Genomic DNA, 54,588 nt, shown 5'->3' on the forward strand with positions numbered 1-54,588 from the left:
TGGCTTTTGTCGCCGATGCTGGCCGCCGGCGCGATGGCGCTGAGCTCGGTCTTTGTGGTGAGCAATGCGCTGAGGCTGAGGCGGGCCTAGAGCGGCGCTTGTGGCGCTTGTGTGGCGCGATGGCAGGCGGCGGCGCGATGAACCTTTCCAGCCGCGTCAAAATAGAGCACTTCAGAGGCAAGAACGCCACGATGGTTCAGATAGGAAATGATCATCATGTTGTGGCCTTCAAACACGTCCTGAACCGAGAATTCCAGCTCTGGCTGGCGCGCAAGGGCTGCGCTCCAATAGGCTCGGAGGGCTTCTTTTCCATGGAGTTCTCCTGCGCCGGTGAGGGATTTGGCTTTGAGGGAATGAAAGACGATATCATCACGGTAGTGGGACATGATCGCGTCAAGATCATGCGTGTTCCATCCATCCGCCCATGACTGTGCAAATGCTCTATGGTCCATTCTTATTCCTTGTTGGCAATCGGCTTAACTGCGCGTGGCCTCATTCTGAGGTAGTTAAACTCTCGGATCAAGAAAACGTCGTCGACGCTCTGAGAGTGGCAGGCCTTTCAGTTTCAGACTGAGGTGTTCAACTTCGTGATACGTCCATTTGGAATGCTTGCGCGTGGTGCTGGCAGAGTGATGCTCCAGGCCGAGAGCAAGACCTTCCCGATAAGCTTTTTGCGGGCGGATCGGGCGGGTTTAGAAGCCGCCTCCGCAGGTCGGACAGACATTGTGCAGCACCTTTTCCACACCGTCGGCGCAATAGGTGCCCTCGTAGCTGCAGATACGCGCGTCGGTGGCTTCGGGAGGCAGGCCTGTGTCACACCGTTTGCAGTTTGGCCGCAATTTCAGCGTTCTTTACGTGCCTCGTCTACTGGTCAGCGGTTTGCGCAGGCACTTGTGGCTCTGGAGCAGCAGAGGCAGGGCTTGCGGTGTTTGCCAATACGCCGTTGGTCCACTCGCCTGTCTCGGAGCCGCCGGAGGCATAGGTTATGGTGCCAAGGCCCTGGCGTTTGCCGCGCCGGAAGCCGCCTTCATAGACATCGCCATTGGCATAGGTGGCGCGGCCCTGTCCTGAAATTTCGCCTTGTTCCCAGTCGCCTTCATAGATGAAGCCGTCGGCCATGGTGATCTTGCCTGTGCCGTGGCGCTGGCCGGCCAAGAAATTGCCCTCATAGACCGTGCCATCAGGATAGCTGGCCTTGCCTTGCCCTTCGCGACGGCCCTCGGACCAATTGCCCTCGTAGCGGTAGCCATCGGCATAGGTCATGATGCCGAACCCATGGTTCTTGGCGCTTTTGAAGCTGCCCTCATAGACCACCCCATTGGCGTAGGTGGCTGTGCCTGTGCCTTCGATCACACCGCCCGTCCAGCTGCCTTCATAGGTCGCACCGTCGGCGTAGGTTATCTTGCCCTGGCCATCTGGCTGATCGGCCCGGAAGAGCCCGGTATAAACCGCCCCGTCCGGATAGGTGACGCTGCCTTGCCCCTCTATGCGCCCGTCCATCCAGGCACCGGTGTAAACATAGCCGTCTGCCCCCGTGAAGCGCCCTTGGCCGTGGCGTTTGTCACCGGCGAACTGCCCTTCATAGACATCGCCATTGGCATAGATGACTCGCCCCTCACCCTCGCGGCGCCCCTGCACGAGGCTGCCTTCAAAGACATCGCCATTGGCTTGGGTGAGCTTGCCGGTGCCACCGATTTGGCCGGCGCTCCAGGTGCCTTCATAGATCAGCCCGTCAGGCATTGTCAGGCGGCCCTGTCCTTGGCGCGCGCCCGCGGCGACATCGCCGATATAGATGGCACCATCCGGGTAGGTGATGTGGGCACTGCCCTCCTTGAGTCCACCCACCCATGTGCCATCATAAATATAGCCATTGGGCGCAGTGAGCAGCCCTTTACCGTGGTGCTGGGCGTTGAGAAACGCCCCTTCATAGCGCAGCCCATTGGCATATTGCGCCACGCCCTGACCGGCGATCTTGCCGTCAGACCAGCCGCCTTCATAGCTGCCCCCATCGGCAAAAATAATCCGCCCCACGCCCTGCGGCTTGCCCTTTTCAAATTCGCCCTCATAGACCGATCCATCCGGAAAACGCGCCACGCCGCGCCCCTTGATCTCTCCGTTGACCCATTCGCCCGAGTATTCATAGCCGTTGGGCAGCCGATAGGTGCCCGTGCCATGCTGCAACCCGTCTTTGAAGCTGCCCTCATAGAGGCCGCCATCATCATATTGCTTGGTGCTGGTGGGTGTTGTCTGGGCCAGAGCAGGGTGGCTCACCGCGAGCGCGGCCACGGTAGAAAGAGCCAGTCTGGTGGTGCGAAGTCTCATGGGGTGTCCCTTCTCTTCTCCGGCTGTTTGGCCAAAGGTAAGCGAGCCTGCGTCTTTGGGCAACGGGTTCTTCTTTCCCTTGGCGGAGTTTATGCTAAATCAGCTGAGAACGGCGGGCAAGGAGCGCAAGATGGCCAGAAGTTTTCGCATAATGTTGGGGCAGTTAAACCCTGTTGTGGGCGATATTGCGGGCAATATCGCCAAAGCGCGCAAGGCCTTCGAGGCCGCGCGCGCAGCCGAGGTCGATATGCTGGCGCTGCCGGAGATGTTTGTCACCGGATACAACGCGCAAGACCTTGTGAGGAAACCCGTTTTTCACCAAGCGGCGATTGCGGCGATCGAGGCGCTGGCGCTTGAGTGTGCCGATGGGCCGGCGCTGGGCATCGGCGCGCCGGCGCTGGAGGGCGCGGCCTTTCACAACGCCTATTATGTGTTGCAAGGCGGCCATGTGAGCGCGCGGGTCTTCAAGCATCACCTGCCAAATGAAACCGTCTTTGACGAGCGGCGCATCTTTGATCACGGCCCGATGAGCGGGCCTTATACAGTCAATGGCGTGCGCATCGGCAGCCCGATTTGTGAAGATGCCTGGCATGAGGATGTCTGCGAAATGCTTCAGGAAAGCGGGGCCGAAATCCTGCTGGTGCCCAATGGCAGCCCCTATTACCGCGGCAAACATGAGACACGGCTCAACCATATGGTTGCGCGTGTTGTCGAGACAGGGCTGCCGCTTGTCTATCTCAACATGGTGGGGGGACAGGATGACCAGGTGTTTGATGGTGGCTCTTTTGCGCTCAATCCACATGGCGCGCTGGCGCATCAGCTGCCGGTTTTTGAAGAGGAGCTGCGGGTGGTGAGCCTGCAAGACAGCGGCGAGGGCTGGAAGATCGTCCAAGGCGAGATGGCCAAGCTGCCCGACACTTGGGAGCAAGATTACCGCTGCATGGTGGAAGCGCTGCGTGATTATCTGGGCAAGACAGGTTTCAAGAAGGTGCTGCTGGGGCTTTCCGGCGGGGTCGACTCCGCGATTGTCGCCACCATTGCTGTCGATGCACTGGGAGCGGACAACGTGCGCTGTGTGATGCTGCCGTCCGAATATACCTCGCAGGCCTCGCTTGATGATGCCAAAGATATCGCCATACGGCTTGGATGCCGCTATGAGGCAGTCCCGATCACGGCAGGGCGCGAGGCGGTCACGGCAACGCTGGCGCCGCTGTTTGAGGGCCGCGCCCCTGATGTCACCGAAGAGAACATCCAGTCACGCCTGCGCGGGCTGCTGTTGATGGCCATGTCCAACAAGTTTGGCGAAATGCTGCTGACCACCGGCAACAAAAGCGAGGTTGCCGTGGGCTATGCCACGATCTACGGCGATATGGCGGGCGGCTACAATCCGATCAAGGATCTTTACAAAACCCGCGTTTTTGAGCAGTGCCGCTGGCGCAACGCCAATCACCGCGCTTGGATGCAGGGTCCGCAAGGCGCGGTGATCCCGACGGCCATCATTGACAAACCCCCCTCCGCCGAGCTGCGCCCTGACCAGAAAGATGAAGACAGCCTGCCCCCCTATGAGGTGCTGGACGACATTCTGGAGCGGTTGGTGGACAAGGATCAGTCGGTGGCAGAGTGCGTTGAGGCGGGCCATGACCGCGCCACTGTGAAGCGGATTGAACATCTGATTTATATCAGCGAATACAAGCGCTTTCAGGCGGCTCCGGGCACAAGACTGACGCAACACGCCTTTTGGCTGGACAGGCGCTACCCGATTGTCAACCGCTGGCGCGATCCGGGCTGAGGCTCACTGGCGGCGCAGCCTTGTCACCAAGCGCGCAAGGGTTGGGCGCAAGGGCAGAAAGCCGCGATAAGCCCGTTCAAGAAACGGGGTCACGCCCGGCATAGCGGCGAGCCGGGCGGCCCAGCGCCAGCGCGGCAGCTGCGCCCAAATGGCCGCAAACCCGCGTGCCCCCGAAACCAAGGCCCCATCCGCCGCGCGCACATGAAACCGGCCCAGAGCCGCTTCGCGCGTGAGGCCCTCGCCCAAATCACTCTCCACCGAGGCATCGAGAAAGCGCAACCTGTCAGCGCCCTCTTGGCGTTTGTAGTGCGCAATTTCCAGCGCACAAAGGGCGCAGGACCCGTCATAATACACGGTGAGCTTTGCAGCTGAGGTATCTGTCTTTTCCATAGTTTGGTTACGGCCCGCAAAGCACAGCAGCTCAAAAAAGCCTCAAGCCGCTTCTTCTGGTCAAAAATACCTTGGGGGAGGTTTCAAAAGCCCGAGGCTTTTGAAACCAGGGGGCAAAGCCCCCACTTGAAAGGGGGGTCTGGGGGCTTTGCCCCCAGCGGGTCGGATTTTCGCGCAGCGAAAATTCGAAACCAGATCACCCCATCAAAAGCTGATAGCTCGCGGCCACATAGTGAAAGCCTTCGCCGCGGGCCTCGACATAGCCGAGGGCCGGGAAGGGCATGTGATAGCCGATGAAAGGGATTTTATCAGCTGCCATCATGCCCAGCATCTTGCGGCGGGTTCGGGCGGCCATGTCCTTGTCGCGGTCAAACTTCACTTCCCAGTCGGGATAGGCGAGCGACCAGACATAGTGGTTGGCAAAATCCGCCCCGAGCACAAGCTGTGCGCCCTCGCTTTCCAGCCGATAGGCCATGTGGCCCGGCGTGTGGCCAAAGGCGGCCATGGCGGTGATGCCTGAGGTGACTGTGCCGCCGTCGTTGAGCATGGTCATCTTGTCGGCCAGCGGGCGCACGTTGTTCTTGAAGCCTTCGTTTTCGGTCGTGTCCCAGGCGTTGAATTCGGCGGCACCCGTGACGTAATCGGCATTGGCAAAGGTTGGCCTGCCGCCGTTCATCAGCCCGCCGATGTGATCGCCGTGCATGTGGGTGAGCACCACCGTGTCGATGTCTTCCGCTGCATAGCCCGCAGCGGCCAGTGCGCCGGTGATGCCGCTTGCGTTCAGGCCCGTGTCAAACAGCACGAGCTTTCTGCCGGTGTTCACCACCGTGGGCGTGAAGAAAAACTGCGCCTTGTCGGTGGGAATGTTGGCGGCTTCAGACGCTTTGGCAAACTCGTCCGGCGTGGCGTTCAAGCCGAAGATGCTTTTGGGGTCGGGCACGGTGCGCGTGCCGGCGAGCAGCGAGGTGACCTCAAAGCGGCCAAGCTTCACACGGTTGAACGTGGCGGTGGCTGCGCCCATCATTTCGGCGGCGCCAAAGGCGGGGTTGGCGCTGGCCGCGGCGAGGGGCAGAGCGGCGGCGCCGAGCAGGGCGGCGCGGCGGGTGATATGGGGCGAAAGGGTCATGGCAGGATCCTCCTTAAAGCTTAAGTCTGATACGATGTGCTGCGAGGTCTGGATCCAACACCAGCTGCTTTCATTTAAGGGCAGAGTTGGTGCAGGCCATAAGCTTGTGTAAATTGCTGCGCAGCGGTTGGCTGGTGTGGGTCACGGTGCGAATGAACGGCCCGAAGTGGACATAGGCACGGGCCACATGCAGGCTGGCGCAGCGGTCCGAGGGGGGCTTCAGGGTGCCATTGGTGTCGCGGTTTTTCGGGTGGGTGTTGCTTGCGCGCTCCGTTAACATTTGCACATGAAAGCTCTGCGTGAGTTTGTTCACACCGCAAAAGGCATTGAAGCTTTGGCTCGGGCTGCCCACAAAAAGCCCCATCTCCTGTGTGCTCATCTCCGCCAGAGTGTCAGAGGCTGGCAGCCCGGCGGCTTTCCAAGCGCCTGTGCAGGGCAGGATATTGCCGCCTTTGTGCAGCACGAATTGAAACAGGCCGATGTTCCAGCGTGACGCCTCATTGCTGTGTCGTTTGTCATAGTAGAACTTTACACCGGGGGGCTTGCTGTAGGACGCGCCGAGCAGTTTGCGTGCGCGGCTTTGGCTGAGGGAGGTATCCGGATCGCCGAGAGACTCGGTGTAGGCCAGACACCCCATCAAGGCCTGCCAGTGCCGCTCTTTGCCTTTTGCGCTGGCGGCATTGTAGCTGTTTTCAAATGCTTGCATGAGGCGCAATTCCTCGCTTCCGAGGGCCTGACTGTTGCGCAAAATGCGCTTTGCATCACGTTCGCTGGTTTGGCAAAGAGGCTGGCTGGTGAGGCTGATCGGCGTGTTGCGACGGGCCGAGGGGATGTGAAACAGCGCATCATAGCCGTCAAAAACGACCCGTCCGGTTTGCAGGTGGGCGCGGATAGCCCAGGCGATTTCCTGTGCAAAACTTGTTTTTGGTGCGCCCTGCACTCCGGCGCGGTCAAAGCGCGCGTCGCGGATGCGGGGCCGGGTGAGCTGTGGAGTCTGGCTCATCTGAGTGTCGATGCGTTTGAAAAGCCTTTCGCTGGCAAAGCTTGTCTCTGCCGCAGCACCGAGAAACAGGATGGCCAGGCCAAAGAGCCCACCAACACGCAAGCGCGCCTTTTGCTTATGTTTCAAAACCATTTTCCTTTTTAACACACGCGCTTTTGTAGCTGTTTTGAGCCTAAGCTCTGGGCAGATTCTGTCAAGTTTTGTGCCTGATGCCAGCGCGTTGGCTCATCGGGCTTGGACTGGACATTGCCTCACGGGTATGGGACACCGCGCCTGCCCATTTCGGAGAGCTTAAATGACTGTCACACGCTTTGCCCCTTCGCCCACTGGATACATCCATGTTGGCAACCTGCGCACCGCGCTGATGAATTTTCTCATCGCGCGCAAGGCCGGTGGCGCGTTTATCCTGCGGATTGACGACACGGACCCTGAGCGCTCCAAGGAAGAATATGTGGATGCGATCAAGGAAGATCTCGAATGGCTTGGCCTCACGTGGGACCGTGTCGAACGGCAGTCCTTGCGGCTTGAGCGCTATGAGGCGGCGGCAGAAGAGCTGCGCCAGATGGGCCGTTTTTACGAGGTGTTTGAAACACCCACCGAGCTTGACCTCAAGCGCAAGAAGCAACTCAACATGGGCAACCCTCCGGTCTATGACCGTGCGGGCCTACACCTGAGCGCGGCCGAGAAAGACGCGCTGCGCGCCGAGCGCGGCGGCTACTGGCGCTTTTTGCTCGATCAGGAGCGGATTGAATGGGCCGACGGGATCATTGGCGAGATGTCGATTGATGCGGCCTCTGTTTCGGACCCTGTGCTGATCCGTGCGGACGGGCAGGTGCTTTACACGCTCGCCAGTGTGGTGGACGACACCGAGATGGGCGTCACCCATGTGGTGCGCGGGGCTGACCATGTGACCAATACGGCCACGCAGATCCAGATCATCGAGGCCTTGGGCGGCAAAGTGCCGAGTTTTGCGCACCATTCGCTCCTCACAGGGCCGCAGGGCGAGGCGCTCTCAAAGCGGCTGGGCACGCTGGCGTTGCGCGATTTGCGCGCGCAGGGTGTCGAGCCGATGGCGCTGTTGAGCCTGATGGCGCGCTTGGGCTCGTCAGAGCCGATGGAGCTGCGCACGGATATGGCCGAGCTGATCGAGGGGTTTGATGTTGGCCAGTTCGGCACAGCGCCGACAAAGTTTGACGTGGCCGACCTGTTCCCGCTGACGGCGAAATATCTGCACGCGCAGCCCTATGTCGCCGTGGCCGATGATATTGCCGCCTTGGGCGTGCCGGCGCAGCAGGCGGAAGCCTTCTGGAATGCGGTGCATGAAAACATCGAAACACGCAAAGATCTTGCGGGCTGGTGGACGCTGATCACCCAAGGCGCTGTGCCTGTGATTGACCCGGAAGACGCGGAGTTTGTGGCCGAGGCCATGGCGCTTTTGCCCGAGGGTGAGCTGACAGGCGAGAGCTGGGGCGCGTGGACGGCGGCTGTAAAAGACGCCACGGGCCGCAAGGGGCGTGGGCTGTTCATGCCGCTCAGAAAGGCACTTACCGGGATGAGCCATGGGCCGGATATGGCGGCACTTTTGCCGCTTTTGCAGGTGATCAAGGCGCGCGGCTGAGGCCGCCTGCGCTCACAATCGGGCTGACGCCGAGGCGCGCGAGGCTTTTGTCTACGAAAGCAAGCTCCTTGCCCGAGAGCTTTTGCGCACGCGGATAAAGCGGTGCGGCGCGGTCATTGAGCAGTGGGGCGTTCCAGCCGGATGTGGTGGCAAAAAAGCGGGCGGCGCCTGCTTCGCCGAACTCTCTGAGATAGCCTTGGATGACCACGTCGAGATAGCTCAGAAGGATCGGGTTTTCCAACGACGGGTCAAAATGATCGCCCTCCTTTATGGCGTAGATGGCGATAGAGGAGGCGGTGTTGCCCAGGCTGTGGCTGATCTGATGCGCCACGCCCACACGGGCGTAAGCGTGTTCGCGCGCATCCAATGCGGCCCAGTCATCATTGGGGACATGGGCGATGAGACCGTCGATTTCGCAGGCCGCATCGGGAATGGCTGTCAGAAAGGACACCGGCCTGAGCGCGGTGCTGCGCCAGGCCCGCCGCCAACCGCGCGCGCGCGCCGGAGAGGCCTCGCCAAACCCGTGCGTGGCCCGATTGACCAAAGATCCATATCCGAAAAAGAAGGCGCGTTGCATGGTGGATGGATGGGCGCGCTGTTGATTTATGTCAAATGGTTTTGGGAGTTGATGGTATATGTCACATGCAGATTTTGCCTCTGGAGGGCCATTCATGCGCGTTACCAAACGGACAAACATTGCGATCAGAATCCTTATGTTTTGTGCCGTCAACCCGGGTCGGCTGGTGACAAAATCTGAGATTGCCGGCCCCTGCAACGCCTCGGAGAACCATCTTGCACAGGTGATCAACCGCCTGGGCCAGCACGGTTTTTTACACACCCAGCGCGGGCGCAACGGCGGCTTGAAGCTTGCGCGGCCAGCGCGCGAGATCAACATTGGTGATGTGTTTCGCGAGTTTGAGAGCGAAGTGCCGCTGGCAGAGTGCTTTGCTGATGCGGACAACTCCTGCCCCCTCAAAGATGCCTGCCGGCTGCGCATTGCCATTCAGGATGCCGCAGAAGCCTTTTATGCGCATCTGGACGGTGTGACGCTGGATGCGCTTGTCTGTGACAACGCGCCGCTTGAGGCCATTCTGGGCACCTTTCACTGTGCCCACGCGGGCTGACGACAATTTCGCACTTGCGAGACAGAGGGCGGTGTCCTAACCTATGCGCACAAATTCTCGGGAGAATTGGCCCAGGCCAATGCCGAAGGAGCAACCGCCCCGGAAACTCTCAGGCGACAGGACCGAGGATTTGTCTAAAAATCTGGAGAGAGGCGCAGGTGCGCCCGCCGAAGGGATAGCGATCTCAGGCAAAAGGACAGAGGGGCATCAAATGGGCGCCAGAAAGGCGCGCGGATATGATGCCTGCAAGATGCACAGTTTTGGCAGGTTTAAGGGGAAAGCCGATGGCCGATTTGCTGCGCACGCCGCTATATGACATGCACCTTGAGCTGGGGGCCAAGATGGTCCCTTTTGCGGGCTATGAGATGCCCGTGCAATATCCGCTCGGTGTGATGAAAGAGCATTTGCACTGCCGCGCGCAAGCCGGGCTGTTTGACGTGAGCCATATGGGGCAGGTTATCTTGCGCGGCGCCACTGCGGCGGAGGGGCTGGAGCGGCTCATTCCACAAGACGTGATCGGGCTCGGGGAGGGCCGCCAGCGTTACGGGTTTTTCACCAACGCACACGGCGGGATCGAGGACGATCTGATGTTTGCCAACCGTGGCGACCACCTCTTTTTGGTGGTCAACGCGGGTTGCAAGGCGACCGATGTGGCGCGGCTGCGCGCGGCTTTGGAACCTGAGGTGCAGGTGGATTACATCGTGGATCGGGCGCTCTTGGCGCTGCAAGGCCCTGCGGCGGAGGCGGCTTTGGCTGCGCTTGCGCCGGAGGTGGCCGAGATGAGATTTATGGATGTGGCCACGGTCTCGCTCAACGGGGCGGAGTGCTGGGTTTCGCGCTCGGGCTACACGGGCGAGGACGGATACGAGATTTCAGTTCCTGCCGAGGCGGCTGTGGCGCTGGCGCAGATATTGTTGGCGGATGCGCGGGTGACCCCCATCGGCCTTGGCGCGCGCGACAGCTTGCGCCTTGAGGCGGGGCTGTGCCTTTACGGACATGATATTGACGCCACCACCAGCCCTGTCGAGGCGGCGCTGAGCTGGGGTGTCCAGAAGCTGCGCCGCGCGGGTGGCGCGCGCGCGGGCGGCTTTCCGGGGGCGGATGTGATCCTTGCCCAGATTGCTGACGGTGCGCCGCGCAAGCGTGTGGGGCTTTTGCCCGAGGGCCGAGCACCCATGCGCGAGGGAACCGAAATATTTGCGCAAGCTGACGGCGGCGCGCCTCTCGGCCGTGTGACGTCTGGCGCCTTTGGCCCGACGCTGCAAGCGCCGATGGCGATGGGCTATGTGCCCAGCGAGATGAGCCAGACCGGCACCCAGCTTTTTGGCGAGGTGCGTGGCAAGCGCCTGCCCGTGCGCGTGGCGGCGCTGCCCTTTACCCCTGCAAATTTCAAACGCTGAGACACCCAAGGAGATTAAGCATGAAATACACGGAAGAACACGAATGGCTGCGTGAGGAAGACGGGCTGATTGTTGTCGGGATCACCGAGCACGCCAGCGAACAACTGGGCGATGTGGTGTTTGTCGACCTGCCCGAAGAGGGCACGGAAGTGACCAAGGACGAGGAGATCTGCGTGATCGAGAGCGTCAAGGCTGCCTCGGACATTCTTGCACCGCTGGATGGCGAGATTGTCGAAGTGAACCAGCTGATCGTGGACGAGCCCAGCAAGGTCAATGATGACCCGCTCGGGGATGCCTGGTTCTTCAAGATGAAGCCGTCGGATTTGAGCCCGATGGAAGATTACATGGATGAAGCCGCTTACAAGAAGTTTGTCGGCTGAGCCTGGCTGCGCCGTGGGGAGCCTGCGGCGCGGATATTTGTAGCAATAAGAAAGCGCAACCTGTGCGCCTTGGAGGATGTCATGCCATTCACACCGACCGATTATCTGCCCTATGATTTTGCCAATCGTCGCCATATCGGGCCGAGCCCGGCGGAGATGGACGAGATGTTCAAGGTGCTCGGTGTCGACAGCCTTGAGGCGCTGATTGATGAAACCGTGCCCAAAAGCATCCGCCAAGACGCGCCGCTGGATTTTGGCAAGCCGCTTTCTGAACGCGAGTTGATGCACCGGATGCGGCTGACGGCGAGCAAGAACAAGGTGCTGCGCTCGCTGATCGGGATGGGCTACCATGGCACGGTGACGCCGCCGGCGATCCAGCGCAATATCCTTGAAAACCCAGCTTGGTATACGGCCTATACGCCCTATCAGCCCGAGATTTCCCAGGGCCGGCTTGAAGCGCTTTTGAATTTCCAGACCATGATCACAGACCTTACCGGGCTGGATGTGGCCAATGCCTCGCTTCTGGATGAGGCCACGGCTTGCGCCGAAGCCATGACGATGGCGCAGCGCGTGAGCAAATCAAAGGCGCGGGCGTTTTTTGTGGATCGTGATTGTCATCCGCAGAACATCGCTGTGGTGAAGACCCGTGCAGCGCCGCTGGGCATCGAGGTGATTGTTGGCAACCCTGACAAGATGGACGCCAGCGCGGTCTTTGGGGCGCTGTTCCAATATCCCGGCACCTATGGCCATGTGCGCGACTTTACGAGCCACATCGCTGCGCTGCACGAGCACAAGGCGATTGGCATTGTCGCGGCGGATCCGCTTTCGCTCACGCTTTTGAAAGAGCCGGGCGCGATGGGCGCGGATATTGCGGTGGGCAACACGCAGCGCTTTGGTGTGCCGATGGGCTATGGTGGGCCGCACGCGGCCTATATGGCCTGTAAAGACGCCTACAAGCGCAGCCTGCCGGGCCGTATTGTGGGCGTTTCGGTCGACAGCCACGGCAACCGCGCCTACCGCCTCAGCCTGCAAACCCGCGAGCAGCATATCCGCCGCGAGAAGGCGACAAGCAATGTCTGCACGGCGCAGGCTTTGTTGGCGGTGATGGCCTCGATGTATGCGGTGTTCCACGGCCCCGAGGGGCTGAAGGCGATTGCGCAGCGCATTCACCGCAAGACCGTGCGCCTGGCCAAGGGGCTTGAGACGGCGGGCTTCAAGGTGGACCCGCAGAGCTTTTTTGACACGATCACGGTGGATGTGGGCCCGCTTCAGGCGGCGGTGATGAAATCGGCGGTTGATGAAGGCGTGAACCTGCGCGCCGTGGGCGAGAGCCGTGTGGGGATAGCGCTGGATGAGGCGACGCGGCCTGAAACAGTTGAAGCTGTCTGGCGCGCCTTTGGCATCGCGCGCAAGGACAACGACTTTGCGCCAGAATATCGGGTGCCGGACGCGTTGCACCGCGAGAGCAGCTATTTGCAGCATCCGATCTTTCATATGAACCGTGCGGAGACTGAGATGATGCGCTACATGCGCCGTCTCTCGGACCGCGACCTCGCGCTTGATCGGGCCATGATCCCGCTTGGCTCTTGCACGATGAAGCTCAATTCGGCGGCGGAGATGATGCCGGTGAGCTGGCGCGAGTTTTCCATGATCCACCCGTTTGTGCCGCAAGATCAGGCGCTTGGGTATAGGGAAATGCTTGATGACCTCACCGCCAAGCTCTGCACGATCACTGGCTATGACGGCATGTCGATGCAGCCCAATTCGGGCGCTCAGGGCGAATATGCTGGCTTGCTCACGATCAAGCAGTATCACGAGGCCCAAGGGCAGGGGCACCGCGATGTCTGCCTCATTCCGATGTCGGCCCATGGCACCAACCCGGCCAGCGCACAGATGGTGGGGTGGAAGGTTGTTGTCATCAGATCGGCGGAAAACGGCGATATCGACCTTGAGGATTTCCGCGCCAAGGCCGAAGAGCACAAGGACAATCTCGCCGGCTGCATGATCACCTACCCCTCAACGCATGGGGTGTTTGAGGAAACGGTGCGCGACGTCTGCGACATCACCCATGCCCATGGCGGGCAGGTTTATATCGACGGGGCCAACCTCAACGCGATGGTGGGGCTTTCCAAACCCGGCGATCTGGGGGGCGATGTGAGCCACCTCAACCTGCACAAGACCTTCTGCATCCCGCATGGGGGCGGCGGGCCCGGCATGGGGCCGATCGGGGTGAAGGCGCATCTGGTGAAACATCTGCCCGGCCATCTGCAAACGGGTGGCACGGCGGGGCCGGTGAGCGGCGCGCCCTATGGCTCGCCTTCGATCCTGCCGATCTCCTGGGCCTATGTATTGCTCATGGGGGGGGAGGGGCTGACGCAGGCGACGCGCGTGGCGATCTTGAACGCAAATTACATTGCCAAGCGGCTGGAGGGGGCCTTTGAGGTGCTTTACAAGGGCCGTAACGGGCGGGTGGCGCATGAGTGTATTCTGGACACGCGCCCCTATGCGGAGAGTGCGGGTGTGACGGTGGATGATATTGCCAAACGCTTGATGGATAACGGGTTTCATGCACCGACCATGTCCTGGCCTGTGGCGGGGACGCTGATGATTGAGCCGACGGAGTCAGAAACCAAGGCTGAGCTGGACCGCTTTTGTGAGGCGATGCTGTCGATCCGTGAGGAGATCCGCGAGATCGAGGAAGGGCGGATGGACGCTCAAAACAACCCGCTGAAGAACGCGCCGCACACGATGGAAGACCTCGTGCGCGATTGGGACAGACCCTATAGCCGCGAGCAGGCCTGTTTCCCGAGAGGGGCCTTTCGCGTGGACAAATACTGGCCGCCTGTGAACCGTGTGGACAACGCCTACGGCGACCGCCACCTTGTTTGCACCTGCCCACCGCTGGAGGACTATGCCGAAGCGGCGGAGTAGCGCAGAGGTGTTGCGCTTTGGCTGCGCCAAAGCGCGGCGGGCGAGGGGGCTTTGCCCCCTCGCGCTCCCCCAGGATATTTGAGGCAATAAGAAAGAGCAGGCTCTTTTAGTCTAGCCCTCGCTGCGCAGGGTTTGGGCGGGTTTGGCTTGCAAGGCGCGAAGCGAAAAGCCGATGTTGGCCAGAAGGTTGGCCAGAACGCCGCAGGCGAGGATGGTCAGGGCCGAGGACCAGATGACTGTGAAGTCAGAGTCAAACACAAAGCGGCTCACGGCCCAGGAGGCTATCAGCCCCGCGACAAGTGCGACAAGCGCTGCAGCCGCACCCAGAAGGCCCGCGCGCAACAAAAACGAGCGCAGGATCTGTGCGCGGCTTGCGCCGAGTGTCTTGAGGATAGCGGCCTCGCGCTGGCGGGCGGGGGCGCCTGTGCCTGCGGCGCCGATGAGCACCACAAAGCCCGAGAGTATTGCCGCCGCCGCGCCCCAGCGTGTGGCGCTTGCCAGCGTGCCCAGCACCTCGGAAACCCGCGCGATGGCCTCGCCCACGGGCACGGCTGTGATGTTTGGATAGGCCGTTGACATATCGCGCAGAATGGCGGCTTCGGCCTCTTTGTCGGCGTAGACTGTGGCGATGAAGCTGTGCGGTGCCCCCGCCACGGCCCCTGGATTGAGGGCCATCACAAAGCCGATGCCGGCAGTGGAGAAATCCACATCTCGGAGGGCGGTGATCTCGGCGTCTATCGGGCGGCCCAGGATATTGAGGGTGAGAATGTCGCCCAGTTTGAGGCCGATTTCCTCGGCCTCTTCGGCGGCGACACTCACTTGGGGGGGGCCATTCGCCCCTTTGGGCCAGTGGGTGCCCGCGACGATACGCCAGTTTTCGGGGAGCGCATCATAGTAGGTGATGCCGCGATCGCCCTCGATCACCCAATGACCGGGGGCGACCTCCTTGGCCGGCATGCCGTTGATTTTGGAGAGCAGTCCACGCAGCATAGGGGCGGTTTCGATGCGGCTCACCGAGGGGCTGCGCTCGAGCTGGGCCTGGAAGGGGCCGATTTGGTCTTTTTGAATGTCGATGAAAAAATAGGAGGGCGCAATTTCGGGCAGCTCGCCGGTGATGGCGTTTCGCAGGTTGCCATCGACCTGGCCCACGGTGGACAGCACCGTCAGCCCCAGCCCCAGCGACAGAACCGTGGTGAGCGCATCCGAGCGGGCGGCACTGAGGGAGGCCAGAGCGAGCCGTGTCATGGGCGCGCGTGCGCGGCGCTGAGCGCGGCGCGCGAGCAAGCGCAGGCCAAGTGCTGCGAGGGCAAGCAGCCCCAGCGCTGCACCCAGCGCAAAGCTCGTGTAAAGCGTGAGTTCAACGCTGCCTGAGAACCAGATTGCCAAGACAATCAGCACTCCGCTCAGCAGCCCGATGAGCGCCAGAAATGGCCAGCGCGGCAAGCCCGCTGTTTGGGCGTCACTGTCGCGAAAGAGGGTGGCCGCGCGGAGGTTTTCGCTGCGGGCCAGTGGCCATATGGTAAAGATCGCGGCGGTCAGAACACCGTAAACGGCGGCTTCCACAAGCGGCTCAGGCGAGAGCGTAAAACTGGCGGGAACCGGCAGCAGCGTGCCCAGCCAGGGCCCGAGCAGCACCGGCAGTCCGCCGCCCAGCACAAGCCCAAGGCCGATGCCAAGCAAGGCCATGGCGCTGATTTGAAGGGCGTAGCTTGTGAGGATGGTGCTGCGGGATGCGCCGATACTGCGCAGGGTTGCAATCACCCGGGTTTTGCGCGCCAGATACGCGCCGACAGCAATGGAGACCCCAATCCCGCCCATGGCGAGGCCGGAAAAGCCCACCAGCACCAGAAATGCCCCCAGACGGGCGATAAAGGCGGAGGCTTGGGGCGCAGCATTGCGGGCATCCGTCCAACGCAAACCGCTGTTTGGCAGGGCCGCGCTCAGCTCTTCTTGTAGGGCGTCAAGCTGGGTGCCGACGGGCAGCGCCAGCCGGTAAGCGCTGTTAAACAGCGTGCCGGCCGAGAGCAGGCCCGAGCCGTCCAGCGCCTGGCGATAAAGGAGGGTGCGCGGGCCCAGCGAAAAGCCGCTGGCGACGCTGTCAGGCTCGTGCACAAGGGCGGCGCGCAGGGTGAGGCGGGCTTCGCCCAGCTGGAAACTCTCGCCGACGGTCAGCCCGAGGCGGGCGATGAGATCAGGGGCCATCACCGCCCCAAACTGCCCATCCGTGTGCGCGAGCGCCTGCGCGAGGGGGATGTCTGGCTCAAGGCGCACAGCACCGGTGAGCGGATAGGCGGTGTCAACGGCTTTCACCTGTGTGAGCACACGCCTGTCGCCCACCGCGGCCAACGACCGAAAATCAGCCACCTCTGACAGGGCCTCGGCGCGGGCCTCAAGCAGGGCGCGTTCCTCGGCGCTGGCAAAGCGGTAGGTGAAAGAGACCTGCGCATCCCCGCCCAACAACACGGCGCCGTTTTCGGACAGGCCGCGCTCCAGCGCGCTGCGGATTGTGCCGATGGCCGCAATGGCGGCCACGCCAAGGGCGAGGCAGATCAGGAAAACATAAAACCCCCGCGCCCCGCCACGCAGCTCGGCGCGGGCGAGCCGGGCTGATGTGCGCAGGCTCACGTTTGACCCTCTTCTGGCTGAAGGCTGCCGCCTTGAAGGCGGATGACGCGGCCGCAGCGCGCGGCCAGGGCAGTGTCATGGGTGACCAGCACAAGGGTTGTGCCCGCCGCAGCGCAGAGATCAAAGATCAGCCCGGAAACGGTGGCCCCTGTTGCGCTGTCAAGGTTGCCCGTGGGCTCATCGGCGAGCAGGATCTTGGGCTTTGGGGCAAGGGCGCGGGCGAGGGCCACGCGCTGTTGCTCGCCGCCCGACATCTGCGCTGGAAAATGCCCTGCGCGCTCTGAAAGCCCCACATTTTCAAGCCCTTGCAACGCTTTCGCCCGGGCCTCCGGCAGGCCCGCAAGCTCCAATGGCAGGGCCACATTTTCCAGCGCGGTCAAGGTGGGAATAAGGTGGAAAGACTGAAAGACAATCCCCATATGTTTGAGGCGAAACCTGGCCAAAGCATCTTCGCTCAGGGTGCCGAGATCTTCACCGAGCGCAGAGACCTGCCCCTCGGTGGCGCGCTCCAGCCCGCCCATGAGCATGAGCAGCGAGGACTTGCCCGAACCGGACGGCCCGGTAAGAGCAAGGGTTTCTGCGGGGTTTACGACAAGAGAGATGCCGGACAGAATGTTAACAAACCCGGCATTGCCCGCCAGAGACAGGCCGGCATTTGTCAAATTAAGTATAGGAGAAGTCATGGAAAATATATTCTCAAAGGGCGCCTTGACTGTTTCATATGGGGCCTTTGGGGCCATGCGCAAGGCGGCTTTGGCACTTGTGCTGATTTGTCTTGGCGCGGCGCAGGCTCAGGCGCAGGCGCTGCGCGTTCTGGCGTTCGGGGATAGCCTCACCCAAGGCTACGGGCTGATGGAGCAAGACGGGCTTGTGCCGCAGCTGCAAGCCTGGCTCACAGAGCAGGGCGCGCAGGTGGTTGTGGTGAATGGCGGGGTCTCCGGGGACACCACGGCGGGCGGCGCGGCGCGGATCGACTGGAGCTTGAGCCCTGATATTGGCGCTGTGATGGTTGCGCTTGGGGGCAATGACATGCTGCGCGGGCTCGCGCCGTCAGCGGCCAAGGCCAATCTGGCCAAGGTGATAGAAGCAGTGCAAGCTCTTGAATTGCCTGTTCTTTTGGTGGGTTTGCAGGCCCCTGAAAACTATGGGTCTGCCTATAAGGCAGAGTTTGAGGGCCTCTATGAAGAGCTGTCACAGCAGTATGACACGCTCTATGAACCCAATTTTTTGGCCGCTTTGGGCGCCACGCCGGCGCAGGCGCTGACATGGATGCAAAGCGATGGCATTCATCCGAACGCAGCCGGGGTACGCAAGATTGTGGCACAGTTGGGGCCACGGCTTCTGGAGCTTGCAGAGCAAGCGCAGAAGTGAGCCAGCGGGCGGGCCTAGCGCACGGTCAGCCCCTTGCGCGCCGCTTCAGAAAGGCTCTGAGCCGTGATTTGCACAAAGGAAACGGCCAGAACAAGGGCTGCGGGCGCCAAAGCGCCGGTGAAATAAACGGCGAGCGCGGCAAACAGGCCCAACCCGAGGAAAAAATACCCGATCAGCGCGGCGCACAACCCGAGGCTGCTTCCAACAATGAGTGTCACGATCAACATGGTTTGATCCCTATTTGAACTTTGCCAGTTTTGGTGGCGCAAAACGGCAGCAATGAGGCACCGGTTTGAAAAAATGCGGGCAGACCGCGACAAGTGTTACGATTTTGCCGAGGATAATTTATAACACTTACGAAAGCGTTAAGCGCGCGGGCAGAATTGTGGAAAGGGTCAAACATGGACGAGGACGCACCGAGAGGCGAGCTGACATTGCGCACGCTGGCCCTGCCGGCGGATGTGAATGTGAACGGCGATATTTTTGGTGGCTGGGTGCTGGCGCAAATGGACATTGCCAGCGGAATTGTGGCCGCCGAGCGCGCCAGCGGGCGGGTTACCACGGTGGCTGTGGATGCGATGAAATTCATCCGCCCCGTGCAGGTGGGGGATGTGCTGTGCGTCTATGCCTGGGTGGAGCGGATCGGGCGCACCTCGATGGCGATCGGGCTTGAAGCCTGGGCGCGGCGGCGCAACTCAGGGCTGCGCGAAAAAGTCACGGAAGGCCTGTTCACCTATGTGGCCATTGACGAGGCGGGCCGCCCGCGGCCTGTGCCTGAAAAAGGCAGATCTGCGCCCTAACCCCTTATTTTGCGGCGGTTATCAGCAGTTCAACTTTGAGCTCGGGCCGTGCCAATTTGGCCTCGCCACAGGCGCGTGCCGGGGCATGGCCTTGGGGCACCCAAGCGTCCCAGACTGCATTCATGGCGGCGAAATCGGCCATATCGGCCAGCCAGATGGTGCAGTGAAGGAGTTTTGTTTTGTCAGAGCCGGCCTGCGCCAGAAGGGCCTCTATTTTCTCAAGGCAATCACGGGTTTGCTGGGCGACATCGCCCTCGGGGTTGCCGACCTGACCAGCGAGATAGATGGTCTCTGCGTGGATCACGATCTGGCTCATGCGCTCGGTGGTGTGGTGACGGGTGATCTGGGCCATGGGGCGCTCCTTGTTGGGGGTGCGCCAGAGCCTATGGGAGGGCGGCGGCGAAGAAAAGAGCCCATCGAAAAGGGCGCAGAAAAGAAAAAGGCGCACCCCGAGGGATGCGCCTTTTCCTGTTCAAAAAAGAACAGCTTACATCAGTTCGATGTTGGAAGCTGCTTCACGGCCGTCGCGGCCGGCTTCGATGTCGAAGCTCACTTTTTGGTTGTCGGCGAGGCCTGTGAGGCCTGCGCGCTCAACGGCTGAGATGTGCACAAACACGTCTTTTGAGCCGCCATCAGGAGCGATAAAGCCGAAGCCTTTTGTGGAGTTGAACCATTTTACTGTGCCAGTAGCCATCAGTGTTTTCCTTAAGTTTTGTTGCCCGCGTAAGTGCAGCAACCCGGCTTATCACGTCGTCGTCGTCTAGAACTGTGAGCCGGTGGTCGGAAAACAGGGGTCGAGTAGAAGATCGTAGCCCAACCCATATGGCAGTGAACGCGAGTCGTTACAAGGGGAAGCAGCGCGCGCTGGGGTTAACGGGTGAAACGGGCACCAAAATGGGGGGGGTGACATGCGTGCACAGAGCGTGCACCAGGCGTGCACCGGTGAGAGGTTAATTTTTGTTAAGGAAATTTGGTTAAGGCGGCGTGCGGTGGGCTTGATAGTTTGGAGTGCAAACGTATATTGAAACTGGAATGTGATGGAGGCCGAAATGGCGGCAAAGAAACTGACCTGCCTTGCCTGTGCGCAGGTGAACCGTGTGCCCGAAGAGCGGCTCGCGGCGGCGAAATGTGGAACCTGTGGTGCGAAGCTGATCACGACCAAAGCCGTGGAGATTGATTTTGCCACGCTGCAAAAAGCGGCGCGCAACGACGAGCTGCCGCTTGTGGTGGATTTCTGGGCACCGTGGTGCGGACCCTGCAAGATGATGGGGCCGGAATTTGCCAAAGCGGCTGGTGCGCTGGCGGGCAAGGCGCGGCTGGTGAAGGTGAACACCGAGGCCGCGCCGAAGGCGGGGCAGGCCTACGCGATACGCGGCATCCCGACGATGGTGCGCTTTGAGGCCGGGAAGGAAAAGAAGCGCCAGAGCGGGGCCATGCGCGCGGGGGATATCGTGCGTTGGGTTGGGTGAGCTTTGGTGGGGTGGTGCGCAGTGAATGCGCACCCTACGGCGTTGAGGGAGTATTAACCTTGATTGGATAGCTTGGCGGCATGTCAAACTATATGCGGCCCCATGTTGCGGGGGCGACAATCTTTTTCACGGTGAATTTGGCGGATCGGGGGGCAGCTCTGTTGACCGAGAGGGTCGATCTCTTGCGAGAGGCGGTTTTGCAGACCAGAGAGGAGCGCCCCTTTCACATAGATGCTTGGGTGGTGTTGCCGGATCACATCCATGCCGTTTGGACATTGCCCTCGGGAGACGATGACTTTTCAACGCGTTGGGGCGTGATCAAGGCGCGGTTTTCGCGGCAGGTGCCGAAGGGGGCTCAGAGGGCCAGCCACATCCTGCGCCGCGAGAGAGCGGTTTGGCAGCGCCGGTTTTGGGAGCATCACATTTGCGGACCGCAGGAGTATGCGAAGGCTTTGAGCTATTGCTATATGAACCCCGTGAAGCACGGGTATGTAGATGCGCCGCAGGATTGGGCGTTTTCCTCGGTGCATCGAGATATCAGAGCCGGCCGCTGGGCAGCGTAGGGTGCGCATTTATTGCGCACCGCTGTTTTGTTGGGCGCTGGAGGTGCGCAGTGAATGCGCACCCTTGTTGGGGACTGAGGTGCGCAGTGAATGCGCACCCTACGGTTATCTGGAGAATTTTTTATGCTTGAGCCGTTTCGGCTCCAGAGCATCCGCGCCAAGGCGGCGTTTTTTGTCTTCTTCGTAGTCCTCGAAGTTGCCTTCGAACCATTCGACATGCGCATCGCCTTCGAAGGCGAGCATGTGGGTGCAGATGCGGTCGAGGAAGAAGCGGTCGTGGGAGATGACCACGGCGCAGCCGGCGAAGTCGGTGAGGGCGTCTTCCAGAGCGCGCAGGGTTTCCACGTCCAGATCGTTGGTCGGCTCGTCGAGCAGGAGCACGTTGCCGCCTTCTTTCAGCAGCCGCGCCATGTGGACACGGTTGCGCTCGCCGCCTGAGAGCAGGTTCAGCTTTTTTTGCTGATCGCCGCCTTTGAAGTTGAAGGCGGAGCAATAAGCGCGGGAGTTGACCTCCGCGTCGCCCAGCTGGATGATGTCGTTGCCACCCGAGATCGCCTGCCAGACGGTGTCATCGGGGTTGAGATCATCGCGGGACTGGTCGACGTAGCTGAGCTGGACCGTGTCGCCATAGGTGACGGCGCCTTCATCGGGCTGTTCTTGCCCTGTGAGCATTTTGAAGAGGGTCGACTTCCCTGCGCCGTTGGGGCCGATGACCCCGACAATACCGCCCGGCGGCAGGGCAAAGGAGAGGTTTTCGACCAGAAGCTTGTCGCCCATCGCCTTTTTGAGGCCCTCGACCTCGATCACCTTGCCGCCGAGGCGCGGGCCATTGGGGATGATGATCTGCGCGCGGCCGAGCTTCTCGCGCTCGGACTGGCTGGCCAGCTCGTTATAGGCGTTGATCCGCGCCTTTTGCTTGGCCTGGCGAGCTTTCTGGCCCTGACGCATCCACTCAAGTTCGCGCTCGAGCGTCTTTTGCTTGGATTTGTCTTCCTTGGATTCCTGCTCAAGGCGTTTGGCCTTTTGCTCCAGCCACGAGGAATAGTTGCCCTCGTAAGGAATGCCGCGGCCCCGGTCGAGCTCGAGAATCCAGCTGGTGATGTCATCTAGAAAGTAACGGTCGTGGGTGACGCAGAGGATGGTGCCCTTGTAGTCGATGAGGTGCTGTTGCAGCCAGGCAATGGTTTCGGCGTCAAGGTGGTTGGTCGGCTCATCCAGCAGCAGCATGTCGGGCGCTTCAAGCAGCAGCTTGCAGAGCGCCACGCGGCGCGCCTCGCCGCCGGAGAGGCTGGCGACATTGGCGTCATCGGGCGGGCAGCGCAGGGCTTCCATCGCCACGTCGATCTGGCTGTCCAGATCCCAGAGGTTCTCGGCGTCGATCTCGTCTTGCAGCGCGGCCATTTCATCGGCGGTTTCGTCGGAATAGTTCATGGCCAGCTCGTTGTAGCGCTCAAGCTTGGCTTGCTTTGCGGCCACGCCGAGCATGACATTGCCGCGCACATCGAGGGTTTCGTCAAGCTTGGGTTCCTGCGGCAGGTAGCCCACGCGCGCGCCCTCGGCGGCCCAGGCCTCGCCGGAGAAGTCTGTATCAAGGCCCGCCATGATCTTCATCAGGGTGGATTTACCGGAGCCGTTGACGCCGACCACACCGATTTTCACACCCGGCAAAAAGCTCAGGTGGATGTTTTCAAAGCATTTCTTGCCACCGGGATAGGCTTTGGAGACGCCTTGCATGTGGTAGACATATTGATACGCGGCCATGGGAACCCTCATGTGATCTGTGTGAATGTGTTGGCGGTGGTGATAGCCTTTGGCGGGCGCGGGGGCAATCAGCTAGTTTGGGTGCTTTGGGCCAATGGAGGATGGATATTTGAGGCAATAAGAAAGGGGGCATCGTGCGAGTTGACTTATGCGCGGGCGCTGGCGAGAACGGGGGTATGAGACAGGGTTTGCCATATGTGCCTGCGGGGCGGGTGATCGGGCTTTTGGGCGGCTCGTTTGATCCGGCGCATGGCGGGCATGTGCATATCACCCGTGAGGCGCTCAAGCGCTTCGGGCTTGATGAGGTCTGGTGGCTTGTCAGCCCCGGCAACCCGCTGAAGGCGGCAGGACCTGCGCCGATGGCGGCGCGTTTGGAGCGGGCGCGCAGGGTGATGGTGCATCCGCGGGTGCGGATCAGCGATTTTGAGCAGCGTGCGGGCACGCGCTATACGGCCGAGACCCTGCGGGCCTTGATGCGGACTTATCCGGGGGCGCGGTTTGTCTGGCTGATGGGGGCGGACAACCTCACGCAATTTGACAGCTGGCGCGCCTGGCGCTGGATTGCGCGCTCTGTGCCCATTGGCGTTTTGGCACGGCCGCAGGAGCGGTTGCGGGCGCGGGCCTCGCGCGCGGCGGTGATGTTTCGCGGTGCACAGCTGGCGCAGGCGCAGAGCCATCTTCTGGGCCGCAGCAAAGCGCCGGCCTGGTGTTTTGTGAATGTGCCCTTGCGGGCACAGTCTTCCACGGGGCTGCGAGAGGCGGGCGCCTGGTGACGGTGTTGGGAGTGAAAGCGTGAGTGCTCGGTATACAAAGCGGTTTTTTCTGGCGGCGGCGCTTTCGGCACTGGCCACCCGTGTGGCGGCGGGTGCGCCGGCGCGTTCGCTGCGCCCGGTTGCGCGACCATCGGGGGGCGCGGCGGCCGCAAGGCGGCAGGTTGCCAGTGTTCAGGCGCTGGCGGCGGCGGCAAAGCTGGAGGGGGCTTTCGGATATGCCGTGGCGGATGTGGGCACGGGGGAGATTTTGGAGTCAGGCGGCGCCGGACGCGGGCTGCCCCCGGCCAGCGTGACCAAGGCGGTGACGGCGCTCTATGCGCTGGATGTGCTGGGCGCGGGGCATAGATTTTTTACCGAGCTTCACGCCACCGGCGCGCTGCGTGCCGGGGTGCTGGAGGGCGATCTGATCCTGAAGGGGGGCGGCGATCCGACTTTGGACACCGACCGTCTGGCCGGGCTGGTGCAGGCTTTGGCCGCGGCCGGGGTTCAGCGCATATCAGGCGCGTTTTATGTCGACGGCACCGCGCTGCCGAGCCTGGAGGAGATTGACCGCGACCAGCCTGACCATGTTGGGTATAATCCGGCGATATCGGGGATCGCGCTGAACTATAACCGCGTGCATTTTGAGTGGCGGCGGGTGGATGGCGGATGGGCCACGACACTGGAGGGGCGCAGCGCACGCCACCGGCCGGCGGTGCGTTTTGCCAAGATGGCGATTGTGACCCGAGAAGGGCCTGTCTTTGGCTACCAGAAAAAGGGCCAGCAAGATCACTGGAGCGTGGCACGGGCGGCGCTTGGCAAGGGCGGCGCGCGGTGGTTGCCGGTCCGGGCACCGCAGATCTATGCTGGCGAGGTTTTTGCGGCCCTCGCACGCGGGCAGGGCATTGTGCTGCCCGCGCCCCGTGTGGCGGCGCAGGCGCAGGGCGGGACGCGGCTCATTGCGCGCCAGCAAAGCGCCCCGTTGAGCGAGATCTGCCGCAGCTGCTTGCGGTATTCCAACAATCTGGTGGCCGAGATGATCGGATTGGCCGCCACCAAGGCGCGCAGCGGCCGCGCCAGCACCCTGCGCGCCAGCGCGGGCGAGATGAGCCGCTGGGCCAAGGACCGCTTGGGCCTTTCGCAGAGCCGGTTTGTGGATCACTCCGGGCTCGGGGCGGCCTCGCGGGCCACGGCGGCGGATCTGGCACGGGCCATGGTGGGCGCGCAGGCGACACTTGCGCCCCTCTTGAAGCGGATTGAGCTGCGCGACGCCCGTGGGCGGCCTATCAAGGAGCATCCGCTGAAGATTCATGCCAAGACCGGCACGTTGAATTTTGTCAGCACCCTGGCGGGTTATGCGCAGGATGCGCAGGGCAGGGTGTTGGGCTTTGCTGTGATGAACGCGGATCTGGCGCGGCGCGGACGCTTGACGGTGGCCGAGCGCGAGGCCCCGCGCGGGGCACGCTCCTGGAACCGGCGGGCAAAGCGCCTACAGCAAGGCTTGATCGAACGCTGGGCGGCGCTTTACAGCCTGTGATGCAGGCTTACCCCTGGCTTACCCCTGGCTTGCCGCCCGCTTTGGGCCCTGCTTCGCTCCGGGAGATCTGGCAAGAGAAGACGGCACAGGCGCTTTGAGAGCGCTCAGAGGGTGATGTGGCGCGCGCGCGCGCCGCGCTCGATGGCGGCGGCGTGAAGCCGGTCAAGCGAGAGCTCGTAGCGGATCTCCTCCAGCAGGCGCAGCTCTGTTTCAGCCAGGGTGCCATCGGCGGCGGCGACATCGCAGGCGAGCGCATAGGCGGTTTCATAGAGCGGCTCTGGCAGGTTGTCGCGCAGCAGGCCGAAGAGCGCATCGAGCCCGTCTTCCTGGGCGAAAAGATCAAACACCACCTGGGCGGTGCGGTGCATTCTGTCGATGTCGTAATGGGCGAACACCGGCAACATGTTGACGGCGTTCTCGATCTTGATCAGCTCGGCGGTGCGGATGTCTTCGTCGGAGGCGGAAATGGCGATCATAATGGCCACCAGGCAGTCTTGGGGCGACATCGGGTGGGGCATGATTTCTGACATGAAAGGCGCTCCTTGCGGCATTGTTGCGGTGCAGAATATTGACCAATGCCGCGCTTGCCAATAGGAAGCATGAAGTTTGGCCTCTGCACCCTGTAGATGGGCCTCCTTGGAGAGAAATACCATGTCGGCACTGCGTGACGCTGCGATGAAATCAAAAGCCTGGCCCTTTGTAGAGGCGCGCCGGGTGTTGAAACGCTACGAAAAGCAGCCGCCAAAGAAGGGCTTTGTGCTGTTTGAGACCGGCTACGGGCCCTCGGGGCTGCCGCATATCGGCACGTTTGGCGAAGTGGCGCGCACGACGATGATCCGCCATGCTTTTAGTGTGATCAGCGATCTACCGACCAAGCTTATCTGCTTTTCCGACGATCTGGACGGGATGCGCAAGGTGCCCGGCAATGTGCCGAACCCCGAAGCGCTGGCGGCACATTTGCAAAAGCCGCTCACGAGCGTGCCGGACCCGTTTGAGAAATTTGACAGCTTTGGCGCGCATAACAACGCCATGCTGCGCCGGTTTTTGGACACTTTCGGCTTTGAGTATGAGTTTATCTCGGCGACAGAATTCTACGCCTCGGGGCAGTTTGACGCGGTGCTTTTGCGCGCTGCGGAAAAATATGACGAGATCATGGAGGTGATGCTCAAATCCTTGCGCGAGGAGCGGCGCAAGACCTATTCGATTTTCCTGCCGATCCACCCGGAAACAGGCCGCGTGCTTTATGTGCCGATGAAAGAGGTGAATGCCAAAGAAGGCACGATCACCTTTGACACTGAGGAGGGCGAGGAGATGACCCTGCCGGTGACCGGCGGCAACGTAAAGTTGCAGTGGAAGCCCGATTTTGGCGCGCGCTGGGCGGCGCTGGGGGTGGATTTTGAGATGTATGGCAAGGACCACAGCACCAACACGCCGATTTATGACAGCATCTGCCGCATTTTGGGCGAGCGGGCGCCGGAGCATTTCACCTATGAGCTGTTTCTGGACGAGAACGGCCAGAAGATCTCCAAATCCAGCGGCAACGGTGTGTCTATTGACGAGTGGCTGACCTATGCCAGCACCGAGAGTCTTGGCTATTTCATGTATCTGAAGCCGCAAACCGCCAAGCGGATGCATTTTGATGTGATCCCCAAGGCGGTGGACGAATACCACCAGCAGCTGCGCGCCTATGAGACGCAAGACGCGGCGGCGCGGCTGAACAACCCTGTTTACCATATTCACGGTGGCGATGTGCCCAAATCCGATATGGTTGTGCCTTTCTCCATGCTGCTCAACCTGGCCAGCGTGGCGGCTTCGGAAGACAAGGACGGGCTGTGGGGCTTCATCAAGCGCTATGCGCCGGAGGCGAGTGCGGCAAACAACCCGCAGCTTGACGCTGCGGCGGGCTATGCTGTGCGCTATTTCAACGACTTTGTGAAGCCGACGCGGGTGTTCCGTGCACCGAGCGCGCAGGAGCGCGCGGCGCTTGAAGACCTTGTGCGGGCGCTGAAAGACCCGGAGCTGGCGCGGGAGATGATTGCGCAGAAAAACGCCGCGATGGGCAAGGATGCGCCAGTGGATGCGCTGAACATGGCCGATGGCGAAGATTTGCAGAGCATTGTCTTTGCGGTGGGCAAGAACCACGGGTTTGAGAACCTGCGCGACTGGTTTGGCGCGATTTACGAGGTGCTGATGGGCGCAAGCCAGGGCCCGCGCTTTGGCAGCTTTATTGCGCTTTACGGTGTGGATGAAACCATCGCGCTGATTGAAGACGGGCTTGCCGGCAAGCTGGGCTGAGTGATCCGGGCGGCAGGCTCTGGCGTATCCTCTGCAAAGAGGGGATGCGCTATGAAACAGATATTGCTTGTTGTGACGATGGTTTTGGCGCTTTGGGTGCGCCCGGCGGCGGCAGATGATGTGGCTGTGCAGGGGGTGATCAGCGCGCAGATCGAGGCGTTCAAGGCGGATGATTTTGCCCGCGCCTTTACCTTTGCCAGCCCGACCATTCAGGACGTCTTTCGCACGCCGGAAAACTTTGGCGCGATGGTGAAAAACGGCTACCCGATGGTCTGGCGGCCCGTGGAGCTGCGCTATTTGGAGGCGCGGGTGATTGCGGGCCAGCTTTGGCAGAAGGTGTTGGTGAAGGATGCGGCGGGAGAGCGCTTTCTCTTGGATTACCGCATGATCAATACCGCCGAGGGCTGGCGGATTGATGCGGTGCAGTTGCTGGAGTTGCCCGAGGTGAGCGCTTGAGGTTTCGGATTGCGCTGACGCGCACTCCGACCCGCTGGGGGCGCTGCCCCCAGACCCCCGAGGTATTTTTGACCAGAAGAAGTTAGGGCCTGAAGAGTGGGCCTGAACACTGGGCCTGTGGATTGCGCCTGTGCGCTTTGAGCCGGGTGTCAGCGCTGGGCGTTTTTGAGGGCGGCGGTGAGCTCGCCAAAGAGGGCCTTGCGCTCGTCTTCAGAGAGAAAGCGGCCCAGCTCGGCCTCGCGGCCATTGCCTGTGAGGGTGAGGTAATGCGGCACGGGGCCTTCGCGCGGGTAGAGCTGGGCGCGCACCCAATAGGTGTTGCAGGACCAGGTGAGCGGCGCGCCTTTGGCGGGGCTGTGTGTGAGGCGGGTTTCTTCATCGCCGATGAGCAGGGCTTCTTTGACATCGCCGGTGTGGTAGCTGTGCATGAAGGCGAGGTAGAGCCCTGTGAGGGTGAGCAGCACGAAGGGCAGCATCCCCCAGAGCAGCGCTGTGCCGATCAGCCCAAAGAGGGGCAGCATGGCGAGGATGAAAATGCTGCCGAAAACGCCGACGAAGCCGCGGATTGGCAGGCTGCGGTGGGGCCAGAGGGTGAGCTCTGTTGCGCTGTTGGTTTTTGTCCAGTGGTAGGGCATGGGGGCGCGGGCCTTTTGCAATAGGGATAGAGCAGGTGGGGCAAGGGGGCGGGATTTGGAAAAAAAAGGGGCCCCAGATTGCTCTGGAGCCCCGTTTTTGGGTGAGGTCGCGGTTTAATGCGCGGGGCTCTTGTCCCAGTCCTCTTGCTTGGGAAGCTGCTCGAAGGTGTGCTCGGGGGGTGGGCTTGGCAGCGTCCACTCGAGCGTATCGGCATATTCGTTCCAGTAGTTGTTTTCGGTCACCTTGGCGCCGCGGAAGAGTGTGTAAAACACAATGCCGAAGAACAGGATGAACGAGGCGAACGACAGGAAGGCACCCCATGAGGAGACATAGTTCCAGTAGGCGAAGGCTTCAGGATAGTCGATGTAGCGGCGTGGCATCCCTTGGCGACCCAGGAAGTGCTGTGGGAAGAACGTAATGTTGACACCGACAAAGAACATCCAGAAGTGGACCTTGCCCCAGAACTCGGGATACTGGCGGCCGGTCATTTTGCCCATGTAGTAGTAGATGCCTGCGAAGATGGTGAAGGCAGCGCCCATGGACATTGTGTAGTGGAAATGCGCCACAACATAGTAGGTGTCGTGATAGGCGCGGTCGATCCCGGCTTGGGAGAGAACGATGCCTGTAACACCGCCGATTGTGAACAAAACGAGGAAGCCGATGGAGAAGAGCATCGGTGTTTTGAACTCAAGGCTGCCACCCCACATGGTCGCGATCCAGGAGAAGACCTTGATCCCCGTGGGGACAGCGATCGTCATGGTGGCGAGCATGAAGTAGCTTTGCTGTGTCAGCGACATGCCGACGGTATACATGTGGTGGGCCCAGACAACGAAGCCGAGTGCGCCGATGGCGATCAGCGCCCAGACCATGGGCAGATAGCCGAACACAGGCTTGCGCGAGAAGGTCGCGAAGATGTGTGACACAAGGCCAAAGCCGGGCAGAACCACGATATAGACCTCGGGGTGACCGAAGAACCAGAGAATGTGCTGGTAAAGGATCGGATCACCGCCGCCGGCAGGATCAAAGAAGGTTGTGCCGAAGTTACGGTCGGTGAGCAGCATGGTGATCGCGCCGGCCAGAACGGGCAGGGCGAGAAGGATGAGCCAGGCTGTCACGAAGATTGACCAGGCAAAGAGCGGCACCTTGAACAGCGTCATGCCGGGGGCACGCATGTTGAGGAAGGTTGTGATCATGTTGATCGCGCCCAGGATCGAGCTTGCGCCGGAGACGTGCACCGCGAAGATCGCAAGGTCCATCGACATGCCGCCTTCAAGAACGGAGAGCGGCGGGTAGAGCACCCAGCCCACGCCCGAGCCAAGCTGGTCATTGCCGCCGGGCGAGAAGAGCGAGGCCAAGCCAAGCGCCACACCGGCCACATACATCCAGAAGCTGAGGTTGTTCATCCGCGGGAAGGCCATGTCTGGCGCACCGATTTGCAGCGGCATGAAATAGTTGCCGAAACCGCCAAAAAGCGCCGGAATAACAACAAAGAACATCATCAGGACGCCGTGATAGGTGATCATCACGTTCCAGAGGTGTCCATTGGGGGTGCAGACCTCTCCGGAGGAGAAGAAGCGGAACCCTTCAAGGCACATGTGCTGGACACCGGGGTGCATGAGCTCAAGGCGCATGAACACGGTGAATGTAACGGCGATCAGGCCTGCAAGTGCAGAAACGATCAGATAAAGCAGACCAATGTCTTTGTGATTGGTCGAGAGGAACCAGCGCGTAAAGAAGCTGCGGTTGTCCTCATGGTCGTGGCTGTGAATGGCTGCGTCTGCCATGCGTGCCTCCCTTTGGTGCAAAAATTCGGCATACGACAGGGGGAATCCCTGCGCGCATACGGGTGTATCATTTCTATGTTTTAGAATGTGTGCCTGTCTGGGGCAACGGGTGAAGTTGACCTAGATCAAATTATATTGTCGCACCCCCTTTGTGCCAGATCAAAGGGGAACGCGCGCACCAAGGGCAGGTGCGATGCTTAATTTTCTGTATGCAAAAGCCCTGCTCGGGGTATTCTGGGGGCATGTAAGAGGGAGAAACCGGTCATGAGTTATATCAGCGGGATGCTGGCGGCTGTGCCACTGGCGAAAAAGGCGGCTTATCTGGAGTATGCTCAGCGGGCCTGGCCCTTGTTTGAGCGCCATGGCGCGCTTGATATGGTGGAAAACTGGGGCGATGAGGTGCCCGAGGGCGCGCTGACGTCCTTTCCCATGGCGGTGAAGCTTGAGCCGGGGGAGAGTGTGGTGATGAGCTGGATCACATGGCCGGACAAGGCCACCAGCGATGCTTGCATGGCCTCGATGCAGAGCGACCCGGCTTGGGAGGCGATGGGGGAGATGCCGTTTGATGGCAAGCGGATGATTTTTGGCGGGTTTGAGACGGTGCTGCGCTGCGTAGGCGGCCAGAAAGAGTGGTGAGCACAGTTGAACAAGATGAGATCATGGCGCGCCTCGATGCGCTGATCCGCGAGACCGTTCCGGATGTTCAGACCGTAACAAAATACGGTGGCACGCTTTACACGCTCCGGCCGCAACAAAAAGAAGGGCAGTTCTGCGGGGTCTTTGCCGATAAGGCGCATGTGCAGCTCTCGTTCAGCGCGGGTGCTGGCCTGCCCGACCCTGACAAGTGCTTGCAGGGGCAGGGAAAACACCGCCGCCATATGCGCATTGCGAGCGCTTCAGAGGTTTCCTCAGAGATCCGCCGGGAGGGCCTTGTCAAATTGTTGCGCGCGGCGGTGGCTGCGCAGGGCTAGGCACAAAAAACGCCCCCGCCACACACAGGGCAGGGGCGCTTTGAAAACCCTGTGGGCCGGCTTATTCGGCTGCGGGGCCAACAGAGGCCAGCCAAGCGGCCACATCTTCACCGCCGCCCTTGAGCTTGAAGGACATTTTGGACTTGGTGGTGAAACCATTGTCGCCCAGCCAGGCTTTGGTATCGGCCACATAAGCGGCGATGGCCTCTTGGGTCCAGACGAATTCTGCTGCGGCGGCATCCTTCAGGCCGGCGCCGTATTTGAAGCCATCCTGAGAGCCGGCCACGCGGCCAACGATACCGTAGAGGTTGGGGCCGGTTTTGCCGCCTTTGAAGATGACCTCGCCATCATCGGCCACGATCATGTGGCAGGCTTTGCATTTCTTGAAGTCTTTCTCGCCGGCCTTGATGTCGCCTTCAGCGAAGGCGGGGGCCGCGGCCATGAGGGCGCTTGCGGCGAAGAGGGAAAGCATTTTCATAGCTGAAGAATCCTTTGGTTTGTGTTCAATCTTGCGCAAGGAACTATCTGGCAACCCGCCTTGCGTTATGCAACGGACATATCGACGCGGGGCCGGGGGTCAGGCGGTTTCTGAGGGGGCTGGCTGGCAGCCCGGCGCAGACATGGCCGCCTCAAAGGTGGCTTTCAGGGCAACATCAAGGTCTGACAGGGTGACCGGCAGGCCCAGATCAACCAGCGATGTGACGCCGTGTTCTGAAATTCCGCAGGGGACGATGCCGGAAAAATGCTCCAGATTTGGCTCAACATTTATTGAAATTCCGTGAAAGCTGACCCATTTGCGCAGGCGGATGCCGATGGCGGCGATCTTGTCTTCGGGCTTGGCCCCTGTCGCGGTGAGCGGCTTGTCGTCGCGCGTGACCCAGACGCCGACGCGGCCTTCGCGGATTTCGCCAGTGATGTTAAACTCGGCCAGCGTGTTGATCACCCAGCGTTCCAGATCGCGCACGAAACAGCGCACGTCGCGGCCGCGCCTTGCGACATCGAGCATGACATAGACCACGCGCTGGCCGGGGCCGTGGTAGGTGTATTGCCCGCCGCGGCGCGCCTCGTAGACGGGGAAGCGCCCGGGGGCGACAAGGTCTTGCGGCTTGGCCGAAGTGCCCGCTGTATAAAGCGGCGGATGCTCCAAGAGCCAGATGCACTCCGGCGCTGTGCCGGCATGGATTGCGGCGACGCGGGCTTCCATGAAGGCCAGGGCCGCGTCATAGGGCACGAGGCCGTCGGAGTGTTTCCATTCGATCTGTGTCATCATCAGCCTTTCAGCACGGCAGAAGCCCTGCCTCTTTCAACGTGGATATAGCTGCGCGCGGCGGGAATGTCGCCTGCGTTTTTGCGAGCGCCACCAGCCAAGCGGCTTCAAGCCAGGGCTGCGCGAGATTCGCCTGATCGGGGTTTGGAGCCTGATCCATATTCTCTGATCACGCCGGTGAGCCTGTTTGAGGCTGCGCGGCGGGGCGGCTTTTGGCGGGGAGCTTGTTTCTGGGCTTTGAAACAGGGGGCTTTGGCGCTTGCGCGGCTGGGGGCGGCGGGCCTGAACGGACGCGCGCAGGAATATTTCTGCGCTGCGTGCCGATTTTCGCTTCACATCCTTTGAGGCTTTCGTTAAACGACGCGTCACCAAGCCTAGACGTGCGGTCGTGGCGGAATGGTAGACGCGCAGCGTTGAGGTCGCTGTGGGGTAACACCCGTGAGAGTTCGAGTCTCTCCGACCGCACCACTTGGACATCCCGAATTGGACATGCCGAATTTCTTTGCCAGGTGAGGTTTGCGGCGCAGAGCCTTTGGTGACCGGCTTCTGTTTGCGCGGCTTTTGGGCGCTGTGATCAGGGTTTGATCGGGTTGGTGAGCAGCAGAGTCGGCAATTTGCGCGGGGCGGGCAGATCGGCGCCGTTGGCCCGGCGCGACTGGCGTTCTATCAGATAGGCGAAGGACTGGGTCACCTCATGCAAGCGGGCCTCAGCCTGTTGGGCGCGGCGCTCGTGGGATTGAGACTGGCGCTTGAGATCATCCATCTGGGAGACAAGGTGTTGGCGCTCGGTTTTGACCATCTCCAGAGCGACTGCATATTGCAGCTTTTCGGCTTTTTCATCGGCCAGCTTTTGCGAGATCGCCAAGACCTCTGAGTGCTGGCTGCCAGCAAAAGACCCGACTTTTACAAGCAATTGCAAGGCTTTATCAAACTCTATGCCATCTTCGCTTGGCTCATGAGCCTCAAGCAGCGTTTTGGAAAGCAGTGCCAGGATCGGCTTTTTGCGCCCCGTCACCTCTTCGAGTTTGTCCCATGAAATAATCATTTTGGCGGTATCAATTCCGTTTCTGTCTCGGTGCCTTCAGGATACCCAACGTCACTCGTCCACCACAGATGGGCCCCTGCTTGCCCGGATTTGTCCGCTGCAAAAGGCCCGTTCTGTCAGTAATCTCCCCTTGGGGCACAAAAGTAAAGTTTTTGAACCGCAACCGAGACGCAACGTGACGGGTGTGGCCTCTTTACTCTTGCGTGGCGCGGGTTTCTTATCGGCGCAAGCTTAGGAGGAGACAGACAATGGACTTGGGATTGAGACCAGAGGCGCAGGCGTTGCTCATGCGGGTGAAAGAGATGATCACCGAGGAGATCATGCCGCTGGAAGAGGCCTATCACGCCGAAATCGGTCAGGGAGACCGCTGGGGCTATACGGCGCGGCAGGCCGAAATTCTGGAAGGGTTGAAAGCCAAGGCCAAGGCGCGTGGGCTGTGGAACTTCTGGCTTACTGACAGCGACAAGGGGCTGGGCCTGAGCACCGTGGAATATGCCTATTTTGCAGAGGAAATGGGCAAAACCCCCATGGGCGCTGAAGTGTTCAACTGCAACGCGCCGGACACCGGCAATATGGAAGTTTTCGAGCGCTACGGCAGCGCGGCGATGAAAGAGCAATGGCTCAAGCCGCTTTTGGAGGGCGAGATCCGCTCGGCCTATCTGATGACAGAGCCCGATGAGGCCAGCTCGGATGCCACCAATATTTCCATGCGCTGCGAGCGTGATGGCGACGACTATGTGCTCAACGGCGAAAAATGGTGGGCCTCGGGCGCGGGGGATCCGCGCTGCAAGGTCTATATCGTGATGGTGCGCACGGGCGGGGACGACGCGCCCAAGCACAAGCGCCATTCGATGATTGTTGTGCCCGCGGGAACCGAGGGGGTTGAGGTGCTCAGGCCCATGCAGGTTTATGGCTCTGATGATGCGCCGCACGGGCATATGCACATCCGCATGACAAATGTGCGCGTGCCGGCCGAGAATATGATTCTCGGAGAGGGGCGTGGATTTGAGGTGGCACAGGGGCGGCTTGGGCCGGGGCGCATTCACCATTGTATGCGCGCGATCGGGCAGGCAGAAGCGGCTTTGGAGATGATGTGCCGGCGCAGCTTGCAGCGCGAGGCCTTTGGCAAGGCGATTGCCCATCTCGGTGCGAATTACGATATCATCGCCAATGCGCGCATGGAGATTGAGCAGGCGCGCCTCTTGTGCCTGAAGACGGCTTGGATGATGGATCAGGGCGATATGAAAGCGGCGGCGCCCTGGATTCACCAGATCAAGGTGGTTGCGCCGCTGATGTCGCTCAAGGTGATTGACGAGGCGGTGCAGATGTTTGGCGCGCAGGGCATTTCACAGGACACCGCGCTGGCCGGGATGTGGAAAAACGTGCGCACCCTGCGCCTTGCCGACGGGCCGGACGCCGTGCACCGCCGTCAGGTGGCGCGCACCGAGCTGCGCAAATACACGCAAGAGCGTATCTAACGCACCGCGCCCCGGCCAGGCTTTGAGCGGGTCGGGGCGTGTCGCTGTCCTGTGAGGGCCGGGTTTAGCCGCCGGAAGCGCGCTTTTCGGGGCGGTAGGCGATCTGCTCGGAGGCTTCAAACTGCCCACCGCCGAGCTTTCGGATTTTGCCGGCGCGCAACAGCTGTCCGAAGGAGCGCAAACGGTCTTCGCGCGAGGTTGCGGCATGGTCGGTGCCTTGCAGTTTGGACATCAGCTGCGGGCGCGAAAAGGCGTCTTGACCCTCGATAAAGGCCATGTAGGAGGCCGCCGCTTCCAACACCTCGCCCAGATTTTGCGCACCGACTGTTTCGATATAGTCGTTGAAATCGGTGGTATCTGCGCGCTGTGCAGCCTCGGCTTGCGGCGCGGGAACGCGCACCCGGCGCGGGCGCACCGGCTCTTGGGTTTTGGGGGTGTCCACGCGCTGCTCGGCCACCAGCTTGAGCGGTGGCACGGGGCGGCCCTCGGCGCGGGCGTGCGGGCCTTGGCGCTGCGCGGGCCGGCGCGGGAGAACCGCGGTGTGCAGGTCATCGCGGTAAACTTCCGTGTCGCGCCCGTCGGCCCCCAGCTCGCCACCAAGATCGCGCTCAGCTTCTGTGGCTTTGACAGCGGCCCGCAGATGGGCAATCGCATTGCGCCGGCCACGGCCTTCATCTTCGTCCAGCTTGCTGTTGGTTTCTTGCAGGATACGGCCCATCTGATCATCACTGGCGGTTTCGGTGAGCCGCGCACTGCGAATGGCGCGCAGGCGGGTTGTGATCTGTGCTGTTTCTGCGTCATCCTCGGCATCGCTTGCGAAGAGATTGTCGTGGGCATCGTCTTCGCTATCGTCTTCGCTATCGTCCTCGTTCTCCTGCTCGGCAAGCGTGGTGGAGGTGTCTTCTGCCTCGCTGGGCTGGGGGGCGGCGCTGTCGTCTTGCGCTTTGCGCGCCAGCTCGGCCTCAACCTCGGCCAGTTCGCGCATGAGGTCGTCCTCCTCTTCCTGGGAGAGCGTCGAGGCGCGGGCCGCCGCGCTTGCTGCGGCCTGTGCGCCGCTGTCATCTTGCGGGCTGTCTGTGGCGGGGGGCTCCTCGCTCAGGCGGCCCGCGGCGAGGGCGGCCTCGTAATCGGATTTCTTGACTTTGATCACCCGTGCGCGCGCTGGCGGCGCAGCCGTTTCAGGGGCCGGCGTGGCGGGCTCTTCGGCGCTGAGCCTGTCCAGCAGGGCGCTGATGTCTTCTTCTGCGTCGGTGTCTTCGTCAAACAGGGTTTCGGAGGTGGTTTCGCTGTGCTCAGGCCCGGCCACGGGCGCAGGGGCGTTGAGAGCCTCGGTGTCGCGTGTCTCGGTGGCAGCTGTCTCGGTGGTATCATCCGCCTCAAGCGCGGCGGCGATATCGCTTTGGGCCCGGGCGAGAAAGGCTTCTGCGGGCTCGGAGTCTTGCGCCGCTGCGGGCTCTTCGGCGTGTTGGTCTTCGGAGTAGGTGTTTTCGGCTTCGTGTTTGGCAACGACATCGCGAATGCGTTGCAGCTTGGAGGCCACGCTATCTGCGGGGCTATCTGCGGGGCTGACAGTTCTGCTATCTGTGGGGGCCAGCGTATCCGCCGGGGCGGGTTGCTCTTGCGCGGCGCGGCTTTCGGCCACGAGGGCCGAGAGGCCGGCAACCGGCTCTGGCGCGCTGGGCGTTTCACGGCTCTGTGCGGCATGTTTGCGAATGGCAACCGGCGTGGGGCGCGGCGCAGGGGGGATTTCGGCCAAAGGCGCGCTTGGCGGTTCTGACGCGGGATCGGGGCTGGCCTCGGGGCTGGCATGGGGCAGGCTTTCAGCCTGTGGTGCGCTGTCAGCGTGCGGCACGTTGTCTGCTTGAGGCGTGCTGTCAGACTGAGGCGCGCTGTCAGACTGAGGCGCGCGCGCGGCGGTGTCGGGCTCAGCAGGCGCAGGCAGCGCAGGGTCGGCCAGCGCAGGGTCGGCTTCAGGCTGTGGCTCGGCGCGCAAGACGAAGGTGTTTTCGTCGCGATGGGCCGCCACGCGGCGCGAAATTTCGCGCTCGGCGATCCGTGCGAGCATCTCGGCATCCGGGCTGGGGGGCTCTGCGCCAAAATAGCGGTCATCGGCGGCAAGATCGCGGAAATACTCGGCGATGGCCTTCATTGTGCCGAACGAATCGTCAAACCCCTCCAGTGTGCAGGAGAATGTGCCATAGGAGACTGTGAGGATCTTGTTCGTGTTAACCATGTTCTTGCTCGCCACATAATTCTATAATTGCCATAGTTAATGACAGCGCACAGCGTCGAAAGCGGACCGATTCTAAGGGTTTTAGCGTATCATTTCGTGGCGAGAATGTGTTCTGTTTCCTAAGAAAGAATGAAAACGGCATGATTTCTCCGATTGTTCACGATACGAGCCCCGTTTTGTTGGTCGGAGGGGGCAAACACCGCAAATCGGCGCTCACGCAGCTGTGCGGGTTGCTGGGGGCTCCGGGGAAAGGTGCTTGCGCGCAGCTCGTGGCGGCAGACAGCGGCGCTGATTTTCTGCTGCGCCGGGGGTTGGTTCCGGACTGGGTGATTGGCGATCTGGATTCAATTTCCGCAGCGGCATTAACCAAGCTTAGCGCCGCGCGGATTCATAAAGTTAACGAACAGGAGAGCACGGATTTCGAGAAATGCCTGTCGCGTATCGCCGCGCCGCTGGTGCTTGGGGCAGGGTTTCTTGGCGGGCGGCTCGATCATACGCTGGCGGCCTTCCACACGCTGGCGGCTTTGGCCGAGCGGCGCTGCATTCTGATTGGCGCGCGCGACATTGTTTTTCTTGCGCCCCCCGAGATCACCCTTGCCCTTGCGCCGGGCACGCGGGTTTCGCTGTTTCCGCTGGGGCCGGTGCAAGCCACAGCCCGCGGGCTGCGCTGGCCGGTGGAGGCGCTTGATTTTGACCCGTTGCAGCAGATCGGCACATCAAACAGCGCCCTTGGGCCGGTGACGCTCAGCTGTGCGGCGGCGCGGCTGTTGGTTATTCTGCCGCGGTCCGCATTGGGGCCGGCTCTTGCGGGGTTTTCAGGCTGCGCCGCCGGCTGGCCTCCTCAAACAGCATTGTGAACAGCCCTGCGGCGATGGTGAGCGCCATGCCAAATGCGGCCAGCGCGTTGGGCAGTTCGGAGAACACCACCAGGCCGATGAGGGCTGCGAAGGGAATTTCGATATATTGGATCGGGCTGACGGTGGCCGAGGGCGCATAGCGCAGCGACCACGTCATCAAAAGGTGCGCGAGTGTGCCCAAGGCGCCAATCGCCAGCATCAGGCTCCATTCGCGCGGGCTTGGCAAGGTCCATGTCAGCTCCCCCAGCCCGAGGCGCGAGCCCAGCGCCAACAGGGGCAGCAGCAGCGCCGTTGCGATCAGCCCGGAGACAAATTGCAGCCCGATGGGATCTGTTTCTTGCGCGATGTGACGGGTGATCAGCATAAAGCCGCAAAACAGCAGCGCCACGCAGAGCGGCAGAACCGCAACCCAGCCAACCTCGGCGAAGCTGGGTTGGATCACCAGCAGGGTGCCTGCGAACCCGACGAGACAGGCGCTCAGGCGGGCGGGCCCGACTTTTTCATGCAGGACAAGGTGGCCCAGAAGCAGGTTGAGCAGCGGCAGCACAAACACAATGGCGATGGCATCGGCCAGCGGCATGTGGCGCAGGGCGGTGAACATCAGCCCGATTCCGGCCATATGCAAGAGGGTGCGCAACAGGCAAAGCCACAGAGCGCGGGGCGAGAGCCGCCAGGGCCTGAGAGACAACAGAATGAAGGGCGCGAGCAGCAAAACCTGCACCCCAAAGCGCACCAGAAGCATGGGGCCGAGCGCCACGCTTTGGCCTATGAGCTTTGCAACAGCATCTCCCAAGGGGGCGACGATACAAAAACCGAGCATCAACAGGATGCCAAAAAGGGGTTTGTCCACCAACATAGCGCAACGCTAGACCGGCTCAGGGGACGTGGCAACCTAAAGTTGTGCTTTGGCGACGCAGAGCGGATTATGGCGTATGGGGCACATCGGTGGTGCGCGCCAGCAGCTGTTCGGCGCGGCGCTCGCGCGCAAACACATAAAGGCCCGCGCCGACAATGATTGTGATGCCCAGAAAGGTGAGCCGGTCGGGCATATCGGCAAAGAAAAAATAGCCCAGCGCCGTGGCGGCCACGATTTCAAGGTATTGCAGCGGCGCGATGGTGGTTGCAGGGGCAAATTTGAGCGCAAGGCTGATGAAGAGGTGCGACACCGTCGAGACAATGCCCACGCCCAGCAGCATGAGGATCGCAACGCCCTGGGGCATTGCCGGATCAAGCGCGGGGTGGCCTGTGCCGTCAAAGGCAAAGAGCAGCGGCAGAATGAGCAGGCAGGCGGCGAGGGCGGTGTAGGCTTGCAGCGTGATCGGGTGCATCTTGTGGGCCATAGAGCGGGTCATCACCATGTAAAGCGCAAAGCAGAGCGCCGTGCCGAGCGGGAAGAGCGCCACCAGCCCAAGCTCAGAAAAGCTCGGCTGGATCACCAGAAGCGCGCCGCCAAAGCCCACGGCGCAGGCAAGGATACGGCGTGCGCCCACCGCCTCGCCCAGAAACACCCCGCCCAGCAGCGTGAGGATAAAGGGCTCCACAAAGAAGATCGCTATGGCATTGGCCAGAGGCATTTCGCGCACGGCGGCAAAGAAGAGGCCGGTGGCCGCCAGGATGAGAAAACCGCGCATGAGGTGCAGGCCCAGCTCGCCGCGTGTGGGCCAATGGGCGATACCCAAAAAGAGCGCCACGGGCAAAAGCAGCAGACCCTGAATGCCAAAGCGGAACCCGAGGATTTCCATCACGGGGATATAGGCGGGGGTGGCCTTGGCGAAAGCGTCCATCACCGGGGCGATGAGCGCGAAGGCGACCATGAAGGCAATGCCAAGGGTGGTGCGGTCTTGCATGGGGGGCCTTTGTGTTTTTCGCCCAAGCCTAGCCCGCTGCGCACCGGGGTCTGGCCCAAAAGCGACCTCGGCGCGCTCTGGCCAGCCGTTGCCTAGCAGTTGGGCACGTTGACGGCGAGGCCGCCCAGAGAGGTTTCTTTATACTTCTCGCTCATATCAAGCCCCGTCTGGCGCATGGTCTCGATGCAGGCATCGAGCGGCACAAGGTGTGTGCCATCGCCGCGCAGCGCCAGAGAAGCGGCAGACACTGCCTTGATCGCGCCCAGCCCGTTGCGCTCGATACAGGGGACTTGCACAAGGCCTTTGACGGGGTCGCAGGTCATGCCCAAGTGATGTTCCAGTGCAATCTCCGCTGCGTTCTCGACCTGCTCGGGCGTGCCGCCCATAACGGCGCAAAGCCCGGCGGCGGCCATGGCGGCGGCAGAGCCGACCTCGGCCTGACAGCCCGCCTCGGCGCCCGAGATGGAGGCGTTGAACTTCACCAAGCCACCGATGGCGGCGGCGGTGAGCAGGAAATCCTCAACCTTGTTTTCGGTGGCCCCCGGCACATGGTCGAGCCAGTAGCGGATGACAGCGGGCATAACCCCTGCCGCGCCATTGGTGGGCGCGGTGACGACTTGCCCGCCGGCGGCGTTCTCCTCGTTGACGGCCATGGCGTAGGTGCTCATCCAGTCATTTATGGTGTGTGGCGCGCGCTGGTTCATGCCGCGCTCGGCCACCAGAGCATCGTGAATGCCTTTGGCGCGGCGCTTCACAAAGAGGCCGCCGGGCAGCTCGCCCTCTGTTTCAAGGCCACGGTTGATACAATCGTTCATCACCTGCCAGATGCGGGCCGTACCTGTGCGCAGGGTGTCATGGCCGCCACGGGCGATTTCGTTGGCGCGCTTCATCTCGGCGATGGTTTTGCCCGATGTCTTGGCCATTGCCAGCATTTCGGCGGCGGATTTGAACGGGTAGGGGATGGGCGGACCGTCATCATCGGTGGCCTTGCCCTGGGCGTGTTCCTCGGCGGTGAGCACGAAACCGCCGCCGATGGAATAATAGGTCTCGCTCAGGATCACATCGCCCTGCGCATCGGTGGCGTGAAGCACCATGCCGTTGGCGTGGCCGGGCAGGGCGGGGCCGTAATCAAAGATCAGGTCATCCTTGGGCGAGAACTTGAGCGTGGGCAAGCCCGCAGGCGTGATGCTGTGGCTTGCGCGGATGGCCGCAAGCGTGGCCTCGGCTGACTCGTGGTCGTAGGTTTCGGGCACAAAGCCTGCGAGGCCCAGAATGGTCGCGCGGTCTGTGGCGTGGCCCACGCCTGTGAAGGCGAGCGAGCCGTGCAGGCTGCCCTTGAGCCCGGCAAACTCAAAGGGCGAGGCGCGCATGAGGTCCAAGAACCGCGCGGCGGCAACCATCGGCCCCATCGTATGGGACGAGGAGGGGCCAATGCCCACTTTGAACATTTCAAAAACAGAGAGAAACATCAGGTGGCCGATCCTTCTGGTGGGGTGGCATATGTTGGCTGTGTGAAAGGCGTAGGGCCGAGGCCCTCGGCCTTGATAGCGGCTTGCACGCTGGCGCGGCACTCGACTTGAGACGCTAATCTATACAAATGCGGCGTGTCAGAGAGCGAAAACCAGCGCGCGCCCTCTTTGGGGTAGAGCGCGAGCCAACGCAGGAGCGTGGTAAGGTAGAGATCGAGCACGCTTGGCTCCGGAGCGGCAAGCCAGGGGTGGCCCGCGCTGGCCAGCCTGTTGAGCTTTTGCAGATGGGCCGCGAGGCTCTTTTGCAGCCCCGCGCGCAGGGCAGCTTGGTGGGCCGCGTCATCGCCGATGTATTTTTGGGGGTAAAACAACATGCGCATTTCGGCGTGAACCGTGTTGGAGAGAAAGAACAGCCATTTGAGAAAATCCCCGCGCGCCGCTGTGTCTGGCCCGGGGGCCAGAGCGCCGTGGGTGTCGGCAAGCCAGAGCAGAATTGCGCCTGTCTCAAACAGGGTCGCTTGCGGAGTTTCCAGCGTGGGGATGAGGCCGTTGGGGTTGAGCCGCAGATAGGCAGCGCTTTGCTGGGCGTCTTCTACGCGGTTGACCAGCTGGGTTTCGTAAGGCGCGCCCAGTTCTTCCAGCGCGAGGCGGATGATGAGCGAGGCGTTGTCGGGGGCGTAGTGCAGGCGGTATGTCATCAGGCAAGTTTAAGGCCCCTCGAACCGCCCGCAGCAGACAAATACGACATTTGGGCAGGCGGGCGCGCAAAATTGTAATTTTGCGGTCTGTTTTCTTGCAAGAAAACAGGTGCGCCCTCTCGCGCCTTGGGTGGAAGTTTCCTATAAGTGCAAAGCGGGTAACGAATGAGGCTGCCATGGGCGGAGAACTTTCACCGATTGACAAGGCGAAATTTGTGGCCGCCAAGCGGGCGGCCGAGTTTGTGGAGCATGGAATGCGTGTCGGGCTGGGCACCGGCAGCACGGCGGCCTGGCTTGTGCGCTGTCTTGGCGAAATGGTGCGCGAGGACGGGTTGAAAATCAAAGGCGTGCCGACAAGCGCGCGCACCGCCGAACTGGCGCGCGATGTGGGGATAGAGGTGATCAGCCTTGACGAGGCCCGCTGGCTGGATCTGACGATTGACGGGGCCGACGAGTTTGACGGCGAGCTCAATCTCATCAAGGGCGGCGGTGGTGCCCTGCTGCAAGAGAAGATCGTTGCGACAGCCAGCGACCAGATGATTGTGATTGCCGATGTGGGCAAAGAGGTTGAGCGGCTGGGCGCCTTTGCCCTGCCTGTCGAGGTGATCCCTTTTGGCTGGCAAACCACCAAGGCGCTGATCGAGGAAACCTTGGTGAGCATGGATGTGCTCGGGCGCAGCACGAGCCTGCGGATGAATGGAGATGTGCCGTATATCACCGATGAGGGCAATCATATCCTGGATTTGCACCTCGGCCGGATCGGCAACAGCCGCCAGATGGCGCTGATGATGAACCAGATACCGGGGGTCGTTGAAAACGGGCTGTTTCTGGACATCTGCGACAAGGTTGTTGTCGGCTTTGGCGATGGCAAGGTTGAAATTCGCGACATCAATGCAGGCACGGTCGAGACCGACAGGCTCGATTTTCTGGAAGACGACAACCTTTTTACGGATTTGATGGATTAGGAGCCGGACATGAGCTTTGATTACGATCTTTTTGTCATTGGCGGCGGCTCGGGCGGTGTGCGCGCGGCGCGGGTTGCTGCGCAGGGCGGTGCCAAAGTGGCGCTGGCCGAGGAAGACCGCTATGGCGGCACTTGTGTGATCCGTGGCTGTGTTCCCAAAAAGCTCATGGTTTTTGCCAGCGAATTTCCCGCAGCGATCGCCGATGCGCAGGCTTATGGCTGGGATGTGCGCGCCGGCGGCTTTGACTGGGGCGCGTTCAAGACCAAGCTGCACGCCGAGCTGGACCGGCTGGAAAATGTCTATCGTGGCATTTTGAAAAACAATGGTGTGACGAGCTATGACGCGCGCGCCAAAGTGGTCGGGGCGCATGAGGTCGAGCTTGCCGATGGCACGCGCAAGAGCGCCAAGCATATCTTGCTCGCCATGGGGGGGCGGCCTGTGAAGCCCGATATGGCGGGGGCGGAGCACGCCATCACGTCAAACGAGATTTTTCACCTTGAAAAGCTGCCCAAGAACATCCTGATCCTTGGGGGCGGCTATATCGCTTGCGAATTTGCCGGTATTCTCAACGGGCTTGGCGTTGAGGTGACGCAGTATTATCGCGGCGCGCAGATCCTGCGCGGCTTTGATGATGAGGCGCGCGGGCTGGTCTCTGAGGAGATGATCCAGAACGGTGTGAAGCTGCATCTGGGCACGAATATCTTCTCGATGCAGAAGGTGGCGGGCGGCATTGCCGTGAAGTCCACCAACGGGCAGGAGCAGGTCTTTGAACAGGTTATGTTTGCCACGGGGCGCGCGCCCAACACGCAGGACATGGGCCTTGAAGAGCTGGGCGTGCCCCTTGGCCGCAAGGGCGAGGTGCTGGTGGATGATTACAGCCAGACCAAGGTTCCCAGCATCTACGCCGTGGGCGATGTGACCGACCGCGTGAACCTCACGCCGGTGGCGATCCGCGAGGGGATGGCTTTTGTGGAGACCGTCTTCAACGGCAAGCCCACAAAGCCGGATCATGCGCTGATCCCGACGGCCATTTTCACCCAGCCCGAGATGGGCACCGTGGGGCTGAGCGAAGAAGAGGCGCGCGAGATCGAGCCGATAGAGGTCTATTGCACCTCGTTCAAGCCCATGCAGCAGGCTTTCGCAGGGCGCAGTGACCGTGTCTTGATGAAACTGGTTGTGTCGCAGCAGAGCCGCCGGGTTCTGGGCTGCCATATTGTGGCGCCCGGAGCGGGGGAAATGATCCAGCTGGCCGGAATCGCTGTAAAAATGGGAGCAACCAAAGAAGACTTCGACCGCACCGTTGCGGTGCATCCGACGATGAGCGAAGAGATAGTGACCATGAAAGAGCCTGTGCGCCGCGGATGAGAGGGCAACCCTGAGAAAAAGGGTTGAAAATAGCTTGTTGGCGCACAAGTAAGGGGCAAGCGACGTAAAAGACTTCAACAGAGAGGAAATCTGTCAATGGCGGGTAATTCTGGCGGCCCTTGGGGCGGCGGCGGAAACGACAACGGGGATGACGGGCGCGATGTGCGGCCCAATGGCGGGCGCAAGCCAGCCAATGACGCACAGCCGCAAATTCCCGAGATCGACGAATTGATGAAAAAAGGCCAGGAGCAGCTTCGGGTGCTCATGGGCGGTGGCGGTGGCAACCGCGGCGCCGGTGGTGGCAGTGGCGGCGATGGCCCTTCGCTCAACCGGGGCACAGTGGGCCTGGGTGTGTTGGTTGCGGTGGCGCTTTGGCTCTTCCAAAGTTTTTACACCGTCAAGCCGGAAGAACAATCGGTAGAGCTTTTCTTGGGCGAATGTAACAGCCCTTGCATTGGCAACCCCGGATTGAACTTTGCGCCATGGCCTGTTGTGACGGCGGAAGTGATGCCGGTGACCCGTGAAAACACCGAAGACATTGGCGGCGGCACGGGCGCGGATGCGGGCCTGATGCTGACCGGGGATGAGAACATCGTCGATATTGATTTCCAGGTCGTTTGGAACATCAACAACGCCGAGGACTTCCTGTTCAACCTGCGCGAGCCGCAAACCACCATCCGTGCGGTGTCAGAATCGGCCATGCGCGAGATCATTGCCCAAAGCGAGCTGGCCCCGATCCTCAACCGCGATCGTGGCCCGATTGCCGACCGTCTGAAAGACCTGATCCAGAACACGCTCGACAGCTATGACAGCGGTGTGAACATTGTGCGGGTGAACTTTGACAAGGCGGACCCGCCCGAGGAAGTGAAACAGGCCTTCTTTGCCGTGCAATCGGCCGAGCAGGACCGCGACAGGCTTGAAAAGCAGGCGGACGCCTATGCCAACACCGTATTGGCCGCCGCGCGCGGTGAGGCGGCGCAGGTTCTGGAAGAGGCCGAAGGCTACCGCGCCCTTGTTGTCAACGAAGCACAGGGGGAAGCCAGCCGCTTTTCGGCTGTTTTGACGGAATACAACAAAGCGCCAGACGTGACCCGCAAGCGTCTTTATCTTGAGACGATGGAAGAAGTTCTGGGCAATGTGGACAAGATTATTGTCGATGACGGTGTTGGCGGCGGTGCGGGCGGAGGGGGCATTGTGCCTTACCTGCCGCTCAACGAGTTGCGCCGCAACACAGGCACTCAAACGGGAGGGAGCAACTGATGCGCGCCACAACATATATCTTGCCGGTGATTGTGCTGACGATTGCGGGCCTTCTGTCTTCGCTTTTCATTGTAGACGAGCGTGAAAAGGCGCTGGTGCTCCAGTTTGGCCGTTTGGTTGACATCAAGGAAGAGCCGGGGCTTGCCTTCAAGATCCCGCTCATCCAGGAGGTGATCCGCTATGACAACCGCATTCTGAGCCGTGATATTGCCCAGCTTCAGGTGACGCCGTCAGACGACCGCCGCCTCGAAGTCAATGCCTTCGCGCGTTACCGCATCAAAGATGTGGAACAGTTCCGCCAGGCAACCGGTGCGGGGGGAGATCAGGCGATTGAAGTGGCGGGCCGCCGGCTTGACTCGATCCTGCGCTCAGAGACCCGCGAAGTGCTCGGCACAGTGTCGTCAAATGACATTCTGAGCTCGGACCGGGCCGCGCTGATGCTGCGCATCCGCAACGGCGCCATTTCGGAGGCGCGTTCGCTGGGCATTGAGGTGATTGACGTGCGCCTCAAGCGCACGGACCTGCCCAATGCCAACCTTGCGGCGACATTCTCGCGGATGCAGGCGGAGCGCGAACGTGAGGCCGCTGACGAGATCGCCCGTGGTAACGAGGCTGCCCAGCGTGTGCGCGCACAGGCGGACAGAACCCGCGTGGAGATCACCTCGGATGCGCGCCGTCAGGCGGAAATCATCCGAGGCGAGGCCGATGCTTCGCGCAACGCGATTTTTGCCGAGGCGTATGGCGCTGATCAGGAGTTCTTCGAGTTCTACCGCTCATTGAACGCCTACCGGGGCGCGCTCACCGGCAACAACACCAGCATGGTGATGTCGCCTGAGTCAGAGTTCTTCAACTATCTGAAGAACGAAGACGGCAAGTGATGACGATCTGGGCGACAGCCCTGCTGGCCCTCGGGCTGGTGTTACTTCTGGAGGGGCTGGTCTATGTGCTGGCCCCTTCGCTCGTTGAAGAGATGCTGCGGGCGCTGCGCGCCCTGCCGCCAGAGGCGCGGCGCATGATTGGCGCGCTGATGATGGTCCTTGGGCTTTTGCTGGTCTGGGGCGCAAAGCAGCTTGGGGCCTGATCATGCGCGCTCGCCTGCTGTTTCACACAGGGGTCACGCATGTTCACGCGAGGGTGAAAGCCTGTGCGCGCAGTTTGCGTTGTCAAGAAAGAAACCTAAGTTAGATATAAGACATTGAACCCGCGCCAGAACTGGCGTGGAATGATCACACGGGACAAAGGAGCATCGCGTGAGACAATCATATCAGACAGAGACACAATCGCGCCGCAACGAAGCGGGGCTTTGGCGCGGGTTTTGGCTTATGATGCTGGCCAGCGCTTTCGTGCTGGCCCAGGCGCTGGTGGCGCAGGCGCGCCCGGAGAGCTTTGCCGACCTGGCCGACAAGGTGAGCCCGGCGGTGGTGAACATCACCACCTCGACCATGGTAGCGCGCGGCACGGGGCCCGGGGCGATTGTGCCCGATGGCAGCCCTTTTGAAGAGTTCTTCCGGGAGTTTCAGGACCGCAACGGCCAGGGCAACCGCCCGCGCCGCTCTTCGGCGCTTGGTTCTGGGTTTGTGATCTCTGAAGATGGGTATATCGTGACCAACAACCATGTGATCGACGGCGCTGACGAGGTGATCATCGAGTTTTTCTCCGGTGGCGAGCTGGAAGCCAAGGTGATTGGAACCGACCCCAAGACAGATATTGCCCTGCTCAAGGTTGAGAGTGATGCGCCGCTGGCGTTTGTGCCTTTTGGTGACAGCGACACCGCGCGCGTGGGCGATTGGGTCTTGGCGGTGGGCAACCCTCTTGGCCAAGGGTTCTCTGTGTCTGCGGGGATCATCAGCCAGCGCAACCGAGCACTTCAGGGCGCTTATGACGATTATATCCAGACAGATGCAGCCATCAACCGGGGCAACTCGGGGGGGCCGCTCTTTAACATGGAGGGCGAGGTTGTCGGGGTGAATACCGCGATCCTCAGCCCCAATGGCGGCTCTATCGGGATCGGCTTTTCCATGGCCTCCAATGTGGTGACCCGTGTGGTGGCCCAGCTGCGCGACTTCGGGGAGACCCGTCGCGGCTGGCTTGGAGTGCGCATTCAGGATGTCGGCGATGATGTGGCCGAGGCCCTTGGGCTAGAGACCGCGGCTGGCGCGCTTGTAACGGATGTGCCTGAGGGGCCTGCAAAAGAGGCAGGGATGCAATCGGGCGACGTGATCTTGAGCTTTGACGGGGTTGATGTGGAAGACACCCGTGGGCTTGTGCGCACGGTTGGCAATGCGGATGTCGGCAAGACAGTGCGTGTGGTTGTGTTGCGCGAGGGCAAGACCAAGACCCTCAAAGTCACGCTTGGGCGGCGCGAAGAGGCGGAAAACGGCACATCCTCTGGCGAGGATGACACCGCTGAAGAGAGAGACACACAGGAGCTCGAACTGCTGGGGCTGACCCTCTCGCCGCTGAGCGACGAATTGCGCACACAGCTGGAGCTGTCGGCGCAGGCCTCTGGGCTGGTTGTCACGGATGTGCGCGAAGAGGCCGAGGCCTTTGAGAAAGGCTTGCGCGCGGGAGATCTTATCACCGAGGCGGGCCAACAAAAGGTTGCCACGATCGCCGAGTTTGAGGCCCGCGTGGCCGAGGCCAAGGAGGCGGGGCGCAAATCTCTGCTGCTATTGGTGCGCCGGGCGGGTGAGCCAAGGTTTGTGGCTCTGACGCTGGAGTAGCGCTGCGCGGCAAGAAATTGGGCCGCCCCTGTTGTGTGGGGCGGCCTTTTTAGCTTTGCAGGGTGTTTTGCAAATTCCGGAGTATGCGCCTTTGCCCCAAGAAGGCTGTGGGCCTGCAAGGAGATCGCGACGGGCGCTCAGGCTCACTCCGCGCGGCGGTTGAGCGCCACAGTGCCTAGCGCAAGGTCTGTGAGCCCCTGGCCACGGCTTTGGCTGGCCATCAGGATGATGGAGACAAGCTGCACCAAAAACATCATCCAGGACAGCGAATAGCCCAACGTGTGCAACAAGGCATGAGACAGGCCAAACGGCGCGCCCTGTGCTGTGCGAAACTCGATGGCCAGAAGGCGCATTCCCAAGGTGGCCGAGCCATTGGCCAGACAGATGACCCGATAGGCGAAATTTACCACCAGCCCGAGAAAGGGTAGAAAAAACAACCCTGTAAAGGCAGTGAACGGCAAGATAACAATAACGAGCGCCACAATGATGAGCGTATCAATCCCCCAGGCGAGCAACCGCTTGAGAGGCACATCGGCGTAAAATTCCGGCTGAAGCTGCGGGTCTGGCAAGAAGGGGGTGTTTTGGTCCATGGGATCCTCACTTGAAAAAGGTCTGACCCCGATATGCTCGGGGTCAGACCGCTGGGCGGGGTTTAACCTTTTTGCGCCTCGCCAGAGGCGGCGGCATCTTCACTGTCGGCTTCAGCTTCGCTGTGCGCCAGATCGTCGGCCTCATGTGCTTGGGCGCGGTCGTTCATGAACTGGTCAAACTCTGCCTTGTCTTTGGCTTCGCGCAGACGCTCCAAAAAGGCCTCGAAGTTATGCTGCTCTTGCTCAAGGCGGCGCAGTGTTTCGTCTTTGTAGGCGTCAAACGCCGAGTTGCCTGAGGGCCGCAGGCTGCGCAGATGGCTGCGGCGCGCACAGCTTCCTTTGCGTCCGCCCATCCGCTTTGTGAAGATCATATAGGCCAGAAGCGCCAGGCCCACGGGCCAGAAGACGATAAATCCCAGCACCATGGCCGCGATCCAGGCACCTTTGCCTTTGGCATCCAACCAGGCTTCGGCACGGGCAAACCAGCCTTGAGACGCTGGGGTGAAAGAGGCGGTGGGGGTCATGGTGTGATCCTTTTCTAAAATGTTAACTCTGTTTACATCCCCAATATTGGGGTGGAGGGGCATTTGCGCAAGGGTTAATGTAAATCTTTTTTACATTTGCGTATTTTCCAAAATAAAATCAGAGAGTTGCGCGCCCGATTTTTGCAATAGCCGGGCCGGCGCCATGCTGAAAACATGGCGCGGCGTGCCGGCAGCGGCCCAGACCGTTGCAAAATCCATCAGCCGCGTGTCAAAGAAACTGCGGATCGCGCTTATATGGGCGATCGGGGCCACGCCGCCAATTGCGAAGCCGGTTTGGGCCCGCACAAGGGCAGCCTCGGCCCGCAGAAGGGGCTCGCGCGCCAGGGTGGCGGCTTTTGTCGGGCAGACCTGATTGCCCCCGGCCGTGATGAACAGGAGCGCTTCGCCCGAGTTTTGGCCCTGAAAGATGATCGACTTTGCGATCTGGTCGCGCTCAACGCCCAGTTCGGCTGCGGCTTGCTGGGCGGTTTTGGCCTCTGCGGTTTCGCGGATTTCACTCTCCTCGCCCCCCAGTGCGGCGCGCACGCGTTTGAGACTTTTTGACATGTCCACCTCGCTGTTGGTGATTGACGCCGCCAGAGCTGCGGCGCATCTTTAAGTATGGAATTTGTGCAGAAAATCACCCGCCTGCCAAGGGCTTATGACCCGGACCGCGGCGCAGAAGGCGGGCGGCTTTTTGGCCAGCTTTCCGGCGATTTGGCAGCACTTGTGCGCGGCGCGGCGGGCTGTAGCCCCTATCTGTTATCCTTGATGACGCGTGAAGCTGACTGGATGGCGCGCGCATTTGAGGCCCCTGAAACAGCCCTTTCACAAGAGTTTGCCCGGCTGCACAGGGTTGCGCCGGGCGATCTGGGCAGCGCGCTTCGCCAGGCCAAGAAGCGGGTGGCGCTGCTCACCGCATTGGCCGATCTTGCCGGGGTTTGGACGCTTGAAGAGGTCACCCGGGCGCTCACCGAGTTTGCAGATCTGGCGGTGCAGCTCAGTTTGCGCGCCACTGTCGGGGCCGAGATCCGGCGGGGCAAATTGCCCGGCATGGGGGAGGCCGATCTTGAGACGCTGGGCGGGATGTTTGTGCTCTGCATGGGCAAAATGGGCGCCCATGAGCTCAATTATTCTTCTGATATCGACCTTATCTGCCTGTTTGACGAGACCCGTTTTGAGCGCACAGAGTTTTTTGAGGCGCGCAAGAGCTTTATCAAAGCAACCCGCGCCATGAGCGCCATGCTCAACGACAGAACGGCGGAGGGCTATGTTTTTCGCACCGATTTGCGGTTGCGGCCCGATCCGGCTGTGACCCCCGTGTGCATGGCGGCGGAGGCCGCAGAGCGCTATTATGAAAGCCTCGGGCGCACATGGGAGCGCGCGGCTTATATCAAGGCGCGCTGTGGGGTGGGCGATGTGGGGGCGGGCGAGGCTTTTCTGGAAACGCTGCGCCCTTTTGTGTGGCGCAAGCATCTCGATTTTGCGGCCATCGAAGATGCGCACAATATGCGGCTGCGCATTCGCGCGCACAAAGGTCTGGGGGGCAAGATTGACCTTCTGGGTCACAACATGAAGCTCGGGCGCGGGGGTATTCGCGAGATCGAGTTTTTCACCCAGACCCGCCAGCTCATCTCCGGTGGGCGCGACCCTGAGTTGCGCTTGCGCGCCACGGTGCCGTCTCTTGGGGTGCTGGCCCAGAAGGGGTGGGTGCCAGAGGAGGTTGCCGGGGTGCTGAGCGCACATTATCGCGCGCACCGCGAGGTGGAGCATCGTGTGCAGATGATCGGCGATCAGCAAACGCATCTCTTGCCCAATTCGGCGGACGGTATGGAGCAGCTTGCGGCCTTCATGGGGCGGGAGCGCGCCGAGCTTGAGCGCGACCTGCGCGCGCGGCTGGAGGAGGTGCACGCGCTGACCGAGGGCTTCTTTGCCCCAGATGCGATTGCCCCGGAGCCGGACCTGCCGGAGCTGGATGGGCAGGTCATTTCCCGCTGGCCCAGCTATGCAGCCCTGCGCTCGGAGCGCGGCACGCAGATTTTTGGCCGCCTGAAGCCGGATATTTTGCGCGCTTTGGCGAAATCTTCCGATCCTCATGCCGCGCTTTTGGCGTTTGATGGGTTTCTGGCGGGCTTGCCTGCCGGGGTTCAGCTTTTCTCGCTGTTTGAGGCCAATCCGCAGCTTGTGGACCTGGTTGTGGACATTGTCAGCACCGCGCCGGCGCTGGCGGGGTATCTGAGCCGGAACGCCGGGGTTTTTGATGCGGTGATCGGGGGTGGTTTCTTTGCTGATTGGCCGGGTGTGGCGGCTCTGGCATCTGAGCTCTCCGCACAGCTCGCAGCGGAGGAGGACTACGAGCGCAAGCTTGATCTGGCCCGCCGCTGGCGCAAGGAGTGGCATTTTCGGGTGGGTGTGCATTTCTTGCGCGGGCTGACGGGGGCTGAGGAAGCCAGCACGCAATATGCCGCGCTCGCCGAGGCGGCTCTCAAAGCGCTCTGGCCCGCCGTTGTGGCCCAGTTTTCCAGCAAATACGGGCCGCCCCCAGGCAAGGGCGCTGCGGTGATCGGCATGGGGTCTCTTGGGGCCGGGCGGCTCACCAGCAGTTCCGATCTTGATATTATCGTGATCTACGAGGCCGATGGGGCCGAGATGTCGCAGGGGCGGCGCCCTTTGGCGACCCGGCCTTATTATGCACGCCTCACCCAGGCGCTTGTGACAGCTGTGAATGCCCCCATGGCCGAGGGGCGGCTTTATGAGCTGGACATGCGGCTGCGCCCATCTGGCAACCAGGGGCCGGTGGCGACAAGCTGGCCGGCTTTTCAGGCCTATCAGCAAGACGAGGCCTGGCTTTGGGAGCATCTTGCGCTGGTGCGGGCGCGGCCGGTTTGCGGGCTTGAGAGCCTGGGGGCAAAGTTTCGGGCATTTCGGGAGGCCCTCTTGGTTGAAAAGGGCCAAGACCTTGCCCGCACGCGGCAGGGCGTGGCCGAGATGCGCGCCAAGATTGCGGCTGCCAAGGCCCCCAACGGTGTTTGGGATGCCAAGATCGGGCCGGGGCGGTTGCAGGATATAGAGCTGTTTTCACAGATGGGCGCGCTCAGCGCGGGCTCTGCCAGCTTGCGGGTGCAAGCCGGGCTGAAAGGGCTGCTCAGCGCCGGGATTGTGGACAAGGCGGCCGTTGACAGCCTGATGCACGCCTACCGCCAGCTTTGGGCGGTGAATTTGAGCACACGGTTTTTATCGGACAAACCCTTTGAGGCCGAGAGGGCAAGCGAGGGGGCCAGCCAGCTTTTGTTGCGCGAAACGGGTGCAAAAAGCCTTGTCTCTCTGGCCACAGAGCTGCAAGGTTTGGCGCAGACAGCTGCGGCTGTGATTGACAAAGCCTTGCAAGGAGCTGGCAATGAAGGGTGATATCTATGACCCAAAGGCGCTGATTTCAGAGGCCTATAAGATTGAGGGGATCACCCCGTCAGAATGTCGTTCGATCTTTTTGGATTGGGCGCTGAGCCTGCCGGAACAGATGGACCAGCGAGACACCATTGCGCTGCTCTTGGGCCGTCATGCGCTTGAGGGCCACCCGATGACACAGGTGCTGCAAGAGGGGCTCGAAGTGATGAGTGCCCCACGCCGCCGCGGCGGCTGGCAAGGGCGCAACCGCGCAAAATTGTCATAAAATAACTGAAAATTTCGGTTTTTTGCCGGCGCACAGGGGGGGCTGACCCCACCTTTTCCCTGATCTTGCCTTAAAGAGGTCGTATTCCAAGCGCAGAGTCCGCTCTAAGGAGCAACTGGGCATTCTGGCCCAAGGAGACTGGATATGACATTTCTGAAAGCAACTCTCGCGATGGGGTTGGCTCTGGTGGTTTCGGGCTGTTCCAGCCTGGACGTGGCCAGCCGCAACTTGCCCTTTTTCCCGCAGGCGGCCCAAGAGACGGGCCAGGCAGAGACGGGCCAGACAGCGCAACTGAGCAATTTTCTGACGGTCAGCGATATTCAAGTGACAGTGCCGCGCGATCTGCGGGTTTCGGAGGCCGAAGTCTATTATCCTGTGGCTGATATCGTTTGGCGCGGTGAGCCGCGCGCAGACCGCTATGAGCAGGTGGCGGCCATTTTTGAGCAGAGTGCGACGCTGGCCACCCAGGATTTGCACGGCGGCCAGCCTGCACGGATCGAGATTGAAGTTTTGCGCTTCCATTCTCTCTCCGACAAGGCCCGCTATACTGTGGGCGGAAACCATGCGATGAACTTTGTGATGAGCGTCACAGATCCTGTCACAGGAGCGGTTCTGATGCCGCCGCAAACGGTGCGGACTGATTTGAAGGCCTTTGGCGGGCAACAGGCCATCAAGGCCGAGGAGCGCGGGGAAACCCAGAAAAAGCGGGTTCTGGCGCATCTTTCCGAGGTGATTTCTGAAACGCTCGCGCAGCAGGCTGCACCGGTTGAGAGTGTCAGCCGCCAAGCCCCGCTGGCCTTGGCACCGCTGGACACATCGGAGATGAGCTTTTCTGGCCTCTACTAAGGCTTTCACTCCGGTTAAAAACTGATGTAAGGGGGCTGTATGACACAGCTCCCTTATTCCGTTATCCGCCTCAAACCCAAAGCCGACGCGCGCAAGATCCGCCATGGTGCGCCTTGGGTGTTTGACAACGAGCTTGTGCTCGACCGCCGCACAAAGGCTATCGCCAAAGGCGAGATCGTGCTTCTGGAAGACGCCGAGCGCGCGCCCATGGGGCTTGTCGGCTTCAACGCCGAGAGCCGTATTTCGGCGCGGATGCTGGAGCGCGATGTGCGCGTTGTGATTGATGCTGGGTGGTTCAAAGCCAAGCTTCAGAAGGCGCTGGATATGCGCAAGCGGCTCTATGCACAGCCGTTTTACCGCCTTGTCCATGCCGAGGCGGATGGCTTGCCCGGCGTGGTCATCGACCGCTTCGGCGATACGGTGGTCTTGCAGCCCAATGCCGCCTGGGCCGAGGCGCGGCTGGACATGCTTTGCGAGGCTCTGGAGGGCTTGGATGGGATCACCACGATCCTCAAAAACGCCTCGGGGCGCGCGCGTGGCCTTGAGGGCCTCAATGACGAAAGCGCCGTGCTGGCGGGCGCAGCACCGAGCGGGCCTGTGCCTGTGCAGATGAACGGTGCGACCTATATGGCCGACCTGACGGGTGGG

At 61.3% G+C, this 54,588-nt stretch carries 55 protein-coding genes, 1 tRNA gene and 1 riboswitch (1 of these 57 only partly in view); of the genes, 29 read left to right on the plus strand and 27 right to left on the minus strand.

Annotated features, from left to right (window positions below; all coding sequences use genetic code 11):
* Window positions 1-86: 86 nt before the first annotated feature.
* From Q0478_RS07390 to Q0478_RS07400, 3 genes are all read right to left on the minus strand, one after another.
* Window positions 87-452 (minus strand): nuclear transport factor 2 family protein, encoded by a 366-nt coding sequence (locus tag Q0478_RS07390; protein WP_298677778.1) that lies wholly within the window; start codon window positions 450-452, stop codon window positions 87-89.
* A gap of 240 nt (window positions 453-692) precedes the next feature.
* The gene (locus Q0478_RS07395) at window positions 693-839 is read right to left on the minus strand and encodes a DUF1272 domain-containing protein (protein WP_298677781.1); all 147 of its coding nucleotides are present in this window, start codon (window positions 837-839) and stop codon (window positions 693-695) included.
* A 25-nt stretch (window positions 840-864) separates the two neighbouring features.
* Window positions 865-2,322 (minus strand): 2-isopropylmalate synthase, encoded by a 1,458-nt coding sequence (locus Q0478_RS07400; protein WP_298677785.1) that lies wholly within the window; start codon window positions 2,320-2,322, stop codon window positions 865-867.
* 130 nt (window positions 2,323-2,452) lie between these two features.
* On the opposite strand from Q0478_RS07400, the gene Q0478_RS07405 reads away from it, so the two are divergent.
* The gene (locus Q0478_RS07405) at window positions 2,453-4,111 is read left to right on the plus strand and encodes an NAD+ synthase (RefSeq protein WP_298677787.1); all 1,659 of its coding nucleotides are present in this window, start codon (window positions 2,453-2,455) and stop codon (window positions 4,109-4,111) included.
* Between the two features lie 3 nt (window positions 4,112-4,114).
* Here the strand turns inward: Q0478_RS07405 and Q0478_RS07410 are convergent, their stop codons facing one another.
* The 3 genes from Q0478_RS07410 to Q0478_RS07420 all read right to left on the minus strand — a co-directional run bounded on the left by Q0478_RS07410 (window position 4,115) and on the right by Q0478_RS07420 (window position 6,756).
* The gene (locus tag Q0478_RS07410) at window positions 4,115-4,501 is read right to left on the minus strand and encodes a thiol-disulfide oxidoreductase DCC family protein (RefSeq protein ID WP_298677790.1); all 387 of its coding nucleotides are present in this window, start codon (window positions 4,499-4,501) and stop codon (window positions 4,115-4,117) included.
* Between the two features lie 196 nt (window positions 4,502-4,697).
* On the minus strand, window positions 4,698-5,627 hold the full coding sequence (locus Q0478_RS07415; RefSeq protein ID WP_298677793.1) for an MBL fold metallo-hydrolase: 930 nt from the start codon (window positions 5,625-5,627) through the stop codon (window positions 4,698-4,700).
* 70 nt (window positions 5,628-5,697) lie between these two features.
* Window positions 5,698-6,756 (minus strand): hypothetical protein, encoded by a 1,059-nt coding sequence (locus Q0478_RS07420; protein WP_298677795.1) that lies wholly within the window; start codon window positions 6,754-6,756, stop codon window positions 5,698-5,700.
* Between the two features lie 169 nt (window positions 6,757-6,925).
* On the opposite strand from Q0478_RS07420, the gene gltX reads away from it, so the two are divergent.
* Window positions 6,926-8,248: a glutamate--tRNA ligase gene (gene gltX, locus Q0478_RS07425; protein WP_298677798.1), complete on the plus strand. Its 1,323-nt coding sequence runs from the start codon at window positions 6,926-6,928 to the stop codon at window positions 8,246-8,248.
* On the opposite strand, the gene Q0478_RS07430 is transcribed toward gltX, so the two are convergent.
* Entirely contained in the window at window positions 8,232-8,825 is a 594-nt protein-coding gene (locus Q0478_RS07430; RefSeq protein ID WP_298677801.1) for a gamma-glutamylcyclotransferase, read from the minus strand. The genes gltX and Q0478_RS07430 overlap by 17 nt on opposite strands.
* Window positions 8,826-8,919: 94 nt before the next feature.
* On the opposite strand from Q0478_RS07430, the gene Q0478_RS07435 reads away from it, so the two are divergent.
* From Q0478_RS07435 to gcvP, 4 genes are all read left to right on the plus strand, one after another.
* A complete protein-coding gene (locus tag Q0478_RS07435) occupies window positions 8,920-9,372 on the plus strand; it encodes an Rrf2 family transcriptional regulator (RefSeq protein ID WP_298677804.1) in 453 nt (150 codons plus the stop codon).
* Between the two features lie 48 nt (window positions 9,373-9,420).
* Window positions 9,421-9,507: riboswitch (glycine riboswitch) on the plus strand.
* A gap of 149 nt (window positions 9,508-9,656) precedes the next feature.
* The gene (gcvT, locus tag Q0478_RS07440; protein ID WP_298677806.1) at window positions 9,657-10,772 is read left to right on the plus strand and encodes a glycine cleavage system aminomethyltransferase GcvT; all 1,116 of its coding nucleotides are present in this window, start codon (window positions 9,657-9,659) and stop codon (window positions 10,770-10,772) included.
* Between the two features lie 20 nt (window positions 10,773-10,792).
* Window positions 10,793-11,152, plus strand: a complete 360-nt coding sequence (gene gcvH, locus Q0478_RS07445) for a glycine cleavage system protein GcvH (RefSeq protein ID WP_298677809.1) — start codon at window positions 10,793-10,795, stop codon at window positions 11,150-11,152.
* A gap of 81 nt (window positions 11,153-11,233) precedes the next feature.
* Window positions 11,234-14,083, plus strand: a complete 2,850-nt coding sequence (gcvP, locus tag Q0478_RS07450; RefSeq protein WP_298677812.1) for an aminomethyl-transferring glycine dehydrogenase — start codon at window positions 11,234-11,236, stop codon at window positions 14,081-14,083.
* Between the two features lie 111 nt (window positions 14,084-14,194).
* Here gcvP and Q0478_RS07455 read toward each other — a convergent pair whose 3' ends face one another.
* Together Q0478_RS07455 and Q0478_RS07460 are read right to left on the minus strand one after the other, a co-directional pair.
* Entirely contained in the window at window positions 14,195-16,708 is a 2,514-nt protein-coding gene (locus Q0478_RS07455; RefSeq protein WP_298677814.1) for an FtsX-like permease family protein, read from the minus strand.
* Complete coding sequence (locus Q0478_RS07460; protein ID WP_298677817.1) at window positions 16,705-17,391, minus strand: ABC transporter ATP-binding protein; 687 nt, start codon at window positions 17,389-17,391, stop codon at window positions 16,705-16,707. The genes Q0478_RS07455 and Q0478_RS07460 overlap by 4 nt, the downstream gene beginning before the upstream one ends.
* Here Q0478_RS07460 and Q0478_RS07465 point away from each other — a divergent pair.
* Entirely contained in the window at window positions 17,390-18,079 is a 690-nt protein-coding gene (locus Q0478_RS07465) for an arylesterase (protein WP_298677820.1), read from the plus strand. The two genes, Q0478_RS07460 and Q0478_RS07465, sit on opposite strands and share 2 nt — an antisense overlap.
* Window positions 18,080-18,093: 14 nt before the next feature.
* Here the strand turns inward: Q0478_RS07465 and Q0478_RS07470 are convergent, their stop codons facing one another.
* Window positions 18,094-18,306: a hypothetical protein gene (locus Q0478_RS07470; RefSeq protein WP_298677822.1), complete on the minus strand. Its 213-nt coding sequence runs from the start codon at window positions 18,304-18,306 to the stop codon at window positions 18,094-18,096.
* A gap of 174 nt (window positions 18,307-18,480) precedes the next feature.
* On the opposite strand from Q0478_RS07470, the gene Q0478_RS07475 reads away from it, so the two are divergent.
* Window positions 18,481-18,879 carry an acyl-CoA thioesterase gene (locus Q0478_RS07475; protein WP_298677825.1) on the plus strand — a complete coding sequence of 133 codons (399 nt, stop codon included), beginning with the start codon at window positions 18,481-18,483 and terminating at the stop codon, window positions 18,877-18,879.
* 4 nt (window positions 18,880-18,883) lie between these two features.
* Here Q0478_RS07475 and Q0478_RS07480 read toward each other — a convergent pair whose 3' ends face one another.
* Both Q0478_RS07480 and Q0478_RS07485 read right to left on the minus strand, forming a co-directional pair.
* Window positions 18,884-19,231 (minus strand): RidA family protein, encoded by a 348-nt coding sequence (locus Q0478_RS07480; protein ID WP_298677828.1) that lies wholly within the window; start codon window positions 19,229-19,231, stop codon window positions 18,884-18,886.
* Window positions 19,232-19,366: 135 nt separating this feature from the next.
* A complete protein-coding gene (locus Q0478_RS07485; RefSeq protein WP_089889551.1) occupies window positions 19,367-19,573 on the minus strand; it encodes a cold-shock protein in 207 nt (68 codons plus the stop codon).
* A gap of 355 nt (window positions 19,574-19,928) precedes the next feature.
* Here Q0478_RS07485 and Q0478_RS07490 point away from each other — a divergent pair, with 355 nt between their 5' ends.
* Window positions 19,929-20,348, plus strand: a complete 420-nt coding sequence (locus Q0478_RS07490; RefSeq protein WP_298677835.1) for a thioredoxin domain-containing protein — start codon at window positions 19,929-19,931, stop codon at window positions 20,346-20,348.
* Window positions 20,349-20,428: 80 nt separating this feature from the next.
* Entirely contained in the window at window positions 20,429-20,911 is a 483-nt protein-coding gene (locus Q0478_RS07495) for a transposase (RefSeq protein ID WP_298677836.1), read from the plus strand.
* 105 nt (window positions 20,912-21,016) lie between these two features.
* Here Q0478_RS07495 and ettA read toward each other — a convergent pair whose 3' ends face one another.
* Window positions 21,017-22,672: an energy-dependent translational throttle protein EttA gene (gene ettA / locus Q0478_RS07500; RefSeq protein WP_298677837.1), complete on the minus strand. Its 1,656-nt coding sequence runs from the start codon at window positions 22,670-22,672 to the stop codon at window positions 21,017-21,019.
* 176 nt (window positions 22,673-22,848) lie between these two features.
* On the opposite strand from ettA, the gene Q0478_RS07505 reads away from it, so the two are divergent.
* Both Q0478_RS07505 and dacB read left to right on the plus strand, forming a co-directional pair.
* Window positions 22,849-23,445, plus strand: coding sequence for a nicotinate-nucleotide adenylyltransferase (locus Q0478_RS07505; RefSeq protein WP_298677839.1), 597 nt, complete (start codon window positions 22,849-22,851; stop codon window positions 23,443-23,445).
* Between the two features lie 19 nt (window positions 23,446-23,464).
* On the plus strand, window positions 23,465-24,961 hold the full coding sequence (gene dacB / locus Q0478_RS07510; protein WP_298677841.1) for a D-alanyl-D-alanine carboxypeptidase/D-alanyl-D-alanine-endopeptidase: 1,497 nt from the start codon (window positions 23,465-23,467) through the stop codon (window positions 24,959-24,961).
* Window positions 24,962-25,065: 104 nt separating this feature from the next.
* Here the strand turns inward: dacB and Q0478_RS07515 are convergent, their stop codons facing one another.
* Window positions 25,066-25,491 carry a tellurite resistance TerB family protein gene (locus Q0478_RS07515; RefSeq protein WP_298677844.1) on the minus strand — a complete coding sequence of 142 codons (426 nt, stop codon included), beginning with the start codon at window positions 25,489-25,491 and terminating at the stop codon, window positions 25,066-25,068.
* A 121-nt stretch (window positions 25,492-25,612) separates the two neighbouring features.
* On the opposite strand from Q0478_RS07515, the gene Q0478_RS07520 reads away from it, so the two are divergent.
* Window positions 25,613-27,256 (plus strand): lysine--tRNA ligase, encoded by a 1,644-nt coding sequence (locus Q0478_RS07520; protein ID WP_298677847.1) that lies wholly within the window; start codon window positions 25,613-25,615, stop codon window positions 27,254-27,256.
* 51 nt (window positions 27,257-27,307) lie between these two features.
* On the plus strand, window positions 27,308-27,712 hold the full coding sequence (locus tag Q0478_RS07525) for a DUF4864 domain-containing protein (RefSeq protein WP_298677850.1): 405 nt from the start codon (window positions 27,308-27,310) through the stop codon (window positions 27,710-27,712).
* A 149-nt stretch (window positions 27,713-27,861) separates the two neighbouring features.
* Here the strand turns inward: Q0478_RS07525 and Q0478_RS07530 are convergent, their stop codons facing one another.
* Together Q0478_RS07530 and Q0478_RS07535 are read right to left on the minus strand one after the other, a co-directional pair.
* Entirely contained in the window at window positions 27,862-28,347 is a 486-nt protein-coding gene (locus Q0478_RS07530; protein ID WP_298677852.1) for a DUF2244 domain-containing protein, read from the minus strand.
* Window positions 28,348-28,461: 114 nt separating this feature from the next.
* Window positions 28,462-30,132 carry a cytochrome c oxidase subunit 1 gene (locus tag Q0478_RS07535; RefSeq protein ID WP_298677854.1) on the minus strand — a complete coding sequence of 557 codons (1,671 nt, stop codon included), beginning with the start codon at window positions 30,130-30,132 and terminating at the stop codon, window positions 28,462-28,464.
* Between the two features lie 264 nt (window positions 30,133-30,396).
* Between Q0478_RS07535 and Q0478_RS07540 the strand changes: the two genes are divergently transcribed.
* Window positions 30,397-30,768, plus strand: a complete 372-nt coding sequence (locus tag Q0478_RS07540; protein WP_298677855.1) for a DUF1428 domain-containing protein — start codon at window positions 30,397-30,399, stop codon at window positions 30,766-30,768.
* Complete coding sequence (locus Q0478_RS07545; RefSeq protein ID WP_298677857.1) at window positions 30,765-31,103, plus strand: DUF1801 domain-containing protein; 339 nt, start codon at window positions 30,765-30,767, stop codon at window positions 31,101-31,103. The genes Q0478_RS07540 and Q0478_RS07545 overlap by 4 nt, the downstream gene beginning before the upstream one ends.
* Before the next feature lie 61 nt (window positions 31,104-31,164).
* Here Q0478_RS07545 and Q0478_RS07550 read toward each other — a convergent pair whose 3' ends face one another.
* Both Q0478_RS07550 and lipB read right to left on the minus strand, forming a co-directional pair.
* Window positions 31,165-31,581: a cytochrome C gene (locus Q0478_RS07550; RefSeq protein ID WP_298677859.1), complete on the minus strand. Its 417-nt coding sequence runs from the start codon at window positions 31,579-31,581 to the stop codon at window positions 31,165-31,167.
* A gap of 99 nt (window positions 31,582-31,680) precedes the next feature.
* On the minus strand, window positions 31,681-32,370 hold the full coding sequence (gene lipB / locus Q0478_RS07555; RefSeq protein WP_298677860.1) for a lipoyl(octanoyl) transferase LipB: 690 nt from the start codon (window positions 32,368-32,370) through the stop codon (window positions 31,681-31,683).
* A gap of 382 nt (window positions 32,371-32,752) precedes the next feature.
* On the opposite strand from lipB, the gene Q0478_RS07560 reads away from it, so the two are divergent.
* Window positions 32,753-32,838 (plus strand) — tRNA-Leu (locus Q0478_RS07560).
* 106 nt (window positions 32,839-32,944) lie between these two features.
* On the opposite strand, the gene Q0478_RS07565 is transcribed toward Q0478_RS07560, so the two are convergent.
* Entirely contained in the window at window positions 32,945-33,415 is a 471-nt protein-coding gene (locus Q0478_RS07565; protein WP_298677861.1) for a hypothetical protein, read from the minus strand.
* Between the two features lie 248 nt (window positions 33,416-33,663).
* On the opposite strand from Q0478_RS07565, the gene Q0478_RS07570 reads away from it, so the two are divergent.
* On the plus strand, window positions 33,664-34,893 hold the full coding sequence (locus Q0478_RS07570) for an acyl-CoA dehydrogenase family protein (RefSeq protein WP_298677863.1): 1,230 nt from the start codon (window positions 33,664-33,666) through the stop codon (window positions 34,891-34,893).
* A gap of 64 nt (window positions 34,894-34,957) precedes the next feature.
* Here the strand turns inward: Q0478_RS07570 and Q0478_RS07575 are convergent, their stop codons facing one another.
* The gene (locus Q0478_RS07575) at window positions 34,958-37,126 is read right to left on the minus strand and encodes a hypothetical protein (RefSeq protein ID WP_298677867.1); all 2,169 of its coding nucleotides are present in this window, start codon (window positions 37,124-37,126) and stop codon (window positions 34,958-34,960) included.
* A gap of 140 nt (window positions 37,127-37,266) precedes the next feature.
* On the opposite strand from Q0478_RS07575, the gene Q0478_RS07580 reads away from it, so the two are divergent.
* Window positions 37,267-37,983: a thiamine diphosphokinase gene (locus tag Q0478_RS07580; protein ID WP_298677870.1), complete on the plus strand. Its 717-nt coding sequence runs from the start codon at window positions 37,267-37,269 to the stop codon at window positions 37,981-37,983.
* On the opposite strand, the gene Q0478_RS07585 is transcribed toward Q0478_RS07580, so the two are convergent.
* The 4 genes from Q0478_RS07585 to Q0478_RS07600 form a co-directional block, all read right to left on the minus strand.
* Window positions 37,898-38,839: a DMT family transporter gene (locus Q0478_RS07585; RefSeq protein WP_298677873.1), complete on the minus strand. Its 942-nt coding sequence runs from the start codon at window positions 38,837-38,839 to the stop codon at window positions 37,898-37,900. The genes Q0478_RS07580 and Q0478_RS07585 overlap by 86 nt on opposite strands.
* 67 nt (window positions 38,840-38,906) lie before the next feature.
* A complete protein-coding gene (locus Q0478_RS07590) occupies window positions 38,907-39,830 on the minus strand; it encodes a DMT family transporter (RefSeq protein WP_298677876.1) in 924 nt (307 codons plus the stop codon).
* A gap of 92 nt (window positions 39,831-39,922) precedes the next feature.
* Window positions 39,923-41,299 (minus strand): L-serine ammonia-lyase, encoded by a 1,377-nt coding sequence (locus Q0478_RS07595; RefSeq protein ID WP_298677879.1) that lies wholly within the window; start codon window positions 41,297-41,299, stop codon window positions 39,923-39,925.
* A complete protein-coding gene (locus tag Q0478_RS07600) occupies window positions 41,299-41,997 on the minus strand; it encodes a glutathione S-transferase family protein (protein ID WP_298677881.1) in 699 nt (232 codons plus the stop codon). The genes Q0478_RS07595 and Q0478_RS07600 overlap by 1 nt, the downstream gene beginning before the upstream one ends.
* Window positions 41,998-42,173: 176 nt before the next feature.
* Between Q0478_RS07600 and rpiA the strand changes: the two genes are divergently transcribed.
* From rpiA to Q0478_RS07630, 6 genes are all read left to right on the plus strand, one after another.
* Window positions 42,174-42,962, plus strand: a complete 789-nt coding sequence (gene rpiA, locus Q0478_RS07605) for a ribose-5-phosphate isomerase RpiA (protein WP_298677883.1) — start codon at window positions 42,174-42,176, stop codon at window positions 42,960-42,962.
* A 9-nt stretch (window positions 42,963-42,971) separates the two neighbouring features.
* A complete protein-coding gene (gene gor / locus Q0478_RS07610) occupies window positions 42,972-44,327 on the plus strand; it encodes a glutathione-disulfide reductase (RefSeq protein ID WP_298677886.1) in 1,356 nt (451 codons plus the stop codon).
* A 96-nt stretch (window positions 44,328-44,423) separates the two neighbouring features.
* Window positions 44,424-45,587: an FtsH protease activity modulator HflK gene (gene hflK / locus Q0478_RS07615; RefSeq protein ID WP_298677889.1), complete on the plus strand. Its 1,164-nt coding sequence runs from the start codon at window positions 44,424-44,426 to the stop codon at window positions 45,585-45,587.
* On the plus strand, window positions 45,587-46,465 hold the full coding sequence (locus Q0478_RS07620) for a protease modulator HflC (RefSeq protein WP_298677893.1): 879 nt from the start codon (window positions 45,587-45,589) through the stop codon (window positions 46,463-46,465). The genes hflK and Q0478_RS07620 overlap by 1 nt, the downstream gene beginning before the upstream one ends.
* Window positions 46,465-46,668 (plus strand): DUF2065 family protein, encoded by a 204-nt coding sequence (locus Q0478_RS07625; protein WP_298677896.1) that lies wholly within the window; start codon window positions 46,465-46,467, stop codon window positions 46,666-46,668. The genes Q0478_RS07620 and Q0478_RS07625 overlap by 1 nt, the downstream gene beginning before the upstream one ends.
* Before the next feature lie 244 nt (window positions 46,669-46,912).
* Window positions 46,913-48,310: a DegQ family serine endoprotease gene (locus tag Q0478_RS07630; protein ID WP_298678608.1), complete on the plus strand. Its 1,398-nt coding sequence runs from the start codon at window positions 46,913-46,915 to the stop codon at window positions 48,308-48,310.
* A 143-nt stretch (window positions 48,311-48,453) separates the two neighbouring features.
* Here the strand turns inward: Q0478_RS07630 and Q0478_RS07635 are convergent, their stop codons facing one another.
* From Q0478_RS07635 to Q0478_RS07645, 3 genes are all read right to left on the minus strand, one after another.
* Window positions 48,454-48,900 (minus strand): RDD family protein, encoded by a 447-nt coding sequence (locus Q0478_RS07635; protein ID WP_298677899.1) that lies wholly within the window; start codon window positions 48,898-48,900, stop codon window positions 48,454-48,456.
* A gap of 62 nt (window positions 48,901-48,962) precedes the next feature.
* Window positions 48,963-49,424 carry a DUF2852 domain-containing protein gene (locus tag Q0478_RS07640; protein WP_298677902.1) on the minus strand — a complete coding sequence of 154 codons (462 nt, stop codon included), beginning with the start codon at window positions 49,422-49,424 and terminating at the stop codon, window positions 48,963-48,965.
* A 90-nt stretch (window positions 49,425-49,514) separates the two neighbouring features.
* The gene (locus Q0478_RS07645) at window positions 49,515-49,991 is read right to left on the minus strand and encodes a YbaK/EbsC family protein (protein ID WP_298677904.1); all 477 of its coding nucleotides are present in this window, start codon (window positions 49,989-49,991) and stop codon (window positions 49,515-49,517) included.
* 54 nt (window positions 49,992-50,045) lie between these two features.
* On the opposite strand from Q0478_RS07645, the gene Q0478_RS07650 reads away from it, so the two are divergent.
* The 4 genes from Q0478_RS07650 to Q0478_RS07665 all read left to right on the plus strand — a co-directional run.
* Window positions 50,046-52,832 carry a glutamine-synthetase adenylyltransferase gene (locus Q0478_RS07650; RefSeq protein ID WP_298677907.1) on the plus strand — a complete coding sequence of 929 codons (2,787 nt, stop codon included), beginning with the start codon at window positions 50,046-50,048 and terminating at the stop codon, window positions 52,830-52,832.
* The gene (locus tag Q0478_RS07655; protein ID WP_298677910.1) at window positions 52,822-53,094 is read left to right on the plus strand and encodes a hypothetical protein; all 273 of its coding nucleotides are present in this window, start codon (window positions 52,822-52,824) and stop codon (window positions 53,092-53,094) included. The genes Q0478_RS07650 and Q0478_RS07655 overlap by 11 nt, the downstream gene beginning before the upstream one ends.
* Before the next feature lie 144 nt (window positions 53,095-53,238).
* Window positions 53,239-53,940, plus strand: a complete 702-nt coding sequence (locus Q0478_RS07660) for a DUF6778 family protein (protein ID WP_298677914.1) — start codon at window positions 53,239-53,241, stop codon at window positions 53,938-53,940.
* Between the two features lie 39 nt (window positions 53,941-53,979).
* A protein-coding gene (locus tag Q0478_RS07665; protein WP_298677917.1) for an RSP_2647 family RNA methyltransferase crosses the window boundary here: on the plus strand, window positions 53,980-54,588 show its 5' portion. It continues 588 nt past the right edge of the window; the window shows 609 of its 1,197 coding nt (coding positions 1-609); its start codon is at window positions 53,980-53,982; the stop codon falls past the right edge of the window.

The sequence above is a fragment of the uncultured Lentibacter sp. genome, from assembly GCF_937123735.1.
In the GTDB taxonomy this organism is placed as follows: Bacteria; Pseudomonadota; Alphaproteobacteria; order Rhodobacterales; family Rhodobacteraceae; genus Lentibacter.

Excerpts from the sequence above, each read along its gene's own strand:
- Q0478_RS07485 (WP_089889551.1), bottom strand. The coding sequence starts at position 19,573 with ATGGCTACTGGCACAGTAAAATGGTTCAACTCCACAAAAGGCTTCGGC.
- gcvT (WP_298677806.1), top strand. The coding sequence starts at position 9,657 with ATGGCCGATTTGCTGCGCACGCCGCTATATGACATGCACCTTGAGCTG.
- Q0478_RS07515 (WP_298677844.1), bottom strand. The coding sequence starts at position 25,491 with ATGTCAGAAATCATGCCCCACCCGATGTCGCCCCAAGACTGCCTGGTG.
- Q0478_RS07490 (WP_298677835.1), top strand. The coding sequence starts at position 19,929 with ATGGCGGCAAAGAAACTGACCTGCCTTGCCTGTGCGCAGGTGAACCGT.
- Q0478_RS07600 (WP_298677881.1), bottom strand. The coding sequence starts at position 41,997 with ATGACATACCGCCTGCACTACGCCCCCGACAACGCCTCGCTCATCATC.
- Q0478_RS07625 (WP_298677896.1), top strand. The coding sequence starts at position 46,465 with ATGACGATCTGGGCGACAGCCCTGCTGGCCCTCGGGCTGGTGTTACTT.
- Q0478_RS07470 (WP_298677822.1), bottom strand. The coding sequence starts at position 18,306 with ATGTTGATCGTGACACTCATTGTTGGAAGCAGCCTCGGGTTGTGCGCC.
- Q0478_RS07535 (WP_298677854.1), bottom strand. The coding sequence starts at position 30,132 with ATGGCAGACGCAGCCATTCACAGCCACGACCATGAGGACAACCGCAGC.
- Q0478_RS07525 (WP_298677850.1), top strand. The coding sequence starts at position 27,308 with ATGAAACAGATATTGCTTGTTGTGACGATGGTTTTGGCGCTTTGGGTG.
- ettA (WP_298677837.1), bottom strand. The coding sequence starts at position 22,672 with ATGGCCGCGTATCAATATGTCTACCACATGCAAGGCGTCTCCAAAGCC.
- Q0478_RS07435 (WP_298677804.1), top strand. The coding sequence starts at position 8,920 with ATGCGCGTTACCAAACGGACAAACATTGCGATCAGAATCCTTATGTTT.
- gor (WP_298677886.1), top strand. The coding sequence starts at position 42,972 with ATGAGCTTTGATTACGATCTTTTTGTCATTGGCGGCGGCTCGGGCGGT.
- Q0478_RS07595 (WP_298677879.1), bottom strand. The coding sequence starts at position 41,299 with ATGTTTCTCTCTGTTTTTGAAATGTTCAAAGTGGGCATTGGCCCCTCC.
- Q0478_RS07635 (WP_298677899.1), bottom strand. The coding sequence starts at position 48,900 with ATGGACCAAAACACCCCCTTCTTGCCAGACCCGCAGCTTCAGCCGGAA.
- Q0478_RS07660 (WP_298677914.1), top strand. The coding sequence starts at position 53,239 with ATGACATTTCTGAAAGCAACTCTCGCGATGGGGTTGGCTCTGGTGGTT.
- Q0478_RS07585 (WP_298677873.1), bottom strand. The coding sequence starts at position 38,839 with ATGTTGGTGGACAAACCCCTTTTTGGCATCCTGTTGATGCTCGGTTTT.
- Q0478_RS07410 (WP_298677790.1), bottom strand. The coding sequence starts at position 4,501 with ATGGAAAAGACAGATACCTCAGCTGCAAAGCTCACCGTGTATTATGAC.
- Q0478_RS07460 (WP_298677817.1), bottom strand. The coding sequence starts at position 17,391 with ATGACTTCTCCTATACTTAATTTGACAAATGCCGGCCTGTCTCTGGCG.
- Q0478_RS07390 (WP_298677778.1), bottom strand. The coding sequence starts at position 452 with ATGGACCATAGAGCATTTGCACAGTCATGGGCGGATGGATGGAACACG.
- Q0478_RS07650 (WP_298677907.1), top strand. The coding sequence starts at position 50,046 with ATGGAATTTGTGCAGAAAATCACCCGCCTGCCAAGGGCTTATGACCCG.
- Q0478_RS07480 (WP_298677828.1), bottom strand. The coding sequence starts at position 19,231 with ATGGCCCAGATCACCCGTCACCACACCACCGAGCGCATGAGCCAGATC.
- Q0478_RS07400 (WP_298677785.1), bottom strand. The coding sequence starts at position 2,322 with ATGAGACTTCGCACCACCAGACTGGCTCTTTCTACCGTGGCCGCGCTC.
- Q0478_RS07495 (WP_298677836.1), top strand. The coding sequence starts at position 20,429 with ATGTCAAACTATATGCGGCCCCATGTTGCGGGGGCGACAATCTTTTTC.
- Q0478_RS07430 (WP_298677801.1), bottom strand. The coding sequence starts at position 8,825 with ATGCAACGCGCCTTCTTTTTCGGATATGGATCTTTGGTCAATCGGGCC.
- Q0478_RS07655 (WP_298677910.1), top strand. The coding sequence starts at position 52,822 with ATGAAGGGTGATATCTATGACCCAAAGGCGCTGATTTCAGAGGCCTAT.
- Q0478_RS07475 (WP_298677825.1), top strand. The coding sequence starts at position 18,481 with ATGGACGAGGACGCACCGAGAGGCGAGCTGACATTGCGCACGCTGGCC.
- Q0478_RS07405 (WP_298677787.1), top strand. The coding sequence starts at position 2,453 with ATGGCCAGAAGTTTTCGCATAATGTTGGGGCAGTTAAACCCTGTTGTG.
- gcvP (WP_298677812.1), top strand. The coding sequence starts at position 11,234 with ATGCCATTCACACCGACCGATTATCTGCCCTATGATTTTGCCAATCGT.
- gcvH (WP_298677809.1), top strand. The coding sequence starts at position 10,793 with ATGAAATACACGGAAGAACACGAATGGCTGCGTGAGGAAGACGGGCTG.
- gltX (WP_298677798.1), top strand. The coding sequence starts at position 6,926 with ATGACTGTCACACGCTTTGCCCCTTCGCCCACTGGATACATCCATGTT.
- Q0478_RS07565 (WP_298677861.1), bottom strand. The coding sequence starts at position 33,415 with ATGATTATTTCATGGGACAAACTCGAAGAGGTGACGGGGCGCAAAAAG.
- Q0478_RS07620 (WP_298677893.1), top strand. The coding sequence starts at position 45,587 with ATGCGCGCCACAACATATATCTTGCCGGTGATTGTGCTGACGATTGCG.
- Q0478_RS07550 (WP_298677859.1), bottom strand. The coding sequence starts at position 31,581 with ATGAAAATGCTTTCCCTCTTCGCCGCAAGCGCCCTCATGGCCGCGGCC.
- Q0478_RS07530 (WP_298677852.1), bottom strand. The coding sequence starts at position 28,347 with ATGCCCTACCACTGGACAAAAACCAACAGCGCAACAGAGCTCACCCTC.
- Q0478_RS07415 (WP_298677793.1), bottom strand. The coding sequence starts at position 5,627 with ATGACCCTTTCGCCCCATATCACCCGCCGCGCCGCCCTGCTCGGCGCC.
- Q0478_RS07465 (WP_298677820.1), top strand. The coding sequence starts at position 17,390 with ATGGAAAATATATTCTCAAAGGGCGCCTTGACTGTTTCATATGGGGCC.
- Q0478_RS07520 (WP_298677847.1), top strand. The coding sequence starts at position 25,613 with ATGTCGGCACTGCGTGACGCTGCGATGAAATCAAAAGCCTGGCCCTTT.
- Q0478_RS07570 (WP_298677863.1), top strand. The coding sequence starts at position 33,664 with ATGGACTTGGGATTGAGACCAGAGGCGCAGGCGTTGCTCATGCGGGTG.
- rpiA (WP_298677883.1), top strand. The coding sequence starts at position 42,174 with ATGGGCGGAGAACTTTCACCGATTGACAAGGCGAAATTTGTGGCCGCC.
- lipB (WP_298677860.1), bottom strand. The coding sequence starts at position 32,370 with ATGACACAGATCGAATGGAAACACTCCGACGGCCTCGTGCCCTATGAC.
- Q0478_RS07590 (WP_298677876.1), bottom strand. The coding sequence starts at position 39,830 with ATGCAAGACCGCACCACCCTTGGCATTGCCTTCATGGTCGCCTTCGCG.
- Q0478_RS07645 (WP_298677904.1), bottom strand. The coding sequence starts at position 49,991 with ATGTCAAAAAGTCTCAAACGCGTGCGCGCCGCACTGGGGGGCGAGGAG.
- Q0478_RS07505 (WP_298677839.1), top strand. The coding sequence starts at position 22,849 with ATGAGACAGGGTTTGCCATATGTGCCTGCGGGGCGGGTGATCGGGCTT.
- Q0478_RS07640 (WP_298677902.1), bottom strand. The coding sequence starts at position 49,424 with ATGACCCCCACCGCCTCTTTCACCCCAGCGTCTCAAGGCTGGTTTGCC.
- hflK (WP_298677889.1), top strand. The coding sequence starts at position 44,424 with ATGGCGGGTAATTCTGGCGGCCCTTGGGGCGGCGGCGGAAACGACAAC.
- Q0478_RS07575 (WP_298677867.1), bottom strand. The coding sequence starts at position 37,126 with ATGGTTAACACGAACAAGATCCTCACAGTCTCCTATGGCACATTCTCC.
- Q0478_RS07630 (WP_298678608.1), top strand. The coding sequence starts at position 46,913 with ATGCTGGCCAGCGCTTTCGTGCTGGCCCAGGCGCTGGTGGCGCAGGCG.
- Q0478_RS07540 (WP_298677855.1), top strand. The coding sequence starts at position 30,397 with ATGAGTTATATCAGCGGGATGCTGGCGGCTGTGCCACTGGCGAAAAAG.
- Q0478_RS07580 (WP_298677870.1), top strand. The coding sequence starts at position 37,267 with ATGATTTCTCCGATTGTTCACGATACGAGCCCCGTTTTGTTGGTCGGA.